This window comes from Aeromonas sp. A04 (assembly GCF_047780465.1).
Classification (GTDB): Bacteria; Pseudomonadota; Gammaproteobacteria; order Enterobacterales; family Aeromonadaceae; genus Aeromonas; species Aeromonas bestiarum.
The window spans coordinates 1-46,405 of record NZ_JBLNHP010000014.1; the positions used below are offsets into that span (position 1 = coordinate 1).

Below are 46,405 nucleotides of genomic sequence, written 5' to 3' on the forward strand. Positions count from 1 at the left end.
TGCAATAAAACTGCAAAAATCGGCACTTATTTAGTTATTCATAACCAACCACAGCTTTTGTACAAACTTATCCACAGAAACTGGCCCTGGATTGCTAGAATGGCCGAAAACAAGGAGGCCAAGATGGACTTGCGACTGAGACCTTACAAGGGAAAACACCCGCAACTGGGCAAACGGGTATATGTAGACCCCTGCGCTACCCTGGTGGGAGATATAGAGCTGGCCGACGATGCCAGCATCTGGCCCATGGTGGCGGCCCGGGGTGATGTGAACCACATACGCATCGGGGCTCGCAGCAATATTCAGGACGGCACTGTGCTGCACCTCACTCGCAAGAGTGCCGGCAATCCTGGCGGCTATCCGCTGTTGATCGGGGAAGATGTCACCGTCGGCCACAAGGCCATGCTGCACGGCTGCACCCTAGGCAATCGGGTGCTGGTCGGCATGGGGGCCATCATTCTGGATGGAGTGGTAGTAGAAGACGACGTGATGATAGGTGCCGGCAGTCTGGTGCCGCCGGGCAAGCGACTCGAAGCCGGCTTCCTCTATATGGGCAACCCGGTCAAACAGGCCCGGGCGCTCAAGCCTGCCGAGATCGCGTTTCTCAAGACCTCGGCCGACAACTATGTCCTGCTCAAGGACGAGTATCTGCAAGAGGCCTGATACACACTCTGTAAACAGGAAGCCCGGCGTGATGCCGGGCTTCTCTTCTTATATAGCTATCCATACAGCAACAGAGTGCAGAGCGTTAGTGGGCCTGATCCCAGTTATCGCCGGTTCCCGCCTCGACCAGCAGGGGCACATGCAGCTCGGCCGCCGCCGACATCTTCTCCTTGATGATGGCGACGTACTCCTCCAGCTTCTCTTCGCGGATCTCGAACACCAGTTCATCGTGTACCTGCATCAGCATGCGGATCGACTCATCCTCGATGCCGCGGATCCAGCCATCCACGTTGATCATGGCACGCTTGATGATGTCGGCAGCCGTCCCCTGCATGGGGGCGTTGATCGCGGCCCGCTCGGCGGCCTTGCGCAGACCGGCGTTGCGGGACTTGATATCCGGCAGATAGAGGCGACGGCCGAACAGGGTCTCGACATAGCCCTGCGCTTCCGCCTGCTGACGGGTGCGCTCCATGTATTCCAGCACGCCCGGGTAGCGTTCGAAGTAGAGATCCATGTACTTCTGCGCCTCGGCACGACCTATCCCCAGCTGTTTGGCCAGACCGAAGGCGCTCATGCCATAGATGAGGCCAAAGTTGATCGCCTTGGCGCTGCGGCGCATGTCGGTGGTAACCGCATCGAGCGCCACCCCGAACACCTCGGCAGCGGTTGCCTTGTGGATGTCCTTGCCCTCGGCAAACGCGGTCAGCAACCCCTTGTCACCGGAGAGGTGCGCCATGATGCGCAGCTCGATCTGGGAGTAGTCAGCCGCCACCAGCTTGTAACCGGCGCTAGGAATGAAGGCCTGGCGGATCCGGCGACCCTGCTCGTTGCGCACCGGGATGTTCTGCAAGTTGGGATCTGACGAAGACAAACGGCCGGTGGCCGCCACCGCCTGATGATAGGAGGTGTGTACCCGCCCGGTCTGGGGCTTGATCATCAGCGGCAGCTTGTCGGTATAGGTAGACTTGAGCTTGGCCAGCGTGCGGTGTTCCATCAGCAGGCGCGGCAGCTCGTAGGTCTCGGCCAGTTCGGCCAGCACCTCTTCCGCGGTGGACGGCGCTCCCTTGGGGGTCTTCTTGATGATCGGCAGCCCCAGCTTGGTGAAGAGGATCTCCCCCAGCTGCTTGGGTGAGGAGAGGTTGAACTCCTGCCCGGCCAGCTCGTGGGCCTGACGCTCCAGTTCGGCCAGACGCAGCTCTATCTCCTGGCTCTGCTGATGCAGCAGCTTGGGATCTATGGTGGTCCCGAGCAGCTCCATCCGCGCAAGTACCGGCAGCAACGGCAGCTCGATGTCGCTGAATACCTGGCACAGGCCAGGCACGGCCTCCAGCTGGCCCCACAGGGTCTGGTGCAAACGCAGGGTGATGTCGGCATCTTCCGCCGCATAGGGGGCGGCCTGCTCCAGCTCGATCTGGTTGAAGGTGAGCTGTTTCACCCCTTTGCCCGCGATATCTTCAAAGGAGGTGGTCTCGACCCCGAGGTAACGCTTGGCCAGCGAATCCATGTCGTGACGGCTGGCGGTGGAGTTGAGCACATAGGATTCGAGCATGGTGTCGTAGGCGATACCCTGCAGGTCGATGTCGTGGTTGAGCAGCACGTTGCGATCGTACTTGAGATTCTGCCCCACCTTGAGACGGGTCGGATCTTCCAGCAACGGCTTGAGCTTGCCCAGCACCACGGCTTCGGTCAACTGCACCGGTGCCCCCAGATAGTCGTGGCCAAAGGGCACATAGGCGGCCTTGCCCGCTTCGACGGCGAAGGAGACCCCGACGATGCGTGCCTCCATATAGTCGAGGCTAGTAGTTTCGGTATCAAAGGCGAACAGCGGCGCCGCCTGCAACTGCGCCAGCCAGTCGTCAAACTCGGCCTCGTCCAGAATGCAGCGGTAGTCGGTTTCGATGGCGGCAACGGGGGCAGCTGTGTCATCGCTCCCCTCTTCCGAACCGGCACCCTCTTCGCCACCGGACTCCAGCTCCTTGATCAGGTTGCGCAGCTCATATTCGCGATAGACGGCCAGCAGAGACTCCTTGTCGACCGGTTTGAGCAACAGCTGTTCCAGACTATGTTCCAGCTCGACATCGGTTTTGATGGTCGCCAGGAGATAAGAGAGGCGCACCTGCTCCTCCTGCTCGCGGAACTTGTCGGCGAACGCCTTGGAACCGCGGAAGCCGAGGGCCGCCACCTTGTCCAGATTGGCGGCGATCTCGTCTATGCTGCCGATCCCCTGCAACAGGGCCAGCGCCGTCTTCTCGCCGACGCCTGTCATGCCGGGGATGTTGTCGACCTTGTCACCCATCAGGGCCAGATAGTCGATGATGAGCTCCGGCGGCACGCCAAACTTCTCGATCACCCCTTCCCTGTCTGTCTTCACGTCTTTCATGGTATCGATCAGGGTGACGTGGTCTGAGACCAGCTGCGCCATGTCCTTGTCACCCGTGCTGATCAGCACAGGCAGCTGCTTCTCGGTCGCTTGGCGGGCGAGCGTGCCGATCACGTCGTCGGCCTCGACGCCTTCGACCATCAAGAAGGGGAAGCCCATCGCCTTGATCATCTGGTGGATGGGGGCGACCTGGCTGCGCAGATCGTCCGGCATGCTGGCACGGGTCGCCTTGTACTCGGGATAGATGTCGTCGCGGAAGGTCTTGCCCTTGGCGTCAAACACCACGGCCACATGGCAGTCAGGGTATTGCTTGCGCAGGCTGCGCATCATGTTGGCCATGACACGGACGGCGCCGCTCGGCAAACCGGTCGAAGTGCGCAGATCGGCCTGCTGGGAGGCGAAGAAGGCGCGGTAAAGATAAGAAGAGCCGTCGACCAGAATAAGGGGGTTGCTAGGGGCCATGAAATCGTCCTGCCAGAGATAAACAGCCGCTAGGATGCCACAGGGCCCCCCTCACACCAAGGGGGGCAGCAGCACCCTAAGCGGGCAGCCAAGGGGACTCAAGCTGTGGATAAGTCTGTGTTCAAAAATGGGACGCAGTATGAGCCACAGTGATAAAACTGTGCACAAAAAATATAAAATCCATATAAAACAATATGTTGAGATCGTAAAAACCGATCGTGAGACTGTTAGAATGATCTCGATCAATGTGGAAAAAGATTTAAGGGAGTAGGTACGGCAGGATCCAAAACGAAACAATCCTAGCACAGCGAGATGACTTGACCAGCGGATGGCGAGCGATAACCATACAAAAGTACAACAATCTATCCTGGCTCACATTTTCAACAACGAGGAGTTTGCCATGAAAAAAGTGGCCGTGATTTTGAGTGGCTGTGGCGTCTTCGACGGCGCCGAAATACATGAAGCCGTCATCAGCCTGCTGGCGCTGGCCCGCCATGGCGCCACCACCCAATGCTTCGCCCCGAACGTGGCGCAGCTCCATGTGGTCAACCACCTGACGGGTGACGTCAGCGAGGGGGAGAGCCGCAACGTGCTGGTCGAGGCGGCGCGCATCTGCCGCGGCCAGATCCGGGATGTGGCCGAACTGGATGCGGCCGATTATGACGCCCTGCTGGTGCCAGGTGGCTTTGGGGCGGCCAAGAACCTGTGCGACTTCGCCACCAAGGGCGCCGGGTGCCAGATCCAGCCGGATGTGCTGAAAGCGTGTCAAAGCTTTGCCAATGCCCGCAAGCCGGCAGCCTACATCTGCATCGCGCCGACCATGATCCCGCTCATCTACGGCGCCGGCACCCTGGCCACCATAGGCCATGACGAAGGCACAGCCAACGCCATAGAGGCCATGGGCGGCAGCCACCTCAACTGCCCGGTCAACGAGTTCGTGGTGGATCAGGAGCGCAAGGTGATCTCCACCCCCGCCTACATGCTGGCCAACAACATAGTCGAAGCGGCAGACGGCATCGAGAAGACGGTCAAACAGCTGCTGACCCTCTGATCCCCGACCCGCCACAAACAAACGGGCCGCTCATGGAGCGGCCCGTTTTCAATGTTGCCAACCGGCAGCGGACTAGATGGTTTCGCCCATCTGATCCATCTTGCCCAGCAGGGCGCGCAGACGTTCCTGCCAGGCAACGTGTTCGTTGCGCAGCTGATGGTTTTCGTCTTGCAGCTTGCCGTTTTGCTCTTTCAGCTCGTCCAGCTCCATCTTCAGCAGAGAGATGTTGTCGACGGCGGATTGTACTTTGGATTCGAGTTGCTCAAGGACTTCTAGTGACATATGCATACCTGTATGTTCAATTGCGATGCCCCACAGAGGGCGATTCAAGCGCGTGAAGCCAGCATACCCTGAGGGCATCGGCACAAACAAGCCAGTGCGCTGTAAAATGCGCCTTCCATAGATGTATTGCCTAAATATGCGTCTGTTTTTCTCGCATCCTGCGCCCGGACCGCGACAAGACCCTGACAACCGACAGACAACCCTTCGTCGAGGCAGGGACCACGGGCATGTCGTCGAACCCGGTTTCCAGATTATCCCGTCAGCCGCACAGCATGATTCAAGCCCCCGGCAACAGGCATCCAATCTCGAATCCATACCGCGCAGCCAGATTACCCCGTCAGCTGTGCAGCGTGATATAAGCCCCCAGCAACAGGCAGGCGACCCCGTACATCAACAGGCCATAGAGCAGGTTCCAGCGCAGGATCAAGCCGGCACTCAGGTTGTAGCGAGACGCCAGCGCCAGGTTGGAGCCGGAGAGCGGACTGGTGCCGGTCGCCAGCCCCCACCCCAGCAGAAAACACATGCCGAGCAGGCTGGGATCCGGCGCCAGCGGCCAGAGCAGCGGCGCCAGCCCGGAGATGCTGATGAGCGGATGCACGCCGACGATGGCCACCAGCAGGATCAGCAGCAGGGTCAGGGATGACTCCAGCCAGCCGAAATGGTTGAACAGCGGCAGCCCGTGCTCGCCCCCGAGTTCGAGCACCGACAGCGCACTGTTGATGCCGGCGGCCAGCAAACCGGCCCCCAGAAACAGCACCAGCTGACCGCCGATGGCGGGGAAACGCTCCACCACCTGCCGCTTGAGGGCGGCGCCTCGCCCGGCTCTGGGCATGAACAGCAGCGCCAGCAGCGGTGCCACCAGGGCGATCACCGCCAGAATACCGAGCGCTGGCCAGATCTGCTTGATCAGCAGCACCAGCAGCGCCAAGGTCACCGGCAGCCCCAGGGTCTGCAACCGCAGCGGGTAGCCGGCAAAGTCCTCGACCCCGAGTCGCTCCACCTGCCAGGCGGTCAGTCCCATCGCCAGCAGCGCGGCGACCACGCCAAACGGCAGTATGCTCGACAGTTGCAGACCTGGGGCATAGGTGAGCGCCACCGCCATGGCGACGAAGAAGGGGGACCAGAAGGCGGCGGCACAGAAGATCCGGCTCAACACCATCACCTGACGCCGCTCCAGGGTGCCGCCCCGCTCCAGCCGATCGCCGATGATGAACAGCACGGAGAGGTTGATGACGGCACCCAGCAGGTTGAGGCTGGCCATGGTGCTCCACAGCCCCTTGCGACCGGACCAGGAGGCAGTGCCCGTCAGCAGGCCCGACGTCGCCAGGTTGAGGGTGCTCACGGCGGCAAACATGGTGAGCATGTTGATGTTGGGCAGCAGCCAGTCGCCCGGGTTGAGGCTGGCTCCCCGCCACCAGGAGAAGATCAGCAGCAAGAGGGCAGCCCCGTACAGGGCCAGGGCCTGCCGTTTGGCCGCCCCCACCAGCCAGGGCCAGGTGAGCAAGGAAGCGGCCCAGGCGGCGATGGCCGCAGGCCAGGGGGAGAATCCCAGATAGAGGTGCAGCAGGTTGAGCAGCCACATCCCCAGGATCAGATAACCTGACCAGCGCTTGGCCATCGAATCGTCTCGGTCAGGGGATCAGAGGCACTGATCCATATCCAGCGAAGGCTTGTCGCACTCCGGGCGGCCCACTATCTTGGCCGGTACGCCAGCCACTGTGGTGTGCGGCGGCACCGGGTTGATCACCACGCTGCCGGCACCTATCTTGGCGCCCATCCCCACTTCGATATTGCCGAGCACCTTGGCGCCCGCCCCTATCATCACCCCTTCGCGGATCTTGGGGTGACGATCGCCGCTCTCCTTGCCGGTACCGCCCAGGGTCACGCTCTGCAAGATGGAGACATCGTCCTCGATCACCGCCGTCTCGCCGACCACTATGCCGGTGGCATGGTCAAACATGATGCCCTTGCCGATCCGCGCCGCCGGGTGCACATCGACCCCGAACACCACCGAGATCTGGTTTTGCAGGTAGAGCGCCAGCGAGCGACGCCCCTGGCGCCACAGCCAGTTGGCAACCCGATAGCCTTGCAGGGCATGAAAGCCCTTGAGGTAGAGCAGCGGGGTGGAGAAGAGATCGACCGCAGGGTCACGCTCCTGCACGGCGCAGATATCGGCCGCCACTGCCGCCAGCAACTCGGGCTCGCTGCGCAGGGCCAGCTCGATTACCTCGCGCAGGGCGATGGCAGGCATGGTGGCGCTGTCGAGCTTGTTGGCCAGCTGGAAGCTGAGGGCCGAGCGCAGGTTCTTGTGATTGAGAATGGTGGAATGAAAGAAGCTGGCCAGCATGGGCTCTTCGGTCACCATGCATGCCGCTTCTCGCTCAATTTTTTGCCAGGTTTTGGCAACCAGATCATCCATGTTGCAGCCTACTGTTGTTCTGATGGAGTGCCTTGCTGTTCCTTGTGCACCACAGAGATGGGGTCCATATGAATGATGACATCCATGCGCTCGAATTCCTGACGCACCGCCAGTTCGGCTTCATCGGCGATCTGATGGGCCTTGACCAGAGGAAGCTGATCGTCCAGCTCCAGATGCAACTGCACGAAGCGGGTCGGACCGGATTGACGGGTACGCAGATCATGCACCCCGTGGACACCTTCGACGTCACAGCAGAGAGCCATTATTCTCGCTTGTTCTTCGGCTGGCAACTGACGATCGAGCAGCGCCTGCACCGACTCATAGCCGATATGGATGGCGCCCCACAGCAGGAACAGGCCGATCAGGATGGCAAACAGGCCATCGGCCCAGAACCAGCCCCGCCCCGCCAGCACCAGCGCCAGCAGGACGCCGCCGTTGAGCAGCAGGTCGGAACGGTAGTGCAGCATGTCGGCCTTGATGGCCACGCTGTTGGTCTTGCGGATGACAAAGCCCTGGAAACTGACCAGCAGCAGGGTCAGCACTATGGAGCCGCCGCTGACCCAGAGACCCGCTTCGAGCCGCAGTATGGGCGCCTGGTTGAGCAGGGAGGAGATGCCGTGCATCACCAGCAGCAGGGCCGAGCCCGAAATAAACGCGGACTGGATGAGGCCCGCCAGCGACTCCGCCTTGCCGTGGCCGAAGCGGTGCTCGTCATCGGCCGGCGCCAGCGCATAGCGAATGGCCAGCAGGTTGATGATGGAGGCGCTGACATCCATGAAGGAGTCGGTGAGCGATGCCAGCAGACTCGATGAATCCGTCATGAGCCAGGCGATCAGCTTGCCGGTGATAAGCAGGGTAGCCGTGGTGACGGCGGCCATGCTGGCCAGCGTCACCCAGCGGGAATATTGTTGATGGCTCAAAACCGGCTTTCCTCTTGCGGTTAAAAATCTATTATACCCTGACCCCTGCGCCGGCTTGGCGCGAAAAATCAGCGGAATGACTTCAGATGCACAAAATACTCCTGGTCGACGACGATCTCGAGCTGACCCAGCTGCTCACCGAAATTCTGACTCTGGAAGGCTTCCAGGTCACAGTCGCCGAGGATGGCGAAGAGGGGTTGCTGCGACTGGCCGAGCAAGACTTCAACCTGGTGCTGCTGGACGTGATGATGCCCAGGCTCAACGGCTTCGCCATGCTGACCAGGCTGCGCAAGACCCACGACACCCCGGTGCTGATGCTGACTGCCCGTGGCGACAGCCAGGACAGGGTCAACGGGCTGGAAGCCGGGGCCGACGACTATCTCGCCAAACCATTTGATGACAGGGAGCTGCTGGCCCGGGTGCGCGCCATACTGCGCCGGACCCAGAGTGCCCAGCCCCAGCGCGGCGGTACCTCCGAAGAGCTTCGCTTCATGGATCTGGTGCTGCAACCCGGCCTGCAACAGGCCAGCAGCGGCGATCAGCTGCTGGAGCTCACCGCCACCGAGTTCGGGCTGCTGGAGTGCCTGCTGCGCAACCCGGGCCAGATCATCAGCAAGAGCCATCTCTCCGAGCAGGTGCTCGGCAAGAAGCTGGAGCCCTTCGATCGCGCCATCGACATGCACCTGAGCAACCTGCGCAAGAAGCTGCCGGAGCGCACCGATGGCCAGCCCCGCTTCAAGACGGTGCGCGGCCGCGGCTACCTGTGGCTGGAACAGGCATGAGCACGGCCCGCACCTTCAATGGCCTCTCCACCCAGATCTTCCTCTGGTTCTGGCTCATGCTGCTGGTGGTGCTGGCGGCCGTGGTGATACTGCCGACCCTGGATCCCCGCAACATCATCCCCTTGCCGGCGCACGAGATGACCCGGATGAACAACAACCTGAAGGCGTTGCAGAAGGGGGCGGATCCCGATCATGACTTCGATCTGGTGCAGGCCATAGACGCGGCGGGTCTGCTGCCGGTGGACAACATCTATCTGCGCGATGAGAAAGGCCAGATGCAGTCCACCACTCGCCTGAGCAAGTTCGTGGTCCGCTTCATGCTCGATTCGGACAACCCGGCCAAGCCCATGCTGGGCAGCGAGCACAAGCGGGCCATCGCCGGCCCCTTCCAGATGGAGCATCGCGGCCAGATCTATCACGTCTACTTCGGCCTGAATGTCGAAAACTCCTATCTGTTCCTGTTCATCCAGATCCTGGATCACCCGATCCAGATCCTGGGCATCGCCATGCTGGTCAGCACCCCGCTCTGCCTGCTGCTGGCCTGGCGTCTGACCCGCCCCATACTGCAGTTGCAGCGGTCTGTCTCCCAGCTGGCGGAGGGCAACCTGGAGATGCAGATCCCCAACCTGGGGCGGCGCGACGAGATCGGCCAGCTGGCGGATCACGTCAGCCACATGGTCGATACCCTCAAGAACATGATCCAGAAGCAGAAGCAGCTGTTGTCCGACATCTCCCACGAGCTGCGCAGCCCGCTTACCCGCATCCAGCTGGCGCAGGCGCTGATCCGGCGCAAGCAGGGGGACAGCAGCGAGCTGGCACGGATAGAGTCAGAGATAGGCCGGCTCGACAAGCTGATCGGCGATCTGCTCGACCTGTCGCGGGTGCAGCAACACGTGGAGGCGCCCGTGGTGATGCCGCTGGCGGAGCTGCTGGAGCCCATGCTGGACGACGCCATGTTCGAGGCGAACCAGAGCGGCAAGCAGCTGCGACTGCCCCCCCTGCCGACCGAGTCGATCCGGATGTGGCCCGAGCTGCTGGCGCGGGCGCTGGAGAATCCGCTGCGCAACGCGCTCAAGTACGCCCGCGAGTTCATCAAGGTGGACTGGTATCGGGAGGGACGGGAGTGGGTGATGACCATACGCGACGATGGCCCCGGCGTGCCTGTGGAGCAGCAGGCCCAGCTGTTCCTGCCCTTCTTTCGGGTGGATGATGCCCGCAACGCCAAGACAGGCGGCACCGGGCTGGGGCTGGCCATCGCCTCGGAGGCGATCCAGCGCCACGGCGGCACCATACGCGCCAGCAGCAACCAGCCAGCCGGGCTGACCATCACCATCCGCCTGCCCATCGGCTGAGTCGCCTCTTTTCATCCACCCGGGCGCTGGGTATGCTGGCGCCCCTTTCGCCCCAATCTCGGCCCCCATCAGGATCCCGCCATGCTCGACATAGTGCTCTACCAACCGGAAATCCCGCCCAATACCGGCAACATCATCCGTCTCTGCGCCAACACCGGCTACCGGCTGCACCTGATAGAGCCGCTGGGTTTCGAGTGGGATGACAAGCGGGTGAAGCGGGCCGGGCTCGATTATCACGAGTTTGCCGAGGTGAAGCGCTGGCCTGACTATGACGCCTTTCTGGCCGAGGTGGCGCCCAGGCGGGTATTCGCCTGCACCACCAAGGGAAGAACCGCCCATTCGGCCGTGCAGTTTGCCCCCGGCGACGCCATGCTGTTCGGCCCGGAGAGCCGTGGCCTGCCTGCGGATCTCATCGAGAGTCTGCCGTTCGAGCAGCGGCTGCGCATCCCCATGCTGCCCCAGAGCCGCAGCATGAACCTCGCCAATGCGGTGGCGGTATTCGTGTATGAGAGCTGGCGCCAGCTGGGCTATGAGGGATCCCTCTAGGCTCTTGGCCGCCACCGGGTGATGCCGTCCCTGTGATGGGCCAGCCCTCACAACAGGATCATGCCAGCCAGGCTATGACGGCTCACCCTCGGCCTGTTCCATGCCGTGGGGTGAGTGCAACAGGCGACCATCGCGCTCCAGTTGCCAGCACAGCCACCCCAGCGTCAGACCGCGCCCCGCCATCAGCGCCCCCATGGCGGCCCACAAGGCGGCCACGCCCCAGCCCTGACAGAGCCACCAGATGGGGAAGAAGCCGCACAGTACCGCCACCAGCATGCTGTTGCGCATCTCGCGGGCCCGGGTCGCGCCTATGAAGACCCCATCCAGCAGGAAACACCAGACCGCCAGCAAGGGCATGACGATCAGCCAGGGCAGCTGGCGATTCGCCTCGGCGATCACCGCCGGAATGTCGGTGATATGGGCGATGAGCCGGCTGCCACCCGCCGCAAACAGCAGACTGAAACCCATTGCTATGAATAACGCCCACCCCAGGTTCAGCACTATGGCCTCGCGCAGCCCCTGCCGATCCCGCCGGCCTATGGCGCGGCCCACCATGGCCTCCACCGCATAGGCAAAGCCGTCCAGCCCGTAGGAGATGAGCATCAGGAAGTTGAGCAGCACCGCATTGGCGGCCACCGCCACGTCACCCAGCCGCGCCCCCTGCAAGGTCATGAAGGCGAAACAGAGCTGCAGACAGAGGGAGCGGACGAAGATGTCCCGGTTCAGAGTGAGCAGTCTCAGCAAGGCCGGCCACTGGCGCCAGCGCTGCCAGGCCCCCTGCCACACCGCGGGCGAGAGGCGGCGCAGATGACGGCTCACCAGCCAGAGCCCGACCCCTAGGGCGCTGTAATCTGCCAGCAGCGAGGCGGCGGCCACTCCTTTCACCTGCCAGCCCAGCCCCAGCACGAACCAGGTATCCAGCGCCATGTTGACCAGGTTGGTGAAGATCAGCAGCAGCATGGGGCTGCGGGCATCCTGCATGCCCAGCAGCCAGCCCATGATCACCAGATTGCAGAGTGCCGCCGGCGCGCTCCAGATCCGTACCGACACATATTCGCCGGCATAGCCCTGCACCTCGGCAGAACCGCCACCGAGTGCAATGAGCGAAGGCAGGAAGGGCAGCAACAGCAGTAGCAGGGCCAGCCCCAGTCCGACGGCGAGGCCGAGCGCCCGCGCCAAGGTGTCGAGCTGGCTGTACGGGCTGCCGGCGCCATGGGCCTGGGCGGTCAACCCTGTGGTGGACATGCGCAGGAAACCCAGCAGCCAGAAGATGAGATTGATGAGGGTAGCCCCGACCGAGACGCCGCCGAGGAACCAGGCCTGACCGAGATGACCGATCACCCAGGTGTCCACCAGCCCCAGCAAGGGGGTGGTGATATTGGAGAGCACCATGGGCAAGGCCAGGGCAAATACGGCGCCATGGCGCCGGCCGTCTTTCAACCAGGGCGGGATCATCATGGCAACCGACGCTCGTCCGGCATCACTCGCCTTCCAGTCGCACGATTCTGGCGAAATCGGAGACCAGGGTCGCCATGACCACGTGCGGCACCTGCCCCTCGCTCATCTGGGGACGGAATACGGCCTCCAGCTTGCCTTCCGGGTTGATCAGCACTATGGAGGCGGAGTGGTCTATCAGGTACTCCTTCTCCCCCTGATCGGCGATGGAGTAGATGAGGCCCAGATTGCGTACAAACGGGAACAGCTTGTCATGGGAGCCGGTTGCCGCCTTGAACTCGGGGTGAAAGAAGGCGGTATAGGTCTTGAGGCGGGCCACGTCATCCCGCTGCGGATCCGCCGAGATGAACACCACCTGGCTCTCGGGTGCGATCTTCTTCAGCGCCGGGTAGACGGAGCGCAGATCCGCCAGCGTGGTCGGGCAGATATCCGGGCAGAAGGTATAACCGACAAACAGGAAGGTCCAGTGCCCCACCAGACTGGCCGGGACGAAGGGCTGACCGTCCTCGTCGGTGAAGGCAAACGGGTTGATGTCCCGCCCCGCCGGGTAGTAGTCGGCCTGCTCGGGCAGGGAGGGCTGGTTCCAGTAGAATGCGGCCATCATGCCCCCGACCAGCAGCAGAAACAGCAAGGGGTAACGCGGTTTAACCATAACAACAGACCCTTTCACTTCGACATGCCCGCAGACCGGGCCCGAATGGATGACCCATTGTAACCCAGCCAATCCCGGACCGGACCATCCCATCTACCGGATGCCGATTCGGCATCCAACTTCGGTCAGGGGGTGACGCTATGGGCAGGCGCCGGGCGAACAAGGCCAGAAAACAGCAGCCCCACCGTCAGGGTGGGGCTGTCAGCAGCACGCGGGGCTATCAGGGTTGCAGCCTGCGCCGCTCATGGGGGCGACGGGCCAGGGCGCGGAGCGGTATGACGGGGGCCGTCCAGGGAGCCTCCGCCTGTCCCCTGTCGTGATGGCTGTGAAACAGACGGACCAGGCGGACTATCTTGTCCTTGGGACAGCCCAGCCAGATGGTCCAGCAGGCGCCCTTGTGATGCACCCAGAGCGCATAGAAACGGGTCATCCGGTTGCCCTTGATGAACCGTGTGATGGAAGAAACGGGCGATGCCAGACCCGGATCCCATGGCGAGCTTGAAGCCATACCTGTCCTCCTTGACCAAGAGGTCACGCCGACCGGCATCGTCTGCTACCGCTAGGTGGCCAGATCCTGTGACTGCCGCGTGTCGACTGCGCGAGTGTGCCCTCATTACCCGGACGGTCGTTGCCGTCGGCGCCATGCTGGCCACCCTCCCTTCTTATCCCGCGATATCGCCTCTCTCTGTGGTGAGCCGGCCAAATGCCATTGCTGTCCAGCTCACATGAGGCTGTTGTCATGCATCCCTGCTGCCCCTGGGTTCCTGCGACGTGGGTAAAGAGCGTCTTGTCGAGCATTCGGGGGACAGTGCAACGAGTCCACTGCCTTACCAAATGATATATCTGAAATGAGTCACCTGCGGCCGTTCGCCGCAGACAAAATGGCGGGTATCAGGATCTGATTGAAATCATGGGGAAAGGAACACAAAAACGACACGGCCTCCCGCAGGAGGCCGTGTCGTGGCGAGGGTGATTACATCCAGTCGGCGTTGCGGATCACGCCGACGGCCAGCCCTTCTATGGTGAGCTGCTGGCTGGAGAGATCCACCGCTATGGGCTCCAGATCCTCGTTTTCCGGCAGCAGCCACACCTGGCTGCCCTTGCGCTGGAAGCGCTTGACGGTGACATCCTCATCGAGGCGCGCCACCACCACCTGGCCGTTGCGCACCTCCTGGGTCTTGTGGACCGCCAGCAGGTCGCCATCCAGAATGCCGATGTTCTTCATGCTCATGCCCTGCACCCGCAGCAAAAAATCCGCCCGGGGGTGGAAGAGGGCAGGATCCACCTGGTAGTGGCTCTCGATGTGCTCCTGCGCCAGGATAGGTTCACCGGCCGCGACCTTGCCGATCAGGGGCAGGCCTGTCTCTTCCAGCACCTCTTCCTCTTCGATCAGCAGACGGATGCCGCGGGAAGTCCCCGGCATGATCTCGATGACCCCTTTCTTGGCCAGGGCCTTCAGATGTTCCTCGGCCGCATTGGCCGACTTGAAACCAAGCTTCTGGGCAATCTCGGCGCGAGTCGGCGGCATGCCGGTCTCGCTCATGTTCACCTTGATCAGCTCCAGCACTTCGGCCTGGCGGGGGGTAAGAGGTTTCATAACATTGTCACCTGTCTTTTTATACAGCACACTGGCAGTATATACAGTGCTGTGGCCAAGGCAAGGCACAGCTGACATTTGTCATGGCCTGGCGCTCATTTACCGTTGTTTTGATCCTGCGCAGCCGACTCATCGTACCTCTCGGCGACAAGGCGCCGGTGATTTGCTATGCTCACGCCGCATTTTTTCGGAGAGCAGACACACATGTCCCTTGGACAGAAGATTTCCAGAGCCATCTTGCAATGGCCGGTCAGTGGCTTGGTCAATCACAAGAGCCTGCCGGAAAATCCCATCACCGAGCTCAAGCTGGATCCGGCCAGACCCATAGTCTATGCCCTGAAAACCAGCTCGATCACCGACCTGATGACGCTGCAACAGTGCTGCGAGGATCTCGGCCTGCCCGGCCCCTTCACGCCGCTGGAGCTGAACGGCCAGTTGCTGCCGCGCTACGTCTGTCTGGACCGTCCGCCTCCCCTGTTTGGCAAGCGCAGCAAGCCGCTGCCCTTCCTGCAGGAGTTCCACCAGCTGCTGGATCTGCACAAACAGGATCCGGCGCTGGATATCCAGGTGGTGCCCGTCACCCTGTTCTGGGGCCGCGCCCCCGGCCGGGAAGGCGAGGAAGCCTCCGGCTGGAACATCATCAGCAGCCTGGCACCGAACCGCCTCAAGAAGGCGCTGATCGTGATCCTTAAGGGTCGCGAGAATCTGGTGCGCTTCTCCCCGCCGCTCTCCCTGCGTCACATGGCCGACAAGCACGGCACCGACGAGGCGATCGCCCACAAGCTGGCGCGGGTGGCACGCACCCACTTCAGTCGCCAGCAGCTGGCTGCCACCGGCCCCAAACTGCCGAACCGCAACCTGCTGTTCAGGCAGCTGCTGGATTCGAGCGTGATCCAGCAGGCGATCGAGGAAGAGGCGCAGCGCGACGGCATCAGCCTGGAGAAGGCGCAGAAACGCGCCCACGGCTACATGGACGAGATTGCCTCCGACTTCTCCTACCGGCTGATCCGGCTCGGCGAGAGCTTCCTCGGCTGGCTGTGGAACAAGCTCTACCGTGGCCTCTCGGTCAACGGCGCCGAGAAGGTGCGTCAGCTGGCCCAGGAAGGGCACGAGATCGTCTATGTACCCTGCCATCGCAGCCACATGGACTACCTGCTGCTCTCCTACGTCATCTACCACCAGGGCATGGTGCCGCCCCATATAGCGGCGGGCATCAACCTCAACTTCTGGCCAGCGGGCCCGCTCTTTCGTCACGGCGGCGCCTTCTTCATCCGCCGCACCTTCAAGGGCAATCCGCTCTACAGCACCGTCTTTCGTGAATACCTGAACCTGCTGTTTGCCAAGGGCTACTCGGTGGAGTTCTTCACCGAAGGGGGCCGCTCCCGTACCGGCCGCCTGCTGCCACCCAAGACCGGCATGCTGGCCATGACACTGCAGGCTATGATGCGCGGGCTGGACAGACCGGTGACCCTGGTGCCCGTCTATCTGGGTTACGAGCACGTGATGGAGGTGAACACCTACCACAACGAGCTCAAGGGCAGCCGCAAGGAGAAGGAGAGCTTCCTGCAGGTGCTCGGCATACTGCGCAAGCTGCGCAACTATGGCCGGGGCTTCGTCAACTTCGGCGAGCCGCTGACCCTCAACAGCTACCTCAATGAACATGTGCCGGCCTGGAAGGCCGACATAGGCCAGGAGGAGCGCCCCGAGTGGATGGCGCCCACCGTCAACCAGCTGGCCGAGCTGCTGATGACCCGCATCAACGGGGCCGCCGCCGTCAACGGTCTGACCCTGAGCGCGCTGGCGCTGCTGGCCGCCGAGCGCCACGCCCTGACCCGGGACGAGCTGCAGGCCCAGCTCAACACCTATCTGGATCTGCTCAAGCAGGTGCCCTACAGCCCGCAGAGCACAATCCCGGATGAGGATGCCAAGACACTGCTGGATCAGGCGATGGAGCTCAACAAGTTCGAGGTGAGCGAGGACAAGCTGGGCCAGATCATCAGCCTGGACCGCTATCAGGCGATCCTGCTGACCTACTACCGCAACAACATACTCCATCTGTTCGCCCTGCCCTCCCTGGTGGCGGCGCTGATCGAGCGTTGCGAGGGGATCTCCCGCGGCGAGATAGTCGCCCGTTGCGTCGACATCTACCCGCTGCTCAAGACGGAACTGTTCCTGCGCTACGAAGAGGATGAGCTGCCGGAGCTGGTCGATGCCCTGCTGGCCGAGCTGCAACGCCAGCAACTGGTCGAGGCGCGCGATGGCGGCCATTGGGTCAATCCGGGCAACCAGATGCGCCTGCTGCTGCTGGCCGAGAGCATTCAGGAGACGCTGCAACGCTACGCCATAGTGCTGACCCGGGTGCTGGCCCAGCCCCATGTCGAGGCGGAGCAGCTGGAGGCGGACGGCCTGATGATGGCGGAGCGCCTCGGCACTCTGCACGGCATCAACGCCCCCGAGTTCTTCGACCAGAAGCTGTTCAGCACCCTGATCCACACCCTGCGCAAGGAGGGCTACCTCTCCCCCGAGTGCAAACCGGATCTGGGCCGCTTCCAGGCGCTGGCCGACAACATAGTGCCGCTGCTGAGCAACAAGATCCGCCGCACCATACAGGCGGGCAACCGGCTCTGACCTCAAGAAGAGCCAGACACAGAGCAATAAAAAGGCCGCAGCATGCGGCCTTTTTCATGGCAGCAGGGTGACCCCCGCCTCTCGAATAGTGGGCGTCCCGGACGGCCCGCGTCAGCGCGGCTGGCTCACAGGTAGTTGAGCGCGACCCCGGCAAACACCAGGGCCCCCACATAGTTGTTGTTGAGGAAGGCCTGGAAGCAGGCCTCCCGCTGCCGCTCCCGGATCAGCCGCTGCTGATAGACAAACAGCGCCGCCGCCGCCAGCAGCGACCAATAGTAGCTGGAGCCCAGCCCGCTCAGTTGGCCCACCGCCAGCAGGATCAGCAGGGTGGCCAGTTGCAGCACGCCGATGATCCGCTTGTCGTGGCGACCGAACAGGATGGCGCTGGACTTGAGGCCGAGCCTGAGGTCATCGTCCCTGTCCACCATGGCGTACTGGGTGTCATAGGCGATGGTCCACAGCAGGTTGGCGAGAAACACCAGCCAGGCCACCAGTGGCAAGGCGTTGGCCTGGGCCGCATAGGCCATGGGAATGGACCAGGAGAAGGCCATGCCGAGCACCAGCTGCGGGATCGGAATGTAGCGCTTCATGAAGGGGTAGCAGACCGCCAGCAGCAGGGCAGCAAACGACAGGCCTATGGTGAGCGGGTTCATGGTCAGCACCAGACCGAACGAGATGAGCGCCAGCACGGCGAACAGCGTCAGCACCTCCCGCGGCCTGACCTTGCCCATGGGCAGGGGTCGACCGGCGGTGCGCTTCACATGGCCATCGAAGTTGCGATCCGCGTAGTCGTTGATGACGCAACCGGCGGAGCGCATCAGAAATACCCCCACCACGAACACCAGCAGGGTCCAGAGATCCGGCAGGCCATCGGCCGCCAGCCAGAGTGCCCACAGGGTCGGCCACAGCAGCAGCAGGGTGCCAATGGGCTTGTCGATGCGGGCCAACTGCACATAGGCCAGTCCCCGCTCCTTGGTTAACAGCTTCACTCCGGCTCCTTATTCGATGACAGCGAGGGCAAGAAGAGTTCATGGACCAGCAGTGGCCATTGCCCCAGAAACAGACGGGAACGGCGTCCCCAGACGGTGGCGGCCGGGCACCAGGGATTGCTCGCAATCTCGAAACAGGCCAGTTGCAGGTGATCGCGCCGGGCGGGCTCGTCACCGAAGATACGCTCGCCCAAAGGCTGTTCACCCAGCTCGCGCAGCCCGCTATCTTGCAGGGCGGCTTCGGCAAACAGGGTCCAGCCCAGCACAGCCGGCCCCCCATCACCGTGCAGTATCACCTCGCGGCACAGGCCCTGGGGCTGCTCGGCGGCCACCAGCCGCTGCTCATCGGCGCCAAGGGCGACGCTGCGGTTGCCGAGCAGTTGCAGCGAGAAGTGACGATTGTGGCGACGCAGGCGCCGGGTCATGGAGTCGGCCTCCAGCAACCAGGGCCGCAGTGCCTCTGGCGGCTCGCACTCTGCGGGAGCCCGCCACGGGACGAGCTGGACGAGGGGAACAGTCAACTCGGACTTCACAGCTTCACCATCCGGAGATTTCCGTTATCAGGTTAAAATCCGGTTTATTATCCGTAAATCAATCGAGAATTGTAAGAACATCCGTGCTTGACGGCCCCGATGGCAACATCAAAAATGGGGTATCTGCCGCTGATGAGCCATCTATATGAAGATCTTCAAAATTCTGCTGGTGTTGTTACTGAGCTGTGGCGCCCTGCACGCGCAGGCCTCGTCCGGGGAGGAGCCGCCCGCCGAAGGGGCCGAAGCCGCCAAGCCGGGTTTCCTCTATCACCTGCTGGATCCCGACATCATCACCAACTACCTGAGCGATGGCAAAACCCTCGGCTATATCCGGGTCACTGTGGAGCTGATGGCCGAGAACGAGGCCGATCTCAAGCTGCTGGAGCAGCACGACCCGCTGATCCGCGACGCCATCATACGCCTGATGGGCAGCAAGACGGGCGAGCAGATCAAGTCGCTGGTGAACCGCGAGGAGCTGCGCAAGGAGTGCCAGACCCGAGCCAACGAGCTGCTGGTGAAAGAGACCGGCAAGAAGGCGGTGCGCGAGCTGATCTTCACCAAGTTCCTCTACCAGTAACCGACACAGGCAAGCAATACGGCCACCCTGGGGTGGCCGTATTGCTGTGTTCGAAATGAAAATTGATTACACTAGGCCCCACTGAGCTGTCGAGGTAGTCGGTATGGGCAACAAGACCCTGTGTGAATGGCGTCGCAGCGAGATCCCGGCCGATCTCAAGACCCTGCGCAAGATAGTGCGCAAACCCAAGTTTGTCTGTGGCAAGTGCGCCCGCAGCGCCAATGACAAGAGCTATCTGTGTCAGCCGCTGCGGTTGAAAGAAGAGTAAGACAGGTTATCCGCGCGGCCGGCTATTGATCGGTCCAGCCCTGGCGCCCCTGTTCGAACAGTCTGCGCGCCTGTGTGTCGTTGGGACAGACGCCGCGATATTCGCCGCCAGATCGGCCCGCCAGATAGAGGTGCTCCGGCCGGCAATACCAGGCCAGCCCTTTCTGGTGCCCCTGCTTCCACAACTCGGCATCCACCTTCTTGCCGCACTGGGTCTGGTGAAACTCGACCCGCTCAGTGGTGAAGCCCAGCTTGCCATCCGCCTCCCCCACCTCGCTCCACACCTTCTCGCACGGATCATCCGAGTGGGAGGCGCAGCCCCCCAGCAGGGCGGCAAACACTATGACAGAGAGTCGCATAATCATCCTTGAGTGTCGTTTGGGCAGTTCATTCTAGCCAGCCTGATGCCGCCGACCAAGCGCTCGTCCCCATTCCTGTGAGCCGCACAAAAAAACAGGCGGGCCCCAAGGCCCGCCTGTGTGCTCAATGTGTGGACTACTGGTCGTCGAGAGGGTCATCGTCCTGCCAGCTCTCGTCTTCCCATTCATCCAGCTCTTCTTCCCAGGATTCCGGTTCCCATTCATCATCGAGATCGTAATCCGGCTTGTGTCCACCCATGCTCATTCTCCTTGGATAGTGCACCCGCACTCAAAGTCTATCCAGAAAAATGGGGCTCGCCAGTCAAGGCAGGATCAAAGTTTGACCAGGGTGCGCCCCGCGATCCGGCCTTGCGTGATGGCTTCGGCGGCTTCCACCACCTGCTCCAGCTCTATCTCGGTCACCGCCTGTGCGAAGAAACTGGCGGGCAGATCCCGCGCCAGCCGCTGCCACGCCAGTTGACGGCGCGCCAGCGGGCACATCACCGAATCGACCCCCTGCAACCGCACGTTGCGCAGTATGAAGGGCATGACGCTGGTCGGCAGATCGAAGCCGCCCGCCAGCCCGCAGGCCGCCACGGCGCCGCCGTAGTTCATCTGGGCCAACAACTTGGCCAGCACCTGACTGCCGACTGTGTCGACCGCCCCGGCCCACAGCTGCTTCTCCAGTGGCTTGGCGGGCTCCAGCAGCTCGCTGCGCGGTACTATGCGACTGGCCCCGAGGGCGGTCAACATGGCTCCCTGCTCCTCGGGACGGCCGGTCATGGCCGCGACCTGATAACCCAGCGCAGCCAGCAGGGCCACGGCGGTGGAGCCCACCCCGCCTGCAGCGCCCGTCACCAGGATCTCGCCGCTCTGCGGGGTCACGCCCGCTTCTTCCAGTGCCAGCACGCAGAGCATGGCGGTGAGGCCGGCGGTGCCGATGCACATGACCTGACGCTCATCCAGCCCGGCCGGCAAGGGCACCAGCCAGTCGGCCTTGACCCGCGCCTGCTCGGCCATGCCGCCCCAGTGGCCTTCCCCCACACCCCAGCCGGTCAGCACCACCTTGTCGCCGATCTGATAGCGGCTATCGGTCGATTCCAGCACTGTGCCGGCGAAGTCGATACCGGGCACCAGCGGCCACTGACGCACTATCTTGCCCTTGCCGGTGATGGCCAGCCCGTCCTTGTAGTTGATGGAACTGTGGCTCACCGCCACTCGCACCTCCCCTGCCGGCAACTGGCTCTCGGCCAGCCGGGTCAGGGTCGCGGTGGTCTTGCCGTCTTGGTTTTCCAGTAACAGAGCCTTGAACATGGTTGCCTCTTTGATGAGTGTGAAACGGGATCAGCTGCTTTGACGCTTCTGCAGTTGAAAATCCAGGGTCAGGGCCGTGCCCATGACGGGGTCGCCAGCCAGCTGGCGCAAGATAAGCTCGGCCGCCTCCTGCCCCATTTGGCGATAGGGGATCCGGACCGAGGTGAGCGCCGGATAGCAGGCGCGCGCCACGTCCAGATCGTCGAATCCGGCGATGGCGAGCTTGCCAGGCACGCTCAGGTGGCGACGCTGACATTCGAACAACACCCCGGCCGCCAGCTCGTCGTTGACGCACACCAGCGCATCCAGCTCGGGCCAGCGCAACAGAAACTCCCCCAGCATGGCCGCGCCCGTGCTGAAACTCGGCAGCTCAGAGGTGTTGATGATGGCATCGGGGGAGAGGTAGTTGTCCAGCAGCGCCTTCTGCCAGCCCTGCATGCGCTGTTGCAGCATCCACTGCTCCTGGCGGGCGCAGAGAAAGCCTATGTTGCGATAGCCGCGCTCTATGAGATGGCGGGTCAGCTGATAGCCGGCATCGAAGTTGGAGACGCCGACATTCATGTCGATGGGCTGGCGCGCCATGGCCCCCACCTCCACCACCGGCAGGCGGGCCGCCTGCAGCCGGGTGCGAATGGTCTCGCCGGGATCGCCGCCAAACAGCACCACGGCAGCCGGGTTGTGCTGCAAGAAGCTGGTCAGCAGGCTCTCCTCCTGCAGCTTCAGATGCTGGGCATCCCCCAGCATTATCTGGTAGCCCTCATCGAGCAGGGTCTGCTGCAGCCCGGCGATCATGTCGCCGCAACCGCGCTCGGTCAGGCTGGGCACTATCACCACTATGGTCTGGGAGGTGGCGGAGGCGAGCGCACCCGCGGCCCGGTTAGGAATGTAGCCGAGTTCATCCACGGCGGCGTCGATGCGTTCGCGCATCTTGTCTGACACCAGCTCGGGGGTGCGCAGAGCACGGGACACCGTCATGGCCCCCACTCCGGCCAGCTGGGCCACATCGTTGAGGGTCACCCGACCCGTGCTACGGCGCTTCTTCGCTTCTGACATCCCTTCCCTTCCTCGACATACGGGTGCTCACTTTAAGGCAAAAGTGCGGCACTGACTATTTGCTCAAGCCGGATTTTACCCCCTTTGAGCGAGTGACGGGGCAAGATGAATCCCTCCCATGATAGAAATGATAGCGCTATCACAGTTCGATGTTAGCGCTATCTGGTAGCGCTAACTTTCGAGATCGCGCTCACAGTTATCGCGGGACAAGATCGCTAGATTGGCGCCATCTCATCCAGCCGGATCATTGCCATGCTGACTCAATTGCTGACCGAAGAGGTCATTTCCATCGAAGCGGGTGCCCGCGACTGGCATCATGCCATCGAGCTCGCCACCGCCCCCCTGCTGGCCAACGGCACCATAGAGCCCTCCTATGTGGCGGCGCTGTTTCGCTCACACGAGGAGCTCGGCCCCTACTACGTGCTGGGCCCGGGCCTGGCCATGCCCCACGCCCGCCCGGAAGACGGGGTCAACCGCCTCGGGCTGGGGCTGACAGTGCTGAAAACCGGGGTCAACTTCGGCTCCGAGGGCAATGACCCGGTCCGGCTGCTGGTAACCCTTGCCGCCAGCGACAGCAACTCCCACGTGGAGACAATCGCCCAGCTGGCCGAGCTGTTCATGAACGAAGAGGACGTGGCGGCCATCATGGCGGCCGACACCAAAAACGATATTTTGCGCATCCTGGCGCGTTACTGAGCGGCGCCCTGCGCCCGACAGAGGAAGAGACGATGAAAATTCTGGTTGTATGCGGACACGGCCTGGGCACCAGCCTGATGATGGAGATGAGCATCAAGAGCATCCTCAAGGAGCTGAATGTAACCGCCGAGGTGGATCACAGGGATCTCGCCTCCGCCGGCAGTGAAACCGCCGAGATGTTTGTGGCCACCCGCGACATCGCCGAGCAGCTCGTCAGCATGGGAGTCAACGGCCGCCTGGTGTCGCTGGACAACATGGTCGACAAGGCCGCCATGAAAGAGAAGCTGTCCATCGCCCTGCGCGAACTGGGCGCACTCTAAGGATCCACCATGCGGCCTGCGGGCCGCCTCTTCCATCTGCTTGGAGCTGACCATGGAATTTTTCAATTTTCTGATGTTTGACGTGCTGTCGGAGCCGGCCGTGCTGGTCGGCCTGATCGCCCTTATCGGTTTGATCGCCCAGAAGAAACCCGTGACCGAGTGCATCAAGGGCACGGTCAAGACCATCATGGGCTTTGTCATCCTGGGGGCCGGCGCCTCCCTGGTGATCAACTCCCTCGGCGATTTTGCCGTCATCTTCCAGCACGCCTTCGGCATCAAGGGCGTCGTCCCCAACAACGAGGCCATCGTCTCCATCGCCCAGACCTCGTTTGGCAAGGAGATGGCGATGATCATGTTCTTCGCCATGCTGGTGAACATACTGATCGCGCGCCTCACCCCCTGGAAATTCATCTTCCTGACCGGTCATCACACCCTCTTCATGTCGATGATGGTGGCGGTGATTCTCTCTGCCGGCGGCATGAGCGGCGTTCCGCTGATCGCGGTCGGCAGCCTGGTGGTCGGCGTGGCCATGGTGCTGTTCCCGGCCCTCGCCCACCCCTACATGAAGCAGATCACCGGCTCAGACGAGGTGGCACTCGGTCACTTCTCCACCTGCTCCTACGTGCTGGCCGGCTGGATCGGTGCCAAGTTCGGCAACAAGGCCCACAGCTGTGAAGATGTGCAGGTGCCCAAGAGCCTGCTGTTCCTGCGCGATACCCCGGTGGCCATCTCCTTCACCATGGGCATCATCTTCCTAGTGACCGCCGCCTTCGCCGGCCCCGAGTTCGTCTCCAGCGTAGCCAAGGGCAAACACTGGTTCATGTTCTCCCTGATGCAGTCCATCACCTTCGCCGCTGGGGTCTACGTCATCCTGCAAGGGGTGCGCATGGTCATCGCCGAAATCGTACCGGCCTTCAAGGGGATCTCCGACAAGCTGGTGCCGAACGCCAAACCGGCGCTCGACTGCCCCATCGTCTTCCCCTACGCCCCCAATGCTGTGCTGATCGGCTTCCTGTCGAGCTTCACCGCCGGTCTGGCTGGCATGGTGCTGCTCTACCTGCTGGGGCTGACCGTCATCATCCCGGGCGTGGTGCCGCACTTCTTCGTCGGTGCAGCGGCCGGGGTCTTCGGCAACGCCACCGGTGGCCGTCGCGGCGCCATTCTGGGCTCCTTCGCCAACGGCCTGCTGCTGCTCACCATATTGCCGGTGTTCCTGCTGCCAGTGCTGGGGGATCTCGGTTTCGCCAACACCACCTTCAGCGACTCCGACTTCGGCGTGGTGGGCATACTGCTTGGCCTGATCGTGCGCTGACCAAGAGCCCCACGACAAACAAAAACGGAGCGCCATGCGCTCCGTTTTTTCGTGCCCATCCGCCCGGATTCAGTCGTTTTCCAGGCTGGCGAGGCAGTGGGACAGGGTGCGTGCCAGCGCCCCCTGATTGCGCAGCACCACGGCGCGGGCCTGCTCGCCCATCTCCCGGCGCCGGCTCTCATCGGCCAGCAGCTCGCTCACCTGCTCCCCCAGCGCGGCGGCATCGGCCACCAGGGCCGCACCACCCTGAGCCACCAGCTGGCGGGTGATGTCGCTGAAGTTGAAGTAGGCAGGGCCGGTAAGGCAGGGTTTGCCCAGCGCCGCCGGTTCCAGCAGGTTGTGGCCGCCCACCCTCACCAGACTGCCGCCGACGAAGGCCAGATCGGCCGCCGCCAGCATCAGCGGTAGCTCGCCCATGGTATCGCCGAGATAGACCTTGTCCGTCTCGCGGATCGGGGCGTCGCCGGTACGGCGCGCACAGCCATAAGGCGCGCACAGCTCGGCCACCCGCTCGAACCGTTCGGGGTGGCGCGGCACCAGGATCAGCAGGGCCTGCGGGTGGCTGTGCAGCACCCGGTCAAACGCCGCCAATACCTGCTCGTCCTCCCCCTGATGGGTGCTGGCGGCGATCCAGACAGGCCTGTCCTGTCCCAGCTGCTGGCGCAGGGCACGGCCTCTGGCCTGCACCTCGTCCCCCAGCTGGATGTCGAACTTGATGGAACCGGTCACCGCCAGTCGTTCGCGACCTATGCCAAGTCGATGGAAGCGGTCGGCGTCGTCCTGATGCTGGCAGAGCAGATGGGTCAGTGGCCGGCTCAAGGCGTCGAACGCCCCCTGGAAGCGGGCATAGCGCTGGCAGGATCGCTCCGAGAGGCGAGCATTGATGATGGTCACCGGCAGGTGGCGCGTCTCGCAGGCCGCCAGCCAATTCGGCCACAGCTCTGTCTCCATCACCCAGAGGGCGCGCGGCTTGATACGCTTGAGGAAGGCGGCCACCGCCCAGGGGTAGTCGAGCGGCGCGTAGCGATGCACCACCAGATCGCCGAGTCTGGCCGCCTGTTCGGCGCCGGTGCGGGTGGTGGTGGTCAGCAGGATCGGCAGGTCCGGCCGCTCGGCCTTGAGAGCCCGGATAAGGGGCGTAATGGCCAGCGTCTCGCCGACACTCACCGCATGGATCCAGAGCGGCGCCTCCTGCCCGCTGGCGGGCGTCCGTCCCAGATGCTCGGCCCAGCGTGCACCGAAGCCGGGCTTGCCCTTCTTCGGCTTGTAGAGCGCCAGCAGCGCCAGCGGCAAGCCCAGGTGGATCAGCAGGTTGTAGAGCAGCCGATAGCCCATGCTATTTTGGCTCCGATCGCTTGCCCGGGTCGGAGACGAAGCGCGGTGGCTCGCCCACTTGCAGCGCGATCGGCTGAGCCGGCGACTCGCCGCACTCCAGCCGCCTGCCCGCCTCTATCACCTGCTCCGGCATCAGCTCGATCAGGCACTTGAGGTGACCGAACTTGCAGGTGCGCTTGAAGCAGGGGCGGCACTCTATGTCGGTGTGCACTATCTCGACCCTGTCCGCCAGCGGCGGCGTGTAGAGCGGCGAAGTGGAGCCATAGACCCCGATCAGCGGCCGGTTGAGGGCGGCGGCTATGTGCATCAGGCCGGAATCGTTGGAGATGACCCGCCCGGCCAGCGCCATCAGGTCGATCGCCTCATACAGGCTGGTCTTGCCCGCCAGCACGTGGCAATTGGGGCGCGACAGGGGATTGATCCGGTCGCGAATGGTGTTGGCCACGGGCACATCCTTGCCGGAGCCGAAGATCCACACCTGCCAGCCCTCGTCGAGGTGCTTCTGCGCTACCACGGCATAGTGCCCTTCCGGCCAGCGCTTGGCCGGGCCGAACTCGGCCCCGGGGCAGAGCACCAGCACGGGGCGGGCGCGATCCAGACCGAGCCGGTCCAGCGCCTTGCCCTGATTGATGAGATCGACATTGAGCGACGGATGGGGAATGACGGGAATGTCGGCCCGGCTCTTCATCTGCGCCTTGGGATAGGCCAGCGCCAGGTAGGCTTCCACCATCAGCGGGAAAGCGGACTTGTTGCTGCGCATGTCGTTGAGCAGGCCGAAGCGGTGCTCCCCCTTCCAGCCGGTGCGCACCGGGATCCTGGCAAACCAGGGGATCAGCGCCGACTTCATGGAGTTGGGCTGTATGATGGCCTGATCGTACTTCTCCGCCGCCAGCTGCTTGCCGAGCCGACGACGGGCACTCAGCTTGAAGTCGCCGTGGCCGAGCGGCATGGGGATGGCTTTGTCCACCTCGGGCATCCGCTCCAGCAGGGCGCCACACCAGGCGGGCGCCATCACATGCAACTCGCTGTCGGGGTGATTGGCCTTGATCGCCTTGTAGAGGCTCTGGGACATCACCATGTCGCCGACCCAGGAGGGGCCGATCACCAATATCTTCATCTCACGCGTCTCTTGGGGCCAAGCCCTGCGGTTAATCGTTGCTGGCCGAGATTATGCCCCAAGAATGGCCCGAGAAATAACAGAAGATCCCCGTACCACCCGCTCTCATGCCAAAAAAGAAGCCATTTGCAACTGACGCGCCATAGGCGCCGGAACCATGCCCCGCCTGCCGTTTTAGGCTAGAATGGGCGCCAATTCGAGCATGGCCCGCCAGCCGGGCGCCAACAAGAGCCCTTAATCCGTGAAAAAACCGACCCTGGCGGCCGTCCTGATCGTCAAGAATGAAGCCGAAAACCTGAGAGCCTGCCTCGCCTCCCTCGATGGCCTGGTGGACGAGATCGTCATCATGGACTCAGGCAGCCAGGACGAAACCCCTGCCATCGCCGCCGAATTCGGTGCCCGCTTCTTCGTCAACCCGGTATGGCCGGGCTTCGGTCGCCAGCGCCGCCTCGCCCAGTCCCATGTCCAGTCAGAGTGGGTGCTGTGGCTGGATGCCGACGAGCGGCTCACTCCCGAGCTGAAAGCGGCCATCGCCACCGTCATGGCCAACCCGGCCAGCGATACCATCTACTCGATCCCGCGCCTCTCCTGGGTGTTTGGCCGCTTCATCCGTCACAGCGGCTGGTATCCGGATCGGGTGCTGCGCCTCTACCCCAAAGCGCTCACCAGCTACAACGAGGTGCTGGTGCACGAGAAGGTAGAGGTGCGTGCCAACATGAAGATCGTCAATATCCATGGCGACCTGCTCCACTTCACCTATCGGGATCTGGAGCACTATCTGGTGAAGTCCGCCGGCTATGCCAGGGCCTGGGCCGATCAGCGCACCGCCCGTGGCAAGAAGGGTTCCCTCAGCCAGGGGCTGGTGCATGCGCTGGGCTGCTTCCTCAAGATGTACCTGCTCAAGGCGGGCTTCCTCGATGGCAAGCAGGGGCTCCTGCTGGCCATACTGTCGGCCCACTCCACCTTCGTGAAGTACGCCGACCTCTGGATCCGCCAGCAGCCGCAGGCGCCGGATCAGGCTGACCAGTAAGCCGCCAGCAGTCCCCCATACGAGACAGGGCCCGAAAGGGCCCTGTTTGTAGCTATCAGCTCTCTGTCCGCCAGAAAGGCGGTGCCCAGCGGGCGATCGCCGCCGCCATTGTCTTGGGATCGAGCTGGCTCATGTCTTCCGGGTGATCGCTGTCTTCCGGCGGACTGAACGCCAGGTGGCGCCCCTCGCTGTTGAGCGGACGCCAGCGCAGCGGGGTGGCCGAGCGGTGCGCCGGGAAGAAGCCTATGGTGGGCACGTCCAGCGCCGCCGCTATGTGCAGCGGCCCCGTGCTGCCCGCCACGAACAGGGCGGCATTGGCCATCACCTGACAGAACTTGGGCAGCCCCTCGTCGGAGCGGTAGATCCAGCCGTTGCCCCCGTGGGCCAGCAGCTCGGCCGCCAGCTGTTCGGCGATCTTCTCCTCCCCCGGCCCCGCCGTCAGTATGCACTGCAGCTCGGGGCAGGCCTGGTTGAGCTTGATGATGAGGCGGGCGTACTGCTCGATGGAGAGGTTGTTGGCCGAACCGCCGCTGCCGGCATGCACCATCAGCCAGGGGCGGCTGGCATCCAGCTTCAAACGGGTGGCGACCTGCTCGCGCACCTGCTGCAGGCTCTGGGGATCGAAGCTGAGGTAAGGCGCCTGTGGCGTGACCACGCTCACCTGCTGGTCGGCGAGGAAGCGGCGCACCAGATCCAGGTTGTATTCGTACTCCGGCTTCTGGGAACGGGAGCGACGCTGGATCAGCCGCTGGTTGTAGAGCACCTGGGCCAGCTTGGTGGCAGGGGCCAGCCGGTAAGGGATGTGCGCCTTCCACACCAGCATGGCATTGCGAGAGTTGGAGAAGAGGCAGATGGAGGCATCGAAGGCGGCCGCCTTGATGCGCGCCTGCAAGGCACGTTGCTGTTCCTTGTCGGCCCGTGAACCCGGATCCAGGATGATCTCGTCGATCCAGGGACAGAGGCGGGCCAACGGCGCCGTGTAGGCAGGAACCAGGGCAGTCACATGACACTCCATGGAGCGCTTGAGCATGGCAAAGCTCGGCCAGGCCAGCATGAAGTCACCAATCTTGTCATTGCGTACTACCAGAATACGTTTCATAAAAAATCCCTTTGCTCCCTGTCACCAATGCAAGGAGGCTTGATGCGCGGTGCGGGTATTCTTGCCTGATGCAGGGCTATTCTCAAGCGAAGACGCCAGGCGACAGCGATTTGAACGACCAAACTTAGCGCCTCGCCCCGGCACTCACCCCATCCCGGTCGCGACAAAACGCCAACAGACCCTATAATGCGACCAAATTCCCAGGTTGCAGGACTCAACAACATGACCAACAAGGTAATTTATCCCGGCACCTTCGACCCCATCACCAATGGCCACACCGACCTCATTGGCCGGGCCGCCAGACTGTTTGATGAAGTGGTGGTCGGCGTCGCCAACAGCCCGAGCAAGCGCCCGCTGTTCGATCTGGCAGAACGCGTCCTGCTTGCCCAGCAAGTGACCGCCCACCTGCCCAACGTCAAGGTGGTGGGCTTCTCCGGCCTGCTGGTGGATTTCGCCAAAGAGCAGCAGGCCAACGTGCTGATCCGCGGCCTGCGCGCCGTCTCCGACTTCGAGTACGAGTTCCAGCTGGCCAACATGAACCGCCGCCTGATGCCGGAGCTGGAGAGCGTCTTCCTCACCCCGGCGGAGGAGAACTCCTTCATCTCCTCAACCCTGGTGAAAGAGGTCGCCCTGCACGGTGGCGATATCCGCCAGTTTGTAGACCCGATCGTCGCCAAGGCAATTGCCGCCAAGCAGGGCAAGTGATCAAAAACAGGCTACCCGAGGGTAGCCTGTTTGCCACTGCAGCCTGTGCATCTCAGCCTGCCAGACGCGGGCCCAGCTGCTGCTGACTCGCCAGGGTCAGCTGGTCAAGCCACTCGTAGCGACGCCGGTACATGGCCCGCTTCTTGGAAGCTATCTCCTCCAGCGGCTTGCGCTGGGCAGGCTGCAACCGTACGAAGTTGGTGTCCAGATCGATGGCGCCAAACTCCTGCCACAGCTCGTCATAATCCGCCTGCAGACAGGCTTTCTTCTTCTTGCTGTAGCGCCTGGCCTGATAGATGTGCGCCTTCATCCGCACCGCCGAGATATGCTCGGCCTCCATCGCCTCGGCCAGCTGCATCACCAGCATTACCACCAGCGACTTGGGCCTCAGACCGTGGCCCTCCTTGGTCAGCGCACGCACCTTGTCCTGCGCCTGCTCGATGCAGGGCTCCGGGCCCTGTACCGAGCCGATCACCACGGCCAGCCGCTTGGGTGTACCGGCCAGCGAGAAGGCACAGCTGTAAAGCCGCTTGCCCTGCGGATCGACGATGGAGAGGGCCAGCTCGGCCTCGCGGCGGAAGGTACCGTCGTGACGCAATATGATGCGGCAGCCGCTCTCGGGATAGCGGCCGAGCTCGATGCCATCGCCCAGATAGAGCGGGTCGATCAGATCCGGGTAGCGGGCCAGCATCAGCCGGTAGTGGTTCTCCAGCATCTCGGCCCGCTCGGTCGCGGTGGAGCCGGCAAAGCGGTAGGGCCGCATCGGCTTGTCGAGCAGCTCGGGATAGTGGGCAGGCAGGGCCTTGAGGGGTTCGGCCTGAAACAGCTCGAATACCCGGCTCAGCTGCTGCCGATAGAGCAGGCTGCGCAGCACGAACTTGGCGCGATTGAAGGTCTTGCGGGCGCTGTCATCGGGATAGAGGAAACGGGCCATTTTTTGGGCACAATAGTGCCCCTGCCGGGATAAATGATCCCAGTCTATTGATTTAGCTGTCATTTTATTTTCTCAAACTGCCTGAACGGTCGAGATACTAGTGACGGGCGCGCAAATATTCAACAGACTGGAAATACTCTCTTACAACTTGGCCGTTTTTGGCCAAAATAACGGCCAATCAGCGCTGGCAGTGGGAGCAAAACACCGTGGTTCTCTGCCCCAGCCGGATTTCACTGAGCAGGGTGTGGCAATGAAAACAGGGCTGGCCACCCCGCCCGTAGACCTGCAACTGCTGCACGAAATAGCCAGGTTTGCCATCAGCGCTGGTGAAATCCTTGAGGGTGGTGCCACCCTGCTTGATAGCCTCGGCCAGTACCCGCTTGATCTCGGCTACCAGGGTGGCCAGTCGCTCGGCGCTGATGTTGCCCGCCGCCCGCTTGGGATGAATGCCGGCAGCATAGAGCGCCTCGTTGGCGTAGATGTTGCCCACCCCGACTACCACATGATTGTCCATCAGGAAGGTCTTGATGGGGGTGCTGCGCCCCTTGGCGCGCCCCTGCAGGTAATCGGCGCTGAAGACATCGGTGAGCGGCTCCGGTCCCAGCTTGGCCAGCAGGGCGTGCGCCTCGGCCGGCTCACGGGTCCACAGCAGGGCACCGAAGCGGCGCGGATCGTTGAGCCGCAGCAGCTTGCCGTTGGCGAGCTCTATATCCACGTGGTCGTGTTTCTCGGCCGGGGTGCCGATATTCAGCACCCGCAGGCTGCCGGACATGCCCAGATGCAGGATGGCGGTGCCGAAGTCGGTCTCCAGCAGCAGGTACTTGGCGCGGCGGCTGACCCTGTGGATGACGAGATCCACCAGCTCCTGGATTTCGCCCGGCACCGGCCAGCGCAGCCGGCCATCCCGCACCACGACGCGAGTGACCTTGATGCCGGTGAGCCAGGGAGAGATGCCCTGGCGGCTGACTTCGACTTCCGGTAATTCAGGCATGGGGTCCTCTCGTTCGAAAATGGATTAGGGGGTGGGACGCAGCAGGCTGCGGTACTGCTCCTGACTCAGGCTGAGCCAGGTCGAAGGGGGCAGCAGGGCGGCAAACTTGCCACTGTCCTGATAGAGCCCCACTTCAATCGGATCGCTCTGACCGGCGACCCAGATCTTGAGGGTGACCGGGGTGCCCCGCACGGCGCTACCCGGTGGCAACAACCAGCCCTGCCAGCCTTCTATGTGAGCGGCCAGCTGGGCACTGCTGAGCCCCAGATCCGGCCCGCTGCGCCAGCCCTGACCGATGCGCTCGATCTGCCAGCTCGGTCCCTGCCAGGTGAGCACGACGGCGCTGTCCGGCAACAGGGGACGGGCGCGCTGGGCGCTGTTCTCCTGCTGGGCTATCTCCAGCCGGTGCAGCAGGGTGATCACCGCCAGCACGGCCACTATGATCACGTTATTCCAGCCTTTGCGGCTCAATCTGAACATGGCAAGCCTCCCTTCGAACCGGCAGTGTACTGAATTTCGGCCATAAAAAAACCCGGCACGAGGCCGGGTTTTTTGGGAATGCAGCATCAAGTAATTACTTGATTTTGCCTTCCTTGTAGATCACATGCTGACGAACAACGGGATCAAACTTTTTGATCTCCATTTTTTCGGGCATGGTGCGCTTGTTCTTGGTAGTGGTATAGAAGTGACCAGTACCGGCGCTGGAGTTCAGACGAATTTTCTCGCGAATACCTTTAGCCATGATCTAATTCCTTATACCTTAACACCGCTGGCGCGCAGTTCAGCCAGAACCACTTCAACGCCACGCTTGTCGATGATACGCATGCCTTTTGCGGATACGCGCAGACTTACGAAGCGTTTTTCACCCTCAACCCAAAAACGGTGAGTGTGCAGGTTCGGCAGGAAACGACGCTTGGTAGCGTTGTTAGCGTGCGAACGGTTGTTACCAACTGCCGGGCGCTTGCCGGTTACTTGGCATACTCTAGACATGTCAGTCTCTCCAAATCTTACTTCATTGCTCGAGCAAATATCTGCCCCGCTGGCCTTCGATTGCGGGGCAAACAGAAGGCGGCATTTTATACAGCATCCGTGATCAAAGATCAACTAATACAGTGCCAGAGCCAGTTACAACCAACCACGCTCTGCAAAAGAAACCGTGATGCCATCACCGATCACCAAGTGATCCAGCACTCTGATATCGATCAGGGCCAAGGCGGCCAAGATCCGATCCGTGATCTGGCGGTCGGCCCGACTGGGCTCGGCCACGCCGGACGGGTGATTATGCGCCAGAATCACGGCGGCTGCATTATGTTTGAGCGCGATCTGCACGATTTCTCTGGGCCAGACGCTCGCAGAGTCGAGGGTTCCGTAAAAAAGTTCAACGAATTGAATCACTCTGTGCTGGTTGTCCAGGAGCAACAAGGCGAACACTTCTCGCGGCCGATCCCGCAACTGGGCCTGCAGATAATCCCGGGTCAACTGGGGCGAGGTGAGGGCATCGCCCCGCTGCAACTGCTCGGCCAGATGACGCTTGCCCATCTCCAGCACCGCCTGCAACTGGGCGTATTTGGCCGGCCCCAGCCCATGAGCATCACAGAAGGCCGACTGCTCGGCGCCGAGCAGTGCTCGCAAGGATCCGAACTGCTGCAACAGCTGGCGTGAGAGATCCACCGCGCTCAGCCCGTTGACACCGGTGCGCAGGAAGATGGCCAGCAACTCGGCATCGGACAAGGCGCCGGGCCCCTGGCGCAACAGCTTCTCTCGGGGACGCTCATCCTCTGGCCACTCCTTGATGCTCATTTGTCTCTCCCTCATGCCTATTGAGAGAAAACATAGCAAAAAATCGCGGGAGCCCGACCACAAGTCCCCCATGTCAGCCTCTGTCGTCATCCCTTGCCTGTGGTATCTTAGCCGACCAGTCAGAGTGAGCCGGAAGAGAAGCAGCAGATGAGATTGGCCGATAAACACATCCTGTTGGGTGTCAGTGGCGGGATCGCCGCCTACAAGAGTGCCGAACTGGTACGCCGCCTGAAAGATCAGGGAGCCGAGGTACGGGTGGTGATGACCCGCTCCGCCAAGGAGTTCATCACCCCGCTGACCCTGCAGGCCGTCTCCGGCCATCCGGTGGCAGACAGCCTGCTGGATCCCGCCGCCGAGGCGGGCATGGGCCACATCGAACTGGCCAAGTGGGCGGATCTGGTGCTGATCGCCCCGGCCAGCGCCAATCTGATGGCCCGCATGGCTGCCGGCATGGCCGACGAGCTGCTGACCACCCTCTGTCTGGCGACACCGGCACCGGTGGCACTGGCCCCGGCCATGAACCAGCAGATGTATCTCAACGCCGCCACCCAGGCCAACCTCAAGACCCTGGCCGGTCGCGGCATCCTGCTGTGGGGGCCGGATTCAGGCAGCCAGGCCTGCGGCGACGTGGGCCCGGGCCGGATGCTGGATCCCCTCGAACTGGTTGAACGCTGCTGCCAGCAACTGGCCGCCGAGCCGCTGCTGGCGGGCGTCAGACTGCTGCTCACCGCAGGGCCGACCCGCGAGCCGCTGGATCCGGTGCGCTACATCAGCAACCACAGCTCCGGCAAGATGGGTTACGCCATCGCCCGCGCCGCCCGTGAGGCAGGTGCCGAGGTGACGCTGGTGAGCGGCCCGGTCACCCTGCCGACACCGGGCGGGGTAGTACGAATCGATGTGGAGAGCGCCGAGCAGATGCATCAGGCGGTGATGAGCCGGGTGGCCGACTGCGATCTCTTCATTGGGTGCGCCGCCGTGGCCGACTATAGACCCGAGCAGGTCGCCAACCAGAAGATCAAGAAGACCGGCGACAACGACCAGATGGTGGTGAAGCTGGTCAAGAATCCCGACATCATAGCCGCCGTGGGAGCGCTGTCAGACAAGCCCTTCACCGTCGGATTTGCCGCCGAAACCGTGGATGTGGAACAATACGCCCTCGACAAACTGCAGCGTAAGCGGCTGGACATGATCGCCGCCAACGACGTGTCCCGCGCGGGCCAGGGCTTCAACGCCGACGACAACGCCCTGACCGTGTTCTGGCAAGGGGGTCAAGCCCCTCTGCCGCTGGCCGATAAGCTGACGCTGGCCCGTCACCTCATCGCCCTGATTGCGCGTCACTACCGGGGCTAACACCCGGCCCGTCTGCCGGTACGCCCGGCAGGCGAACGATTCACGACGACACAGACTGCACTGGCCATGCTGGGCGTCCACACAAGCACTCATTGAAAAACGAACTATCCATGACAACACAAATTGAACTGAAGATTCTGGATGCCCGCATCGGCACCGACTACCCGCTGCCCGCCTACGCCACACCGGGCTCTGCCGGCATGGATCTGCGCGCCCTGCTGGATGCGCCCATCACGCTGGCACCGGGCGATACCACCCTGGTACCGACCGGTCTGGCCATCCACATCCAGGATCCCGGCCTGTGTGCCACCATTCTGCCCCGCTCCGGCCTCGGCCATAAGCACGGCATAGTGCTGGGCAACCTGGTGGGCCTCATCGATTCCGATTACCAGGGCCAGCTGATGGTCTCGGTCTGGAACCGTGGCAACGACAGCTTCACCATGCAGCCCGGCGAACGCATCGCCCAGCTGGTGATCATGCCGGTAGTGCAGGCCAGCTTCCAACTGGTCGATGAGTTCAATCAGAGTGAACGGGGTGAAGGCGGTTTTGGTTCTTCTGGTCGCCAATAACAGACCACACTGGCCCTTGGGTCTGTGCCTAATAATAGAATCAAGCCATTGTTTTTTTAGGGGAATCCATGGCAAGCAGTAATCAGAAACAGAGTCGGCGCGATCAGATCCTGCAAGCACTCGCCCATATGCTGGAAACCAGTCCTGGCCAGCGTATCACCACGGCACGTCTGGCGGCCGAGGTGGGTGTCTCTGAGGCAGCCCTCTATCGACATTTTCCCAGCAAGGCGCGGATGTTCGAGGGGCTGATCGACTTTATCGAGGATTCCCTGCTGTCACGGGTCAACCTGATCATGGCGGAAGAGAAGGACACCATGGCCCGCTGCCATCACATCCTTCAGCTGCTGCTGGTGTTCGCCGAGCGTAACCCCGGCATCACCCGCATCCTCAACGGCGACGCCCTGCTGGGCGAACACGATCGGCTGCGGGATCGCATCAGCATTCTGTTCGACAAGCTGGAGACCCAGATCAAGCAGGTACTGCGGGAAAAGCGGCTGCGGGAAGGCCAGGGCTTCCAGCTCGACGAAACCATGCTGGCCAATCTGCTGCTGGCCTATACCGAGGGACGGATAAGCCAGTTTGTCCGCTCCGAGTTCAAACTCAAGCCCACCGCCGGCTTCGAGGATCAATGGCTGTTCATCCGCAGCCAGTTGCTGCAAAGCTGACCACTCAGCCCAGCGGCTATTCAGCCGCAATCATCAGCAACAACGCTGGTCCAGACGGGTTGGTGCAAACAGGGAGGCCTTGGCCTCCCTTGTTTTTTGTGGCAAAAAAGAGGGGATGAGCACCAGATGCGACCCGGATTGTCGCATTCCAGTGTTAGATTCATGCGTCATAAACCTTTACTGCCTGACAGGACATCCTATGGAACCCGAAATCATTACCGAAGCGCAGACCTGGCTGGTCAATAACCAGGGCCTGCTGATCGAGTATGCCGTCAACATCGCGGCCTCCCTGATCACCCTGCTGATCGGTTACATCGCCGCCAACCTCCTCAGCAGCGCAGTGGTCAAGGTAATGCAGGCCCGCAAGCTGGACATCACAGTCACCCATTTCGTCGGCAGCATCCTCAAGTACACCATTTTGGTGTTCGTGGTGATCGCCGCCCTGGGTCGGGTCGGGGTACAGACCGCCTCCTTCGTCGCCATCATAGGTGCCGCCGGTCTGGCCATTGGTCTGGCGCTGCAAGGCTCGCTCTCCAACTTCGCCGCCGGCTTCCTGCTGATCATCTTCCGCCCCATCAAGGCGGGCGAGTTCATCGAAGTGGCGGGCACTGCGGGTGTGGTGCAGTCCGTTCAGCTGTTTACCACCACCCTCACCTCGGGTGACAACAAGATGGTGGTGGTACCCAACTCCGCCATCCTCAACGGCACCATAGTCAACTACTCGCGCATGGATACCCGTCGCGTCGACATGACCTTCGGCATCGGCTACGGCTCTGACCTGCGCAAGGCCAAGCAGATCCTGGAGCGCCTGGTGAATGAAGAGCCGCGCATCCTGAAGGATCCGGCCGCCACTATCGCCGTCGCCGCCCTGGCCGACTCCTCGGTCAACATAGTGGTACGCCCCTGGGTCAAGACCGCCGATTACTGGGGTGTCTGGTTCGACTTTCACGAGAAGGTGAAGCTGACGTTCGACGCCGAAGGTGTCGAGATCCCCTTCCCGCAGATGGTCATGCACATGCAAAAACCCCAGGCCTGAACCCGGACCTGAGTGCCACCATGCCAGCCTTAGTGCTGGCATGGTCGTTTCTGGGCCTCATGTGCGCACCACAGGCATAAAAAATCCGGCCACCGGGGCCGGAATTTGCTCAGCTGTCATCCTGGACCGGCACGCCCATCCATACAGGCGGCGGAGCCCCTTACCCCAGCCGACGCGCGACCCGGTTGAGCAACGGCTGCACCAGCACATAGCCCCCCAGGACGGCACCGATCACGGCCAGCACCCGTATCTCCAGGGTTGGCGCCGCACTGGTCAGCACCATGGTCAACAGGCCGATGAGGCCGGTGGCGATCAGGCTCAGGGCAAACAGGGATAAAACGTGTTTCATATCGATCTCCTCATTCCAGACAGTGGCCATCCCTGGGAGATCTCGTCCATTCGGTTCATATGCTAGCCAAGACCTCATCCCGACAATTTGCGTTTGCTCATAAAATGAGCCGAAAAGCGACTGTCAGATACCCCTTTGGCTGTAACACGAACTTGCCAGGCAGCAAGCCGCGGCCAGCCATAGATGAAAGCCCTTTCAACCCGCGCAAGCCGGGTGAAGTATGAGCAAACTCAAGATCCCCTGACCATGAGTGACTCATAATCGCAGCGTTTTGGTTGTAAACTCCTTCGATGGCAGACAATTGGTAAAGCTCTGTTACACGGGCCACGCAATGAGCCCGGTATAATGGGCCCGATAGAGTGCTCGAATAATAAGGTTTGGCGGGAGCCTTGCCTGCAAGGTTCAAACACAACTTGGAAGATCGGTAATCCTATGAAAAATATCAATCCAACCCAGACCCAGGCCTGGCAGGCGCTGGAAGCCCATTTTGCAGCTAACAAAGAGACTCGACTCAAGGATCTGTTCGCGCAGGACCCGAAGCGCTTCGACAAGTTATCCCTCACCTTTGGCGGCGACATTCTGGTCGACTACTCCAAGAACCTGATCACCGAGGAAACCCTCAAGTTGCTGGTTGATCTGGCCAAAGAGACCGATCTTCGCAGCGCGATCGATGCCATGTTCAACGGCGACAAGATCAACATGACCGAGGGTCGCTCCGTACTGCACGTGGCCCTGCGCAACCGCTCCGACCGTCCCATCGAGTGCGATGGCAAGGACGTGATGCCGGAAGTGAACGCCGTGCTGGCCAAGATGAAGGGCTTCTGCGAGAAGATCATTTCCGGCGAGTGGAAAGGCTACACCGGCAAGGCGATCCAGCACGTGGTCAACATAGGTATCGGTGGCTCGGATCTCGGCCCTGTGATGATCACAGAGGCGCTGCGCCCCTACAAAAACCACCTGCAGATGCACTTCGTCTCCAACGTCGATGGCACCCACATCGCCGAAACCCTGAAGAAGATCGATCCGGAAACCACCCTGTTCCTGGTGGCCTCCAAGACCTTCACCACTCAGGAGACCATGACCAACGCCCTGACCGCCCGCGACTGGTTCATCAAGATCGCCGGTGACAAGGCCCATGTTGCCAAGCACTTCGCTGCGCTCTCCACCAATGGCAAGGCCGTGGCCGAGTTCGGCATCGACACCAACAACATGTTCGAGTTCTGGGACTGGGTTGGCGGCCGCTACTCCTCCTGGTCTGCCATCGGCATGCCCATCGCCCTGTCCGTCGGTTTCGAGCACTTCGAAGCCCTGCTGCAAGGCGCCTTCGAGATGGACATGCACTTCGCCACTGCCTCCTATGAGCAGAACGTACCTGTGCTGCTGGCGCTGATCGGCCTGTGGTACAACAACTTCCACGGTGCCGAGTCCGAAGCCATTCTGCCGTACGATCAGTACATGCACCGCTTCCCTGCCTATTTCCAGCAGGGCAACATGGAATCCAACGGCAAGCAGGTGGATCGCAACGGCAAGCCGGTTGACTACCAGACTGGCCCCATCATCTGGGGTGAGCCGGGCACCAACGGCCAGCACGCCTTCTACCAGCTGATCCACCAGGGCACCAAGCTGATCCCCTGTGACTTCCTGGCGCCGGCCATCAGCCACAACCCGATCGGCGATCACCATCCGAAACTGCTGGCCAACTTCTTCGCCCAGACCGAGGCACTGGCCTTCGGCAAGAGCAAGGAACAGGTCGAAGCCGAGTTCCTGGCTGCCGGCAAAACCCTGGAGCAGGTCAAGGATCTGGTGCCGTTCAAGGTGTTCGAAGGCAACCGCCCGACCAACAGCATACTGTTCAAGAGCCTGACCCCGAAGACGCTGGGTTCCCTGATCGCCATGTACGAGCACAAGATCTTCGTGCAGGGCGCCATCCTGAACATCTTCAGCTTCGATCAGTGGGGCGTGGAACTGGGCAAACAGCTGGCCAACAAGATACTGCCGGAGCTCAACACCGATGCGGCCGTCACCAGCCACGACGGCTCCACCAATGGCCTGATCAACACCTGGAAAGCGTGGAAAGCCTGATTTATCCGGCCTTTCTGAATGCAAAAGCCCCGCTCGATGAGCGGGGCTTTTTTATGGCGGGTCGGGCTGGTTTTTCTGGCTGGCCGGTCGGGTGTCCAGTCCGACCGGCGACGGGGATCGTCATCCCCGCCCCTTCATCATCCAGCTCGCTGCCGGCTTAACCGCCAACGGCGATACGCTTCATGTCCTTCATGTAGCCGCGCAGTACCTGACCGATCGCTTCGATGGGGTGGTTGCGAGTCGCCTCATTGGCCGCCAGCAGCGCCAGGTTATCAACGCTCTGCCCTTCCGCCTTGCTGGCACCCAGATCACCGGCCTTCAGAGTCGGCATGAAGTGCTCACGCAGCAAGGGCACGGCGGCGTTGGCGAACAGGTAGTTGCCGTACTCGGCGGTGTCGGAGATGACCACGTTCATCTCGTACAGACGCTTGCGAGCGACTGTGTTGGCGATCAGCGGCAGCTCGTGCAGGGATTCGTAGTAGGCGGACTCCTCGTAGATGCCGGAAGCCACCATGGTCTCGAACGCCAGCTCGACACCCGCCTTGACCATGGCCACCATCACAACGCCATTGTCGAAATACTCCTGCTCGGCAATCTTGCCGGCGAACGCCGGGGCGTTTTCGAAGGCGGACTTGCCGGTCTCTTCGCGCCAACCGAACAGTTTGGCATCGTCTTCGGCCCAGTCGGCCATCATGCCGCGAGAGAACTCACCGGCGATGATGTCATCCATGTGCTTCTCGAACAGCGGGCGCATCAGGGTGCGCAGTTGCTCGGAGAGCTCGAAGGCACGCAGCTTGGCCGGGTTGGAGAGCCTGTCCATCATCAGGCTGATGCCACCCTGCTTGAGGGCTTCGGTGATGGTCTCCCAGCCGAACTGGATCAGCTTGCCGGCGTAGGCCGGGTCTGTCCCTTCGGCAACCAGCTTGTCGTAGCAGAGCAGGGAACCGGCCTGCAGCATGCCGCAGAGGATGGTCTGCTCGCCCATCAGGTCAGATTTCACTTCCGCAACGAAGGAGGATTCCAGTACGCCGGCACGGTCGCCACCGGTGGCAGAAGCCCACGCCTTGGCGATGGCCATGCCTTCACCCTTGGGATCGTTCTCCGGGTGGACGGCGAGCAGGGTCGGCACACCGAAACCGCGCTTGTACTCTTCACGCACCTCGGTACCCGGGCACTTGGGCGCCACCATGACGACCGTGATGTCGGCGCGGATCTGCTGACCCTCTTCCACCACGTTGAAGCCGTGGGAGTAGCCCAGGGCGGCGCCTTGCTTCATCAGCGGCATCACGGTTTTCACCACGTCGGAGTGCTGCTTGTCCGGGGTCAGGTTCAGCACCAGATCGGCGGTCGGGATCAGCTCTTCATAGGTGCCGACCGCGAAGCCGTTGTCGGTGGCCTTCTGCCAGGAGGCACGCTTCTCGGTGATGGCAGCTTTGCGCAGGGCATAGGAGATATCCAGCCCGGAGTCGCGCATGTTCAGACCCTGGTTCAGACCCTGGGCACCACAGCCCACAATCACCACCTTCTTGCCCTTCAGCACGTCGCAACCGTCGGCGAATTCCGCCCGCTGCATGAAACGACACTTGCCCAGCTGGGCCAACTGCTGACGCAGGTTCAAGGTGTTGAAATAGTTAGCCATGGTGATTGCTCCGTTAGATTGATTCCATGCCGGATGACGGCGTTGTCTGAACCACTATAGCGCGGGACACTTATTGCCTGAACTGATATATTCGAAACAGTATGTTGCAAGAATTGAAAGATGATTCTTGGCAATCTCACCCAGTGTCATCCCAGATCGGCAAGCGCGCCGCGGCAGGAATTGAAAGATGGACCTTCGCAATCTCGAGCTGTTTCTCCACCTCGCCGACTCACTCCACTTCGGCAAAAGCGCCGATGCCATGGCGGTCAGCCCCTCCACCCTGAGCCGAGCCATCCAGCGACTGGAGCAGGAGACCGGCTGCGTGCTGTTCGATCGGGACAACCGCTCGGTACGATTAACCCCCGCTGGCGAGAAGCTGCGGGAGTTCGGCGGCGGCCTGTTGCAGGAGTGGCGTCAGCTCAAGCAGGAGCTCAAACGCAGCGACGAACCGCTGCAAGGGCGGCTGCGGGTGTTCTGCTCGGTTACCGCCAGCTACTTTCTGCTGCCCGAGGTGCTGGAGCGCTTTCGTCGCCGCTATCCCCAGCTGGAGATCAAGCTGGAGACCGGCGACCCGGCGCTGGCGGTAGACAAGATCCTGGCGGACGAGGCCGATCTCGCCATAGCCGCGCGGCCGGATGCGCTCTCGTCCAAGCTGGAGTTTGCCAGCCTGCAACAGGTGCCGTTGGTGTTCATTGCCCCACGCAACCCGCCTCAACCCAACCAGTGGTTTTTGCAGGGAGAGCCCGACTGGGAGCGGCTGCCGCTGATCCTCTCCGAGCAGGGGCTGGCGCGAAAGCGCTGTGACCAGTGGTTTCGCAACAAGGGCATAGCCCCCAACATCTATGCCGAGGTGGCGGGCAACGAGGGCATAGTCGCCATGGTGGCGCTCGGTTTTGGCGTCGGGCTGGTGCCTGCCGCCGTGATCGATCACAGCCCCATGGGGGAGAAGGTGCGCATCGTCGAACCCAGACCGGCGCTCAAGCCATTCGATGTCGGCATCGCCGTACTCAAGAAGCGGCTGGAAGAGCCGCTGATCCGCGCCTTCTGGGATACGGCACGCGGCCAGGGATCACTGCGCTGACGGGCTGACCGCGACCGGTGCATAGATGAGGGTCGGGTCGGCCATCATGGCACGGCTGCTGGCGGGCAGATCCGGGTTATCCAACTCCAGCATGACCCGCTCATCCAGCTTCAACCGACGAATGGTACTGCCGAACCCCTCCTCAAAGACCCGCTCGAAGGCACCCGATTGGCGCGCCCGCTGCAATCCCAGCTCGATGCGTTGTGCCAGCTCGGGATATTTTGGCGAGACAAAAAACAGTAGCGCCAGCGGATAACGAAACACCAGATGAGGCTCTATGGCCAAATCCGGATGTGACTTGAGCTCATCTTCTATTTCGATGACGGAGCGCAGGAAGCAGTCGAAACGCTGCTTGCGCAGCATGTTGAACAAGGCCTCATACAGGCTGCCGACCACGACCCTGAGACCGTTCGTCTTGAGCAGGCGGGTATCGGGCCAGGATCTGTGCTGGCCTATGGTGAGCCCGGAGTGATGCCAGTCAGCCAAGGAGTGGATCCTGGCAAACCGCCCCTCATCCCCCTGCCGGATGAGGCAGACCCGCCAGCCCAGCAACCCCTTCGCCAGCGGAATATGGATAGGAAGCAGGGTACGTTCCCGCTCCTCATCGGGCGCGAATACCCCGATCTGCACCAACTCGCCACCCTGCAACTCCTTGACGGCTCGTCCCTGCTCCATCGGCGGGCCGGCACTCAGGCGGTAGGCCCATATTCAGGCACGGTCAGATCGAGCGACAGCCGCAGCAAGCCTGCCACGGCCGGATTGGGATGATCCAGCAGCAGGTTCCAGGCCCGAATGTGCGACTCGGCAGCCAGAGCACTCCCCGAAAAGAGTGCGATGCACCACAGCCAGACTCTGATCATGTACCTCGCCCCTCAGCGTTTCATGCACTCACTATAATGCGTGCGGGCCCGGTACTGAGCCCGGCCCCGCAGATGTGTGAGCCGCTTCGTGTCAAATCTGACAATGGTCATAACGAGATGGCAGTCACAGACTAGACTCTACGTTCAGCCTGAATGGAAGGAGCCTCGCCATGATGCGTCATCTGATCGAAATCAACAGCTCACAGCTGTTTGAAGAGTACCTGCAGAGTCTGGGCGTACCACAGACCCCGCTGGATCGGGAGCAGGATATCTATCTGCAGGAACGCCATCTGGCGGCGGTGCGCCAGATCCAGGGCAAGATGAAGTTTTATCTGCGAGTCAGCGCCCTCACCAAACAGTGATCCGCAACCGGTCACAGAACAGGCAGTCAAAGCGTATTAAACTGGCACCATCCGCCACCCACGGGAGTGCCCATGAAACCAAGCGGCCTGGATCGGCTCTTCAAACCCCAGTCAATCGCCGTCATCGGTGCCTCGACCAACCCGCAGAAAGCGGGTCATGTGGTGATCAGGCACCTGCTCGCGGGCCAGTTCAAGGGCCCCATACTGCCGGTCAGCCCGCACAACAAGGCCATCGCCGGCGTACTGGCCTATCCCGATATCAGCAGCCTGCCGCTCTCCCCCGATCTCGCCATCATATGCACCAAACGCGAACGTGTATTGCCACTCATCGAAGAGTTGGGCAAGAAAGGCGCCGGAGCTGCCATCATACTGGCTGCCGACTTCTCCATGCAGGAGAGAGCGCAGCTCCAACAGCTGAGCCGCCAATACGACATTCGCCTGCTCGGCCCCAACAGCATGGGCATGCTGTTGCCGGGTCAGGGCATCAACGCCAGCTTTTCCCCCATCGCAGCCAAACCTGGCCAGGTGGCGTTTCTCTCCCAGTCAGCCGCCGTCAGCACCACCATCCTGGATTGGGCCAAGCAACATGAGCTGGGTTTCTCCGCCTTCATATCCCTCGGCGATCACTGTGACATCGACTTCGGCCAGTTGCTGGATCAGCTCTCTCGCGATGGCACCACTCGCGCCATCCTGCTCTACATGGACAAGCTGCACGACGCCCGCCACTTCCTCTCGGCAGCACGGGCGGCCTCACGCAACAAGCCCATCCTGGTGCTCAAAAGCGGCCGCCACGATCCGGCCAATGGCCTCGACAACGTCTACGATGCAGCCATTCGGCGGGCAGGCATGCTGCGGGTGCGAGATACCCACGAGCTGTTTGCCGCGGTCGAGACCCTGAGCCACTCCCTGACCCTCAAGGGGGAAAGATTGGCCATCATCTCCAATGGCCGTGGACTGGCCAACATGGCGGTCGACGTGCTGCTGGAGCGGGGTGGCAAACTGGCCATGCCACCGCGGGACATCGGTAGTGATGCCGATATTGCCGCCTATCGGCAGGCGCTGGAGACCTTGCTGCAAGGGGATGAAGCCGACGCCATCCTGCTCATTCACGCCCCCTCCCTCACGGCGCGCGGAGCCGAGCTGGCCCGCAGCCTGATCGACTACGTCAAACAACATCCCAGGGCCAAGCGCTTCAATATCCTGACCAACTGGGCCGGAGAATACTCGGCGCAAGAGGGGCGTCGTCTGTTCAGCGAGGCCGGATTTCCGACCTATCGTACTCCGGAAAGCGCCGTCGCCGCCTTCATGCACATGGTGGAATACCGCCGCAACCAGAAGCAGCTGATGGAAACCCCTGCCTCCCTGCAGGGCGACAAGCTCAACGCCGAACTCTGCCAACAACTGATCCGCCAAGCGCTGGAGCGCAAACAGCTCACACTCGATACCCACCTGGTGCACCCCATACTGCAAGCCGCCGGGCTCTCTACTTTGCCGACCTGGATCGTCTCCGATGCCATCGAGGCCACCCTGACCGCAGAGCAGATCGGCTATCCGGTCGCGGTCAAACTGCGCTCACCGGATATTGCCCACAAGTCTGCGGTGCACGGCGTCATGCTGAACCTGCGCACCTCGGCCGAAGTCGCCCAGGCAGCGGATGCCATTCTCGACAGGGTGAGGCAACACGACCCGGGAGCACGGATCGAGGGGTTGCTGGTACAACGGATGGCCCGCCGCAGCGGCGGGCTGGAGCTGAGGATCCGCCTGCAACAGGATCCTGTCTTCGGTCCCGTCATCCTGCTCGGCGAATCGGGGGCCGAGCCGCAAGAGATGGTGGCCGCACTTCCGCCGTTGAACCAGGCACTGGCACGCTACCAGATCATAGGAGCCCTCAAGAGTCGCAAGATCCGCGAGCAGGCCACCCCCGAAAAACTCGATATCGATGCTCTCGGTCAGGTGCTGTGCCAGCTGTCGGAGCTGCTGCTGGCCTTCCCCGAGATCCAGGAGCTGGACCTGCATCCACTGCAGGCATGCGGGGCCGAGATGGTCATCCTGGATGCCAGCCTGACGCTGATGCCTGTGGTGCAGGGACGCAATACACTGGCCATACGCCCCTATCCCACCGAACTGGAAGAGGGGGCCTGGCTCAAGAATCAGAGTCATGTTCTGCTGCGGCCGATCCGGCCGGAGGATGAACCCGCCCACAAGCAGTTTGTACTCAAGGTATCGGATGAAGACAGGTACAAACGCTTCTTCGCTGACGTAGGGGAGCTGGGTCATGAAGAGCTGGCCCGCATGACCCAAATTGACTACGACCGGGAGATGGCTTTCGTGGCCGTCGGGCAGGACGGGGCCTTCAGTCAGCAGATCCTGGGGGTGGTGCGAGCCATTTCCAACCCGGATCAATCCGATGCGGAGTTTGCCATTCTGGTACGTTCCGATCTGAAAGGACTCGGGCTCGGCAAGCTGATGATGGAGAAGATAGTGCGCTACGCCAGAGAGCGGGGCATTGGCCAGCTATCGGGCATGACCATGCCCAGCAATCGCGGCATGATCAATCTGGCCAAGCGGCTTGGCTTCAAGATCGACATCCAGCTGGAAGATGGGGTGGTCAACATGGAGCTACCCTGTGCCAATCAGGGCCAATGAAGAAGGGGATCAGCCATTTATCACTTATAAGTGGCTGATTTAAGGCAATAAAAAAGCCCGCTCAGATGAGCGGGCTTTCAATGTTGGGTGCCTGGCAGTGTCCTACTCTCGCATGGCGAATGCCACACTACCATCGGCGCTACCGC

General features: G+C 62.1%; 47 protein-coding genes and 1 pseudogene. 21 read left to right on the forward strand and 27 right to left on the reverse strand.

The window, feature by feature from the left end; all coding sequences use genetic code 11:
- The first annotated feature begins 123 nt into the window (after nucleotides 1-123).
- Nucleotides 124-663, forward strand: coding sequence for a gamma carbonic anhydrase family protein (locus ACM3N8_RS21605; protein WP_290019824.1), 540 nt, complete (start codon nucleotides 124-126; stop codon nucleotides 661-663).
- 85 nt (nucleotides 664-748) lie between these two features.
- On the opposite strand, the gene polA is transcribed toward ACM3N8_RS21605, so the two are convergent.
- Nucleotides 749-3,505 carry a DNA polymerase I gene (gene polA / locus ACM3N8_RS21610; protein ID WP_290019823.1) on the reverse strand — a complete coding sequence of 919 codons (2,757 nt, stop codon included), beginning with the start codon at nucleotides 3,503-3,505 and terminating at the stop codon, nucleotides 749-751.
- Between the two features lie 400 nt (nucleotides 3,506-3,905).
- Here polA and elbB point away from each other — a divergent pair, with 400 nt between their 5' ends.
- Entirely contained in the window at nucleotides 3,906-4,556 is a 651-nt protein-coding gene (gene elbB, locus ACM3N8_RS21615; protein ID WP_416016579.1) for an isoprenoid biosynthesis glyoxalase ElbB, read from the forward strand.
- A gap of 72 nt (nucleotides 4,557-4,628) precedes the next feature.
- Here the strand turns inward: elbB and ACM3N8_RS21620 are convergent, their stop codons facing one another.
- The 4 genes from ACM3N8_RS21620 to ACM3N8_RS21635 form a co-directional block, all read right to left on the reverse strand.
- On the reverse strand, nucleotides 4,629-4,838 hold the full coding sequence (locus ACM3N8_RS21620; protein ID WP_042037447.1) for a cell division protein ZapB: 210 nt from the start codon (nucleotides 4,836-4,838) through the stop codon (nucleotides 4,629-4,631).
- A 337-nt stretch (nucleotides 4,839-5,175) separates the two neighbouring features.
- Nucleotides 5,176-6,456 carry a hypothetical protein gene (locus ACM3N8_RS21625; RefSeq protein WP_290066519.1) on the reverse strand — a complete coding sequence of 427 codons (1,281 nt, stop codon included), beginning with the start codon at nucleotides 6,454-6,456 and terminating at the stop codon, nucleotides 5,176-5,178.
- Nucleotides 6,457-6,477: 21 nt separating this feature from the next.
- Nucleotides 6,478-7,257 (reverse strand): serine O-acetyltransferase, encoded by a 780-nt coding sequence (cysE, locus tag ACM3N8_RS21630; RefSeq protein WP_042868480.1) that lies wholly within the window; start codon nucleotides 7,255-7,257, stop codon nucleotides 6,478-6,480.
- An 8-nt stretch (nucleotides 7,258-7,265) separates the two neighbouring features.
- On the reverse strand, nucleotides 7,266-8,177 hold the full coding sequence (locus ACM3N8_RS21635; protein WP_043139544.1) for a cation diffusion facilitator family transporter: 912 nt from the start codon (nucleotides 8,175-8,177) through the stop codon (nucleotides 7,266-7,268).
- Between the two features lie 86 nt (nucleotides 8,178-8,263).
- Here ACM3N8_RS21635 and ACM3N8_RS21640 point away from each other — a divergent pair, with 86 nt between their 5' ends.
- The 3 genes from ACM3N8_RS21640 (at nucleotide 8,264) to trmL (ending at nucleotide 10,857) form a co-directional block, all read left to right on the forward strand.
- Complete coding sequence (locus tag ACM3N8_RS21640) at nucleotides 8,264-8,959, forward strand: response regulator (RefSeq protein ID WP_043139547.1); 696 nt, start codon at nucleotides 8,264-8,266, stop codon at nucleotides 8,957-8,959.
- Nucleotides 8,956-10,311, forward strand: a complete 1,356-nt coding sequence (locus tag ACM3N8_RS21645; RefSeq protein WP_043139550.1) for an ATP-binding protein — start codon at nucleotides 8,956-8,958, stop codon at nucleotides 10,309-10,311. Before ACM3N8_RS21640 ends, ACM3N8_RS21645 begins: the two co-directional genes overlap by 4 nt.
- An 81-nt stretch (nucleotides 10,312-10,392) precedes the next feature.
- Nucleotides 10,393-10,857, forward strand: a complete 465-nt coding sequence (trmL, locus tag ACM3N8_RS21650; RefSeq protein WP_043139552.1) for a tRNA (uridine(34)/cytosine(34)/5-carboxymethylaminomethyluridine(34)-2'-O)-methyltransferase TrmL — start codon at nucleotides 10,393-10,395, stop codon at nucleotides 10,855-10,857.
- 72 nt (nucleotides 10,858-10,929) lie between these two features.
- Here the strand turns inward: trmL and ACM3N8_RS21655 are convergent, their stop codons facing one another.
- From ACM3N8_RS21655 to lexA, 4 genes are all read right to left on the reverse strand, one after another.
- Nucleotides 10,930-12,315, reverse strand: coding sequence for an MATE family efflux transporter (locus ACM3N8_RS21655; protein WP_416016580.1), 1,386 nt, complete (start codon nucleotides 12,313-12,315; stop codon nucleotides 10,930-10,932).
- Nucleotides 12,316-12,337: 22 nt separating this feature from the next.
- Nucleotides 12,338-12,964 (reverse strand): SCO family protein, encoded by a 627-nt coding sequence (locus ACM3N8_RS21660; protein ID WP_043139555.1) that lies wholly within the window; start codon nucleotides 12,962-12,964, stop codon nucleotides 12,338-12,340.
- 220 nt (nucleotides 12,965-13,184) lie between these two features.
- On the reverse strand, nucleotides 13,185-13,472 hold the full coding sequence (locus ACM3N8_RS21665) for a hypothetical protein (RefSeq protein ID WP_043139557.1): 288 nt from the start codon (nucleotides 13,470-13,472) through the stop codon (nucleotides 13,185-13,187).
- Nucleotides 13,473-13,937: 465 nt separating this feature from the next.
- Nucleotides 13,938-14,561, reverse strand: coding sequence for a transcriptional repressor LexA (lexA, locus tag ACM3N8_RS21670; RefSeq protein WP_042873420.1), 624 nt, complete (start codon nucleotides 14,559-14,561; stop codon nucleotides 13,938-13,940).
- A gap of 204 nt (nucleotides 14,562-14,765) precedes the next feature.
- Between lexA and plsB the strand changes: the two genes are divergently transcribed.
- The gene (gene plsB, locus ACM3N8_RS21675; protein ID WP_098981085.1) at nucleotides 14,766-17,189 is read left to right on the forward strand and encodes a glycerol-3-phosphate 1-O-acyltransferase PlsB; all 2,424 of its coding nucleotides are present in this window, start codon (nucleotides 14,766-14,768) and stop codon (nucleotides 17,187-17,189) included.
- A 125-nt stretch (nucleotides 17,190-17,314) separates the two neighbouring features.
- On the opposite strand, the gene ubiA is transcribed toward plsB, so the two are convergent.
- Both ubiA and ACM3N8_RS21685 read right to left on the reverse strand, forming a co-directional pair.
- Complete coding sequence (gene ubiA, locus ACM3N8_RS21680; RefSeq protein ID WP_103472997.1) at nucleotides 17,315-18,178, reverse strand: 4-hydroxybenzoate octaprenyltransferase; 864 nt, start codon at nucleotides 18,176-18,178, stop codon at nucleotides 17,315-17,317.
- Nucleotides 18,175-18,711: a chorismate--pyruvate lyase family protein gene (locus ACM3N8_RS21685; RefSeq protein WP_290019821.1), complete on the reverse strand. Its 537-nt coding sequence runs from the start codon at nucleotides 18,709-18,711 to the stop codon at nucleotides 18,175-18,177. The genes ubiA and ACM3N8_RS21685 overlap by 4 nt, the downstream gene beginning before the upstream one ends.
- Before the next feature lie 145 nt (nucleotides 18,712-18,856).
- Here ACM3N8_RS21685 and ACM3N8_RS21690 point away from each other — a divergent pair, with 145 nt between their 5' ends.
- Nucleotides 18,857-19,288, forward strand: coding sequence for a flagellar basal body-associated FliL family protein (locus ACM3N8_RS21690; protein ID WP_043139574.1), 432 nt, complete (start codon nucleotides 18,857-18,859; stop codon nucleotides 19,286-19,288).
- Nucleotides 19,289-19,391: 103 nt separating this feature from the next.
- The gene (locus tag ACM3N8_RS21695) at nucleotides 19,392-19,556 is read left to right on the forward strand and encodes a hypothetical protein (RefSeq protein ID WP_021140706.1); all 165 of its coding nucleotides are present in this window, start codon (nucleotides 19,392-19,394) and stop codon (nucleotides 19,554-19,556) included.
- A 22-nt stretch (nucleotides 19,557-19,578) separates the two neighbouring features.
- Here the strand turns inward: ACM3N8_RS21695 and ACM3N8_RS21700 are convergent, their stop codons facing one another.
- The 4 genes from ACM3N8_RS21700 to ACM3N8_RS21715 all read right to left on the reverse strand — a co-directional run bounded on the left by ACM3N8_RS21700 (nucleotide 19,579) and on the right by ACM3N8_RS21715 (nucleotide 22,281).
- On the reverse strand, nucleotides 19,579-19,914 hold the full coding sequence (locus ACM3N8_RS21700) for a DUF2799 domain-containing protein (protein ID WP_042873408.1): 336 nt from the start codon (nucleotides 19,912-19,914) through the stop codon (nucleotides 19,579-19,581).
- Between the two features lie 136 nt (nucleotides 19,915-20,050).
- Nucleotides 20,051-20,173: a hypothetical protein gene (locus tag ACM3N8_RS21705; RefSeq protein WP_111589670.1), complete on the reverse strand. Its 123-nt coding sequence runs from the start codon at nucleotides 20,171-20,173 to the stop codon at nucleotides 20,051-20,053.
- A 74-nt stretch (nucleotides 20,174-20,247) separates the two neighbouring features.
- Nucleotides 20,248-21,228, reverse strand: coding sequence for an MDR family oxidoreductase (locus ACM3N8_RS21710; RefSeq protein ID WP_290019820.1), 981 nt, complete (start codon nucleotides 21,226-21,228; stop codon nucleotides 20,248-20,250).
- A 30-nt stretch (nucleotides 21,229-21,258) separates the two neighbouring features.
- Nucleotides 21,259-22,281, reverse strand: a complete 1,023-nt coding sequence (locus ACM3N8_RS21715) for a LacI family DNA-binding transcriptional regulator (protein WP_098981092.1) — start codon at nucleotides 22,279-22,281, stop codon at nucleotides 21,259-21,261.
- A 252-nt stretch (nucleotides 22,282-22,533) separates the two neighbouring features.
- Here ACM3N8_RS21715 and ACM3N8_RS21720 point away from each other — a divergent pair, with 252 nt between their 5' ends.
- The 3 genes from ACM3N8_RS21720 to ACM3N8_RS21730 are packed head-to-tail and all read left to right on the forward strand — an operon-like array spanning nucleotide 22,534 to nucleotide 24,609.
- Entirely contained in the window at nucleotides 22,534-22,977 is a 444-nt protein-coding gene (locus ACM3N8_RS21720; RefSeq protein WP_290019819.1) for a PTS sugar transporter subunit IIA, read from the forward strand.
- A gap of 32 nt (nucleotides 22,978-23,009) precedes the next feature.
- Nucleotides 23,010-23,297 carry a PTS sugar transporter subunit IIB gene (locus ACM3N8_RS21725; protein WP_043139596.1) on the forward strand — a complete coding sequence of 96 codons (288 nt, stop codon included), beginning with the start codon at nucleotides 23,010-23,012 and terminating at the stop codon, nucleotides 23,295-23,297.
- Nucleotides 23,298-23,349: 52 nt separating this feature from the next.
- Nucleotides 23,350-24,609 (forward strand): PTS ascorbate transporter subunit IIC, encoded by a 1,260-nt coding sequence (locus ACM3N8_RS21730; RefSeq protein ID WP_290019818.1) that lies wholly within the window; start codon nucleotides 23,350-23,352, stop codon nucleotides 24,607-24,609.
- Nucleotides 24,610-24,678: 69 nt separating this feature from the next.
- On the opposite strand, the gene waaA is transcribed toward ACM3N8_RS21730, so the two are convergent.
- Together waaA and waaF are read right to left on the reverse strand one after the other, a co-directional pair.
- Nucleotides 24,679-25,944: a lipid IV(A) 3-deoxy-D-manno-octulosonic acid transferase gene (gene waaA, locus ACM3N8_RS21735; protein ID WP_290019817.1), complete on the reverse strand. Its 1,266-nt coding sequence runs from the start codon at nucleotides 25,942-25,944 to the stop codon at nucleotides 24,679-24,681.
- A gap of 1 nt (nucleotide 25,945) precedes the next feature.
- The gene (gene waaF / locus ACM3N8_RS21740; RefSeq protein WP_098981096.1) at nucleotides 25,946-27,061 is read right to left on the reverse strand and encodes a lipopolysaccharide heptosyltransferase II; all 1,116 of its coding nucleotides are present in this window, start codon (nucleotides 27,059-27,061) and stop codon (nucleotides 25,946-25,948) included.
- A 241-nt stretch (nucleotides 27,062-27,302) separates the two neighbouring features.
- Between waaF and ACM3N8_RS21745 the strand changes: the two genes are divergently transcribed.
- Entirely contained in the window at nucleotides 27,303-28,091 is a 789-nt protein-coding gene (locus tag ACM3N8_RS21745) for a glycosyltransferase family 2 protein (protein ID WP_290019816.1), read from the forward strand.
- Nucleotides 28,092-28,146: 55 nt separating this feature from the next.
- Here ACM3N8_RS21745 and ACM3N8_RS21750 read toward each other — a convergent pair whose 3' ends face one another.
- Nucleotides 28,147-29,190, reverse strand: a complete 1,044-nt coding sequence (locus ACM3N8_RS21750; RefSeq protein ID WP_098981097.1) for a glycosyltransferase family 9 protein — start codon at nucleotides 29,188-29,190, stop codon at nucleotides 28,147-28,149.
- A gap of 222 nt (nucleotides 29,191-29,412) precedes the next feature.
- On the opposite strand from ACM3N8_RS21750, the gene coaD reads away from it, so the two are divergent.
- Nucleotides 29,413-29,895 carry a pantetheine-phosphate adenylyltransferase gene (gene coaD / locus ACM3N8_RS21755; protein ID WP_043555919.1) on the forward strand — a complete coding sequence of 161 codons (483 nt, stop codon included), beginning with the start codon at nucleotides 29,413-29,415 and terminating at the stop codon, nucleotides 29,893-29,895.
- 52 nt (nucleotides 29,896-29,947) lie between these two features.
- Here coaD and ACM3N8_RS21760 read toward each other — a convergent pair whose 3' ends face one another.
- The 6 genes from ACM3N8_RS21760 to radC form a co-directional block, all read right to left on the reverse strand.
- Entirely contained in the window at nucleotides 29,948-30,829 is an 882-nt protein-coding gene (locus tag ACM3N8_RS21760) for a VirK/YbjX family protein (protein ID WP_290019815.1), read from the reverse strand.
- A gap of 178 nt (nucleotides 30,830-31,007) precedes the next feature.
- Complete coding sequence (gene mutM / locus ACM3N8_RS21765; protein WP_290019814.1) at nucleotides 31,008-31,820, reverse strand: bifunctional DNA-formamidopyrimidine glycosylase/DNA-(apurinic or apyrimidinic site) lyase; 813 nt, start codon at nucleotides 31,818-31,820, stop codon at nucleotides 31,008-31,010.
- A 24-nt stretch (nucleotides 31,821-31,844) separates the two neighbouring features.
- A complete protein-coding gene (locus ACM3N8_RS21770) occupies nucleotides 31,845-32,300 on the reverse strand; it encodes a hypothetical protein (RefSeq protein WP_043139624.1) in 456 nt (151 codons plus the stop codon).
- A gap of 94 nt (nucleotides 32,301-32,394) precedes the next feature.
- A complete protein-coding gene (rpmG, locus tag ACM3N8_RS21775) occupies nucleotides 32,395-32,562 on the reverse strand; it encodes a 50S ribosomal protein L33 (RefSeq protein ID WP_005307500.1) in 168 nt (55 codons plus the stop codon).
- An 11-nt stretch (nucleotides 32,563-32,573) separates the two neighbouring features.
- Nucleotides 32,574-32,810, reverse strand: coding sequence for a 50S ribosomal protein L28 (rpmB, locus tag ACM3N8_RS21780; protein WP_005321271.1), 237 nt, complete (start codon nucleotides 32,808-32,810; stop codon nucleotides 32,574-32,576).
- A 135-nt stretch (nucleotides 32,811-32,945) separates the two neighbouring features.
- On the reverse strand, nucleotides 32,946-33,620 hold the full coding sequence (gene radC, locus ACM3N8_RS21785) for a RadC family protein (RefSeq protein WP_043139626.1): 675 nt from the start codon (nucleotides 33,618-33,620) through the stop codon (nucleotides 32,946-32,948).
- Nucleotides 33,621-33,767: 147 nt separating this feature from the next.
- Between radC and coaBC the strand changes: the two genes are divergently transcribed.
- The 4 genes from coaBC to ACM3N8_RS21805 all read left to right on the forward strand — a co-directional run bounded on the left by coaBC (nucleotide 33,768) and on the right by ACM3N8_RS21805 (nucleotide 37,240).
- Nucleotides 33,768-34,970 (forward strand): bifunctional phosphopantothenoylcysteine decarboxylase/phosphopantothenate--cysteine ligase CoaBC, encoded by a 1,203-nt coding sequence (gene coaBC / locus ACM3N8_RS21790; protein WP_290019813.1) that lies wholly within the window; start codon nucleotides 33,768-33,770, stop codon nucleotides 34,968-34,970.
- A 110-nt stretch (nucleotides 34,971-35,080) separates the two neighbouring features.
- Nucleotides 35,081-35,539 (forward strand): dUTP diphosphatase, encoded by a 459-nt coding sequence (dut, locus tag ACM3N8_RS21795; RefSeq protein WP_043139630.1) that lies wholly within the window; start codon nucleotides 35,081-35,083, stop codon nucleotides 35,537-35,539.
- A 68-nt stretch (nucleotides 35,540-35,607) separates the two neighbouring features.
- Nucleotides 35,608-36,204: a nucleoid occlusion factor SlmA gene (slmA, locus tag ACM3N8_RS21800; protein ID WP_005321293.1), complete on the forward strand. Its 597-nt coding sequence runs from the start codon at nucleotides 35,608-35,610 to the stop codon at nucleotides 36,202-36,204.
- Between the two features lie 199 nt (nucleotides 36,205-36,403).
- Nucleotides 36,404-37,240 (forward strand): mechanosensitive ion channel domain-containing protein, encoded by an 837-nt coding sequence (locus tag ACM3N8_RS21805; RefSeq protein WP_042873341.1) that lies wholly within the window; start codon nucleotides 36,404-36,406, stop codon nucleotides 37,238-37,240.
- Nucleotides 37,241-37,400: 160 nt separating this feature from the next.
- Here the strand turns inward: ACM3N8_RS21805 and ACM3N8_RS21810 are convergent, their stop codons facing one another.
- Complete coding sequence (locus ACM3N8_RS21810; protein WP_043139637.1) at nucleotides 37,401-37,589, reverse strand: hypothetical protein; 189 nt, start codon at nucleotides 37,587-37,589, stop codon at nucleotides 37,401-37,403.
- A 432-nt stretch (nucleotides 37,590-38,021) separates the two neighbouring features.
- On the opposite strand from ACM3N8_RS21810, the gene pgi reads away from it, so the two are divergent.
- Nucleotides 38,022-39,671, forward strand: coding sequence for a glucose-6-phosphate isomerase (gene pgi, locus ACM3N8_RS21815; protein ID WP_290019812.1), 1,650 nt, complete (start codon nucleotides 38,022-38,024; stop codon nucleotides 39,669-39,671).
- Between the two features lie 157 nt (nucleotides 39,672-39,828).
- Here pgi and ilvC read toward each other — a convergent pair whose 3' ends face one another.
- The gene (gene ilvC, locus ACM3N8_RS21820) at nucleotides 39,829-41,310 is read right to left on the reverse strand and encodes a ketol-acid reductoisomerase (protein ID WP_290019811.1); all 1,482 of its coding nucleotides are present in this window, start codon (nucleotides 41,308-41,310) and stop codon (nucleotides 39,829-39,831) included.
- A 187-nt stretch (nucleotides 41,311-41,497) separates the two neighbouring features.
- On the opposite strand from ilvC, the gene ilvY reads away from it, so the two are divergent.
- Nucleotides 41,498-42,391, forward strand: coding sequence for an HTH-type transcriptional activator IlvY (gene ilvY / locus ACM3N8_RS21825; RefSeq protein WP_098981102.1), 894 nt, complete (start codon nucleotides 41,498-41,500; stop codon nucleotides 42,389-42,391).
- Here the strand turns inward: ilvY and ACM3N8_RS21830 are convergent.
- A pseudogene (locus tag ACM3N8_RS21830) lies at nucleotides 42,380-43,251 on the reverse strand (hypothetical protein). The gene ilvY and the pseudogene ACM3N8_RS21830 sit on opposite strands and share 12 nt — an antisense overlap.
- A 170-nt stretch (nucleotides 43,252-43,421) precedes the next feature.
- On the opposite strand from ACM3N8_RS21830, the gene ACM3N8_RS21835 reads away from it, so the two are divergent.
- Nucleotides 43,422-43,613 carry a hypothetical protein gene (locus tag ACM3N8_RS21835; RefSeq protein ID WP_098981107.1) on the forward strand — a complete coding sequence of 64 codons (192 nt, stop codon included), beginning with the start codon at nucleotides 43,422-43,424 and terminating at the stop codon, nucleotides 43,611-43,613.
- 72 nt (nucleotides 43,614-43,685) lie between these two features.
- Nucleotides 43,686-46,259: a bifunctional acetate--CoA ligase family protein/GNAT family N-acetyltransferase gene (locus ACM3N8_RS21840; protein WP_290019809.1), complete on the forward strand. Its 2,574-nt coding sequence runs from the start codon at nucleotides 43,686-43,688 to the stop codon at nucleotides 46,257-46,259.
- Nucleotides 46,260-46,405 lie beyond the last annotated feature (146 nt).

Bases quoted from the DNA above. Each gene is read 5' to 3' on its own strand.
- ACM3N8_RS21605 (WP_290019824.1), top strand. From the start codon at position 124: ATGGACTTGCGACTGAGACCTTACAAGGGAAAACACCCGCAACTGGGC.
- polA (WP_290019823.1), bottom strand. From the start codon at position 3,505: ATGGCCCCTAGCAACCCCCTTATTCTGGTCGACGGCTCTTCTTATCTT.
- elbB (WP_416016579.1), top strand. From the start codon at position 3,906: ATGAAAAAAGTGGCCGTGATTTTGAGTGGCTGTGGCGTCTTCGACGGC.
- ACM3N8_RS21620 (WP_042037447.1), bottom strand. From the start codon at position 4,838: ATGTCACTAGAAGTCCTTGAGCAACTCGAATCCAAAGTACAATCCGCC.
- ACM3N8_RS21625 (WP_290066519.1), bottom strand. From the start codon at position 6,456: ATGGCCAAGCGCTGGTCAGGTTATCTGATCCTGGGGATGTGGCTGCTC.
- cysE (WP_042868480.1), bottom strand. From the start codon at position 7,257: ATGGATGATCTGGTTGCCAAAACCTGGCAAAAAATTGAGCGAGAAGCG.
- ACM3N8_RS21640 (WP_043139547.1), top strand. From the start codon at position 8,264: ATGCACAAAATACTCCTGGTCGACGACGATCTCGAGCTGACCCAGCTG.
- ACM3N8_RS21645 (WP_043139550.1), top strand. From the start codon at position 8,956: ATGAGCACGGCCCGCACCTTCAATGGCCTCTCCACCCAGATCTTCCTC.
- trmL (WP_043139552.1), top strand. From the start codon at position 10,393: ATGCTCGACATAGTGCTCTACCAACCGGAAATCCCGCCCAATACCGGC.
- ACM3N8_RS21655 (WP_416016580.1), bottom strand. From the start codon at position 12,315: ATGATGATCCCGCCCTGGTTGAAAGACGGCCGGCGCCATGGCGCCGTA.
- ACM3N8_RS21660 (WP_043139555.1), bottom strand. From the start codon at position 12,964: ATGGTTAAACCGCGTTACCCCTTGCTGTTTCTGCTGCTGGTCGGGGGC.
- ACM3N8_RS21665 (WP_043139557.1), bottom strand. From the start codon at position 13,472: ATGGCTTCAAGCTCGCCATGGGATCCGGGTCTGGCATCGCCCGTTTCT.
- lexA (WP_042873420.1), bottom strand. From the start codon at position 14,561: ATGAAACCTCTTACCCCCCGCCAGGCCGAAGTGCTGGAGCTGATCAAG.
- plsB (WP_098981085.1), top strand. From the start codon at position 14,766: ATGTCCCTTGGACAGAAGATTTCCAGAGCCATCTTGCAATGGCCGGTC.
- ACM3N8_RS21690 (WP_043139574.1), top strand. From the start codon at position 18,857: ATGAAGATCTTCAAAATTCTGCTGGTGTTGTTACTGAGCTGTGGCGCC.
- ACM3N8_RS21695 (WP_021140706.1), top strand. From the start codon at position 19,392: ATGGGCAACAAGACCCTGTGTGAATGGCGTCGCAGCGAGATCCCGGCC.
- ACM3N8_RS21700 (WP_042873408.1), bottom strand. From the start codon at position 19,914: ATGCGACTCTCTGTCATAGTGTTTGCCGCCCTGCTGGGGGGCTGCGCC.
- ACM3N8_RS21705 (WP_111589670.1), bottom strand. From the start codon at position 20,173: ATGGGTGGACACAAGCCGGATTACGATCTCGATGATGAATGGGAACCG.
- ACM3N8_RS21710 (WP_290019820.1), bottom strand. From the start codon at position 21,228: ATGTTCAAGGCTCTGTTACTGGAAAACCAAGACGGCAAGACCACCGCG.
- ACM3N8_RS21715 (WP_098981092.1), bottom strand. From the start codon at position 22,281: ATGTCAGAAGCGAAGAAGCGCCGTAGCACGGGTCGGGTGACCCTCAAC.
- ACM3N8_RS21720 (WP_290019819.1), top strand. From the start codon at position 22,534: ATGCTGACTCAATTGCTGACCGAAGAGGTCATTTCCATCGAAGCGGGT.
- ACM3N8_RS21725 (WP_043139596.1), top strand. From the start codon at position 23,010: ATGAAAATTCTGGTTGTATGCGGACACGGCCTGGGCACCAGCCTGATG.
- ACM3N8_RS21730 (WP_290019818.1), top strand. From the start codon at position 23,350: ATGGAATTTTTCAATTTTCTGATGTTTGACGTGCTGTCGGAGCCGGCC.
- waaA (WP_290019817.1), bottom strand. From the start codon at position 25,944: ATGGGCTATCGGCTGCTCTACAACCTGCTGATCCACCTGGGCTTGCCG.
- waaF (WP_098981096.1), bottom strand. From the start codon at position 27,061: ATGAAGATATTGGTGATCGGCCCCTCCTGGGTCGGCGACATGGTGATG.
- ACM3N8_RS21750 (WP_098981097.1), bottom strand. From the start codon at position 29,190: ATGAAACGTATTCTGGTAGTACGCAATGACAAGATTGGTGACTTCATG.
- coaD (WP_043555919.1), top strand. From the start codon at position 29,413: ATGACCAACAAGGTAATTTATCCCGGCACCTTCGACCCCATCACCAAT.
- ACM3N8_RS21760 (WP_290019815.1), bottom strand. From the start codon at position 30,829: ATGGCCCGTTTCCTCTATCCCGATGACAGCGCCCGCAAGACCTTCAAT.
- mutM (WP_290019814.1), bottom strand. From the start codon at position 31,820: ATGCCTGAATTACCGGAAGTCGAAGTCAGCCGCCAGGGCATCTCTCCC.
- ACM3N8_RS21770 (WP_043139624.1), bottom strand. From the start codon at position 32,300: ATGTTCAGATTGAGCCGCAAAGGCTGGAATAACGTGATCATAGTGGCC.
- rpmG (WP_005307500.1), bottom strand. From the start codon at position 32,562: ATGGCTAAAGGTATTCGCGAGAAAATTCGTCTGAACTCCAGCGCCGGT.
- rpmB (WP_005321271.1), bottom strand. From the start codon at position 32,810: ATGTCTAGAGTATGCCAAGTAACCGGCAAGCGCCCGGCAGTTGGTAAC.
- radC (WP_043139626.1), bottom strand. From the start codon at position 33,620: ATGAGCATCAAGGAGTGGCCAGAGGATGAGCGTCCCCGAGAGAAGCTG.
- coaBC (WP_290019813.1), top strand. From the start codon at position 33,768: ATGAGATTGGCCGATAAACACATCCTGTTGGGTGTCAGTGGCGGGATC.
- dut (WP_043139630.1), top strand. From the start codon at position 35,081: ATGACAACACAAATTGAACTGAAGATTCTGGATGCCCGCATCGGCACC.
- slmA (WP_005321293.1), top strand. From the start codon at position 35,608: ATGGCAAGCAGTAATCAGAAACAGAGTCGGCGCGATCAGATCCTGCAA.
- ACM3N8_RS21805 (WP_042873341.1), top strand. From the start codon at position 36,404: ATGGAACCCGAAATCATTACCGAAGCGCAGACCTGGCTGGTCAATAAC.
- ACM3N8_RS21810 (WP_043139637.1), bottom strand. From the start codon at position 37,589: ATGAAACACGTTTTATCCCTGTTTGCCCTGAGCCTGATCGCCACCGGC.
- pgi (WP_290019812.1), top strand. From the start codon at position 38,022: ATGAAAAATATCAATCCAACCCAGACCCAGGCCTGGCAGGCGCTGGAA.
- ilvC (WP_290019811.1), bottom strand. From the start codon at position 41,310: ATGGCTAACTATTTCAACACCTTGAACCTGCGTCAGCAGTTGGCCCAG.
- ilvY (WP_098981102.1), top strand. From the start codon at position 41,498: ATGGACCTTCGCAATCTCGAGCTGTTTCTCCACCTCGCCGACTCACTC.
- ACM3N8_RS21835 (WP_098981107.1), top strand. From the start codon at position 43,422: ATGATGCGTCATCTGATCGAAATCAACAGCTCACAGCTGTTTGAAGAG.
- ACM3N8_RS21840 (WP_290019809.1), top strand. From the start codon at position 43,686: ATGAAACCAAGCGGCCTGGATCGGCTCTTCAAACCCCAGTCAATCGCC.